The sequence below is a fragment of the Streptomyces sp. NPDC059649 genome (assembly GCF_042734445.1).
Taxonomy (GTDB): domain Bacteria; phylum Actinomycetota; class Actinomycetes; order Streptomycetales; family Streptomycetaceae; genus Streptomyces.
Map to the genome: position 1 here is coordinate 1 of NZ_JBHWDV010000039.1, position 55,922 is coordinate 55,922.

The window sequence follows — 55,922 nt, forward strand, 5'->3', positions numbered from 1 at the left end:
GTTACATTTCGAACCCGGAAGCTAAGCCTTTCAGCGCCGATGGTACTGCAGGGGGGACCCTGTGGGAGAGTAGGACGCCGCCGAACAAATTTTAAAGAAAAGCCCCGTGGGAACCATCGGTTCCGGCGGGGCTTTTCTGCGTTGTCGGTGATCTTGGGACCCGCGGCGCGGGCCGGTCGGCGGGACAGGTAAGGTCAAGGGGCATCGTTGGCACATTTCCCACAGGAGGCCCCCGCGGTGGAGGTCCAGGAGACGCGGGTCCAGACCGATCGCGTCCTCACCATCCCGAATATCCTGAGCATGGCTCGCCTGGTCGGCGTGCCCCTGTTCCTGTGGTTGATCCTGTGGCCGGAATTCGGGGGTCCGAAGGTTGCCGACGCCTGGGCGCTGCTGGTCCTCGCGCTGAGCGGCGTCAGCGACTATCTGGACGGCAAGCTGGCGCGGCGCTGGAACCAGATCAGCAGGCTGGGCCGGATCCTCGACCCGGCGGCCGACCGTCTCTACATCCTGTCCACGCTCGTCGGCCTGACCTGGCGCGACATCCTTCCGATCTGGCTCACCGCGGCCCTGCTGGCGCGGGAACTGATGCTCCTCATCGCCGTGGGAATCCTCGGGCGTCACGGATACGGCCCTCCCCAGGTGAACTTCCTGGGCAAAGCAGCTACGTTCAACTTGATGTATGCCTTCCCGTTGCTCTTGCTGAGTGACGGAAGTGGCTGGCTTCACTCACTCGCTGCTATTTTCGGATGGGCGTTCGCAGGATGGGGTACGGCACTCTACTGGTGGGCAGGGATCCTCTACGTGGTCCAGGTTCGCCGGCTCATCAAGGCGGACGCCACCGCCGACTGAGCTCTTCGAACCGGCAGATGGTGCCAGGGCCCGGGGCCCGTTAGGTAAGAACAGGAACAGCGGGCGCTCTGGGCGAGTGAAGTCGGCAAGACCGTCGTCTCTCAGAGGAGGACGCTTCCGACATGAAGGCCGTTGTGATGGCCGGCGGCGAAGGAACACGCCTTCGCCCCATGACGTCCAGCATGCCCAAGCCGCTGCTTCCTGTGGTCAACAGGCCGATCATGGAGCACGTTCTGCGGCTGCTGAAACGGCACGGTCTCACCGAGACCGTGGTTACCGTGCAATTCCTCGCCTCGCTCGTCAAGAACTATTTCGGTGACGGCGAAGAGCTGGGAATGGAGCTCACCTACGCCCATGAGGAAAAGCCGCTCGGCACCGCCGGCAGTGTGAAGAATGCCGAGGAGGCCCTCAAGGACGACGCCTTCCTCGTCATCTCCGGTGACGCGCTCACCGACTTCGATCTCACCGATCTGATCCGGTTCCACAAGGAAAAGGGCGCGCTCGTCACCGTCTGCCTCACCCGGGTCCCCAACCCCCTTGAGTTCGGTATCACCATCGTCGACGAGGGCGGCCGCGTCGAACGGTTCCTGGAAAAGCCGACCTGGGGTCAGGTTTTCTCGGACACCGTCAACACCGGTATTTACGTGATGGAACCCGAGGTCTTCGACTACTTCGAACCCGATGTGTCCGTCGACTGGTCCGGTGACGTCTTCCCGAAGCTGATGAAGGAAGGCAAGCCGATCTACGGCTATATCGCCGAGGGTTACTGGGAGGACGTAGGCACCCACGAGAGTTACGTCAAGGCCCAGGCCGATGTGCTCGAAGGCAAGGTCGATGTGGAAATCGACGGCTTCGAGATCTCGCCGGGCGTATGGATGGCCGAGGGCGCCGAGGTGCATCCCGACGCCGAGTTGCGCGGACCGCTGTACATCGGCGACTACGCCAAGGTCGAGGCCGGTGTGGAGATTCGCGAGCACACCGTCGTCGGCTCGAACGTCGTCGTCAAGAGCGGGGCGTTCCTGCACCGGGCCGTGGTGCACGACAACGTCTATCTCGGGCAGCAGAGCAATCTGCGTGGCTGTGTCATCGGCAAGAACACCGATGTCATGCGGGCCGCCCGCATCGAAGACGGCGCGGTCATCGGCGATGAGTGCCTCATCGGCGAGGAGTCGATCGTCCAGGGGAACGTGCGGGTCTACCCGTTCAAGACCATCGAGGCCGGTGCCTTCGTGAACACCTCGGTGATCTGGGAATCCCGTGGCCAGGCGCATCTGTTCGGCGCGCGTGGCGTGACCGGGATCCTCAATGTGGAGATCACCCCGGAACTCGTCGTGCGGCTCGCCGGCGCGTACGCCACCACCCTGAAGAAGGGCTCCACGGTCACCACCGCCCGCGACCACTCCCGCGGCGCCCGTGCCCTGAAGCGGGCGGTGATCTCGGCACTGCAGACCAGCGCCATCGACGTACGCGACCTGGAGAACGTCCCGCTGCCGGTCGCCCGCCAGCAGACCGCCCGTGGCAGCGCCGGCGGCATCATGATCCGTACGACCCCCGGTGTGCCCGACTCCGTCGACATCATGTTCTTCGACGAGCGGGGCGCCGACCTCTCGCAGGCCGGGCAGCGCAAGCTGGACCGGGTCTTCGCCCGGCAGGAATACCGCCGCGCCTTCCCGGGCGAGATTGGCGACCTGGCGTTCCCGGCCAGCGTCTTCGACTCGTACACCGGCTCGCTGCTGCGGAGCCTGGACACGACGGGCATCGCCGAGTCGGGGCTGAAGGTCGTCGTGGACGCCTCCAACGGCAGTGCGGGACTCGTCCTGCCCAGCCTGCTGGGCCGGCTCGGCGTCGACTCCCTCACCATCAATCCCGGCCTCAACGAGTCCCGGCCCACCGAGACCGCCGACGCCCGACGTTCCGGGCTCGTCCGGCTCGGCGAGATCGTGGCCTCGGCGCGGGCCGCCTTCGGCGTGCGCTTCGACCCCGTGGGCGAGCGGCTGTCCCTCGTGGACGAACGCGGCCGGATCATCGAGGACGACCGCGCGCTGCTGGTCATGCTGGATCTGATCGCCGCCGAGCGGCGCAGCGGCCGGGTCGCGCTGCCGGTGACCACCACCCGGATCGCCGAGCAGGTGGCCGCCTACCACGGCACCCAGGTCGAGTGGACGACGACCTCGCCCGACGACCTGACCCGGGTGGGCCGGGAGGACGGTACGGTCTTCGGCGGCGACGGCATGGGCGGCTTCCTCATCCCGGAATTCAGCAGCGTCTTCGACGGTGCCGCCGCCTTCGTCCGGCTGATCGGCCTGGTGGCCCGTACCCAGCTCACGCTCAGCCAGATCGACGCACGGATCCCGCGGGCCCACGTCCTGCGCCGCGATCTGGCCACCCCGTGGGCGGTCAAGGGCCTGGTCATGCGACGCGTCGTCGAGGAGGCCGGGGACCGCGACGTGGACACCACCGATGGCGTCCGGGTCGTGGAGTCCGACGGCCGCTGGGTCCTGGTCCTGCCCGACCCGGCCGAGGCGGTCACCCGCCTGTGGGCGGAAGGGCCGGATGACGCCTCCGCCCAGCAGTTGCTGGACGAGTGGTCGGCCGTGGTGGACAGCGCCGGACGCTGATCCGGACCCCACCGGCGGGCCGGGCATCGGCACGCCGGTGGGGCCATTGGGAGACTGCGGAGCCGACGTGCGACGATGTGCGGCATGTCGCAGCAGCGCCCCGATCGGAGCACACCGAACAGACCGGCCGCGCGCCCCGACGCGTCCATGTCGCTGCTGACCAACGTGATGGATCACAGCCTCGACGACGGGTACGCCGAGGCGGCCGCGCGCAAGTCCGAGGCCGGGGTGCGCGGTCTGCCGCGCACCCTGCGGGCGAAGTTGGGTCTCGCGGCCGGTCTGGTGCTGGCCGCGCTCGTGGTGACCGTCGGGGCGGCCCAGGCCCGGATATCCGCACCGACGCTCGCCAAGGAGCGTACGGAGCTGATCAACCGGATCCAGAAGGGCACCGGCGAGGCGGACCGGCAGCAGCAGCGGGTCGACACGCTGCGGGACGATGTCAGCAGGATGCAGCGCGAGGCGCTGAAGCAGCAGGGTGGGGGCAAGGCCGAACTGCTCGCCCTGCTGGCCGGTTCGACGCAGGTCGCCGGGCCCGGCGTGAAGCTCGTCGTGGACGACGCCAAGGGCGCCGAGTCCAGCGGCGGCGGACCGCGGGAGAGCAGTGGCTTCTCGGACACCGGGCGGGTGCGGGACCGGGACATGCAACGCGTCGTCAACGGCCTGTGGGCGTCGGGCGCGGAGGCCATCTCCGTCAATGGGCAGCGGCTTACGTCACTCTCGGCGATCAGAGCCGCGGGAGACGCCATACTGGTCGACAACAAGCCACTGGTGCCGCCTTACACGGTGCTGGCGGTGGGGGACGGGCAGCGGCTGAGCACCGCGTTCCAGGACAGCGCCGACGGTCAGTACCTGCACATCCTGCAGGAGAACTACGGCGTGCGCGCCAGGATTTCCGCCGAGAGCGAGCTGACGCTGCCGCCCGCGCCCAGCTTGATCGTACGTACCGCAAAGCCGCAGGCCGGTGCCGCCAAGCCGGACGGCGCCGACACAGGGAAGGGCACATCGTGATCGCCGTACTGGGCCTCATCGTGGGAGTCGTGGTCGGGCTGGTGGTTCGGCCCGTGGTACCGACGGTGGTCGAGCCTTACTTGCCGATCGCTGTCGTCGCCGCGCTGGACGCCGTGTTCGGTGGTCTGCGCGCGATGCTGGACGGCATCTTCGACGACAAGGTCTTCGTGGTCTCGTTCCTGTCGAACGTGGTCGTCGCGGCGCTGATCGTCTTCCTCGGTGACAAACTGGGCGTCGGTGCCCAACTCTCCACCGGTGTCGTCGTGGTGCTCGGCATCCGCATCTTCTCCAACGCCGCGGCGATCCGCCGGCACGTCTTCCGGGCGTGAGGCGGATGGCAACGGACGAGACCCCCGAGCCGGAGCAGCGGCCGGAGCAGCCCGAACGGCCGGAGAAGTCCGAACGGTCGGAGCAGGCGGAGCAGCCCGAACGGTCGGAGCGGGCGGAGGAGCGCGGCCCGGTCGGCCGGAAGCCGATGCCGCCCGAGAGTCGGAGCAGCTCCGAACCGGCGGAGCCCGCGGACGACGCGGAAAGCCAGGAACCGGACACGACTGGACAGAAGCCGGACAACGGGGCAGACTCCTCGACCCCGGCGGCGGACACCGGCGACGGGGACGCGGAACGCCCGAAGACGGGTCGGGAGCGGCTGGCGGCGAGCCTGTGGCCGCCGCGACTGACCCGGGCTCAACTGATCGTCGCGCTGCTGCTGTTCATTCTCGGCCTTGGCCTGGCGATTCAGGTACGTTCCACAAGTGACAGCAGTGCGCTGCGGGGTGCGCGCCAGGAGGATTTGGTGCGCATTCTGGACGAGCTGGACAATCGCTCCCAGCGGTTGACGGACGAACAGCGGCGCCTGGAAGGGCAGAAGACCGAGCTGGCGAACAGCTCGGACCAGGCCGAGGAGGCCCGTAAGCAGACTGTGGAGAAGGAACAGCAGCTGGGTGTGCTGGCCGGGACCGTCGCGGCGCAGGGGCCCGGCATCAACCTGACCATCGACGACCCGACGCACTCCGTGGAGGCGGACAAGCTGCTGGACACCATCCAGGAGCTGCGGGCGGCCGGCGCCGAGGCCATCCAGGTCAACGACGTCCGGGTCGTCGCGAACACCTCCCTCTCGGATGTCCGGGGCGGGGTGGAGATCGACGGCAGGCGTGTCACGCAGCCGTACCGCTTCAAGGTCGTCGGCAAGCCGGAGGATCTGGAACCGGCGCTGAACATCCCCGGCGGAGTGGTCCAGACACTGGAGAAGGAGCAGGCCAAGGTGTCTGTGACCCGTGAGGAGAAGATCATTGTGGACGCCTTGCGGGCGGCGAAGCGGCCTGACTACGCTCGGTCGTCCTCGCGGTGAGGCGTACAGGTATGTCGAGTGCCCCGGGAGGGCATGAGGTAGCGGGGGGTCGACGCACCGTGCGTGTGGTGTGTGGTGGAAACTGTCTGGAGGCCACGGACGTTCACTGGATGTCCGGATGGGCCGGTGTGTGCATCGAGGGTTCGTCCTGCCCCACGGGCGGGTCTGTTTCGTTCAAGGGGAATCGCCCGTGAAGTTGTTTGGAAAGCTGTTCGGCAAGAGCGCGCGCCAGGAGGGCGGCAGCGGCTCCGCGCGGCATCGCGCCGCGGGCCGGGCCGACGAGAGCGGCGCGGCCGAGAACCGTCCGCTCTTCCGTGATGAGGTCGGCGGTCCGTCCGGGGGGCACGACGCGGGTTCTGTTGACCCCTCCGGTGCCGCCCGCATAGGTTCCCAGGAACCATCAGCCGCACCCACGGGCGGAGGTTCGGCCTTGCCGGTTTGTACGAGGTGTGGGCACCGGAACGCCGAGGCGAGCCGGTTCTGCTCCAACTGTGGCGCGCCCCTGCGCGCGGGCGCGCAGCCCGAGCGGGCGTCCGAGACGACGTCGACGATCTCCATTTCGGGGCTCGAGGCCTACGACTCGGAGACGACGGGCCAGAACCTCTCGCCCGCGCTGTCCCCGGAGGCCCAGGCGGCCGTCGACGCCCTTCCGTTGGGTTCGGCGCTGCTCATCGTCCGCCGCGGTCCGAACTCCGGCAGCCGCTTCCTTCTGGACAGCGAGCTGACGACGGCGGGCCGGCATCCGCAGAGCGACATCTTCCTCGACGATGTGACGGTCTCGCGCAGCCATGTGGAATTCCGTCGCGGTCCGGACGGTCTCTTCACGGTCGCCGACGTCGGCAGCCTGAACGGCACCTACGTCAACCGTGAGCGCATCGACTCCGTCGCCCTCAACAACGGCGACGAGGTCCAGATCGGCAAGTACCGCCTGGTCTTCTACGCGAGCCAGCGAGGCGCCGGTATCTGACCGGGCAGGGAAGGCACATGCGCCATACACCGAAAGGCGGTGCCGGGGAATCCGGCACCGCCTCCTCGGACGGCAAGCCGGTGAGCATCGGCACGGTGCTCAACGTGCTGCGCGAGGAATTCCCCGAGGTCACCATCTCCAAGATCCGCTTCCTGGAGGCCGAGGGGCTGGTCGAGCCGAAGCGCACGCCTTCCGGGTACCGGAAATTCACCCCGGCCGACGTGCAGCGGCTGGCGAGCGTCCTGCGGATGCAGCGCGACCACTATCTGCCGCTGAAGGTCATCCGCGAGCACCTGGACGCCGTCGAGCGCGGTGAGCAGGTCACGCTGCCGGCGCCCGCCGCACCTGCCCGCGATCTGATCGAGGGCGTTCCGGAGGCGGGCGAGGAACTCCCCACGGCTGCCCGGATCGGCCGGGCCGAGCTGCTGGCCGCCGCCGAGGTGGACGAGGCGGCGCTCGCCGACTGGGAGTCGTACGGACTCATCGTCCCCCATGCGGACGGCGGATACGACATCGAGGCCGTCACGGTCGCCAAACTTGTCGCCGACCTGGGGCGTTTCGGTCTCGAACCACGGCATCTGCGGGTCGTCAAGGCGGCCGCCGAGCGCGAGGCGGGTCTGGTCGAGCAGGTCGTTGCACCCCTTCGGCGGCACCGCAATCCGCAGACCAGGGCCCATGCCGAGGCCACCGCCAGGGAGCTCGCCACGCTCTCCGTACGGCTGCACGCGGCGCTGATCCAGAGCGCGCTGCGGGGCCGGTCGTAGTGAGCAAAAGAGTGCCCGACTACCCAAACCTGCCGGGCACGTCCTAGGGTTGCTGTGTGAACGAGCTCGACGTCGTGGGTGTCCGGGTGGAAATGCCTTCCAGCCAACCGATCGTGCTCCTGCGGGAGGTGGGGGGCGACCGTTACCTGCCCATTTGGATCGGGCCGGGTGAGGCCACCGCCATCGCCTTCGCCCAGCAGGGCATGGTCCCCGCCAGGCCGCTGACGCACGACCTTTTCAAGGACGTGCTGGAGGCCGTGGGGCAGGAGCTGACGCAGGTCCGCATCACCGACCTGCGCGAGGGGGTCTTCTATGCGGAGCTGGTCTTCGCCAGCGGGGTGGAGGTCAGTGCCCGTCCGTCCGACGCGATAGCGCTGGCCCTGCGCACCGGAACGCCGATCTTCGGCACCGACGGTGTGCTGGACGACGCGGGGATCGCGATCCCGGACGAGCAGGAGGACGAGGTGGAGAAGTTCCGCGAGTTCCTCGACCAGATCTCACCCGAGGACTTCGGGACCAACAGCCAGTAGCCGGTGCGGCCGGACGGGCGAAGGGTCTGATTCCGGCCAAACTATTTAGCCATTCCCCGCGCGAGGTCACGAGAAACCACTCGTAGGGTGATTATCACTCGGCGTGGCGAGCGCGGCGATCGTTGACGCACCCCGAGTGACTGCATACCGTCGATATGGCAGGTCCCGTCCGGGACGTGGAGGACGGAGGGCGGCGTGGCAATCACCGGCGACGGTATGGCGGCGGAAGGGGCGTTGCCGCTCCACGTGGGCGCAACGGCGAACCGCGCCCCGGCACCGGCCGCGGCGGTGTCGGAGGACTGCGAGGCGCAGAACATCGGCTATCGCGGCCCCACCGCATGTGCGGCAGCGGGCATCACCTACCGGCAGCTCGACTACTGGGCGCGCACCGGCCTGGTGGAGCCGAGCATCCGGCCGGCGTACGGCTCCGGCACCCAGCGGCTCTACAGCTTCCGGGACGTCGTCGTCCTGAAGATCGTCAAGCGGCTGCTGGACACCGGGGTCTCGCTGCAGAACATCCGCACCGCCGTCCAGCACCTGCGTGCGCGGGGGCTGGCGGATCTGACGCGGATGACGCTGATGAGCGACGGCGCCACGGTCTACGAGTGCACCTCGCCCGACCAGGTCGTGGACCTGCTCCAGGGCGGCCAGGGGGTCTTCGGGATCGCCGTCGGGGTGGTCTGGCGGGACGTGGAGGGTGCGCTCTCGCAGCTGCACGGCGAGCGCGTGGACACCGGCGAGACGCTGATCAGGAAGAACCCGCACGACGAGCTGGCACGGCGGCGCCACCGGGCCGGCTGAGCCTCGGCCGCGGGCCGCGGCCCGGCGAACGGGTCGATTGTCAGTGCCATGCGGCAGCATCGGTCTTGTGAGACCCGCGCCGACGATCCTGCATCTGGACATGGATGCCTTCTACGCCTCTGCCGAGCAGGCGGCGAAGCCGAGCCTGCGCGGGAAACCGGTGGTGGTCGGCGGGATCGGACCGCGCGGCGTCGTCGCCACTGCGTCGTACGAGGCCCGGGTCTTCGGGGTGCGCTCGGCGATGCCGACGGCCCAGGCGCGCCGGCTGTGCCCCAACGCCGCGTATCTCAGTCCGCGTTTCACCTTGTACCGCCAAGTGAGTGAAACGGTCATGGGGCTGCTGCACGCGCTGTCGCCCCTCGTGGAGCCGCTGAGCCTGGACGAGGCGTTCGTGGACCTGGAGGCGGGCGGGGTGGCCCCGGAGACGGCCGCCGCACGGGCCGTGGGGGAGCAGCTGCGCCTCGACATCCGGGCGGCGACCGGCCTGACCGGCTCGGTGGGGCTGGCCGGCGCCAAGATGCTGGCGAAGATCGGGTCCGAGCAGGCCAAACCGGACGGCCTGGTGGTCATTCCGCCCGGCACCGAGCGGGAGCTGCTGGGGCCGATGTCGGTGCGGGTGCTGCCCGGGGTGGGGCCCGCGACGGCCGAGACGCTGCGCCGGGCCGGGATCCACACCGTCGCGGAGACCGCGGAGGCCGGCGAGGCGGAGCTGGTGCGGCTCCTGGGGAAGGCACACGGCGCCGGGCTGTACGCGATGGCGCTGGGGCAGGACGACCGTCCCGTGGTGGCCGAGCGGGACGCCAAGTCCATCTCCGTCGAGGACACCTTCGAGGTCGACCTGACCGACCGGACGCGGGTGCGGACGGAGGTGCTGCGGCTGGCCGACCGCTGCGTCCAGCGGCTGCGGGCGGCCGGGCGTTCCGGGCGCACGGTGGTGATCAAGGTGCGCAACTACGACTTCTCGACGCTGACCCGCTCCGAGACGCTCCGCGGGCCCACGGACGACCCCGCGGTCATCCGGGAGGCTGCGGTGCGGCTGCTGGAGCTGGTGGACACCACCGGCGGCGTCCGGCTGCTGGGCGTGGGGGTCAGCGGGCTGGCCGACTTCACCCAGGAGGATCTGTTCGCCCAGCTGACGACGGAGCGGGAGGCCGAGGAGCTGGCGCGGGCCGCGGAGGAGCGGGGCGGGAGCGAGCCGGCCGAGGAGGCGCCCGAGGAGGAGCGGCCGCGCCGCTGGCATCCCGGCGTGGACGTGGTCCACGACGAGTACGGGGCGGGATGGGTACAGGGCAGCGGGCTGGGGAGAGTGACCGTCCGCTTCGAGACGCCGTGGTCCGCACCGGGGAGGGTGCGGACCTTTGCCGTCGAGGACCCGGCGCTGCGGCCGGGGGAGCCCCTGCCGCTGGTGGGCGGGGAGCCTGCGGATCAGTCCTCCGATCCGGCGATCTTGCCGAAGTCCGTGTCGGAGGTGCCGGCATTGCCCGGGGACACCGCGTCGGAGTCGGGGGAGGAGATATCCAGGCGGTAGTGGTGGTAGAGCTGGAGTTCCTGCTCAGGGGAGAGGTGGCGGCCCACACCGAAGTCCGGGGCGTCCTTGATCAGCTTGCGGTCGTACGGGATGTGCAGGCTGTCGCCGACCATTTTGCTGGGCTCCAGGGGGACGAACGCGTCACGGCTGAAGAGCCCGGTGCGTACGGCTGCCCACTCCGGTTCCCCCGTCGCGTCGTCCAGATAGACCTCGTCGATGGTGCCTATCTTCGCGCCGTTACGGTCGAACGCTTTGCGGCCGATCAGGCTCCGGGGATCGATGTCGGTTTGCACGGCCCCTCCAATTGGTCGCAACTGCCCTGTGACAACTACCAAACGGCACATTTCATGCCCCGGCCACTCGAAGGATCCTTCGAGTGGTGCGCTGGTAGGCTGGCGAATGGCCGCAGAACCCGTGCGGGAGAGTCCTTTGTCGTTCGCGACCAGGGCGCCGAAGGAGCAAATCCTCCCCGGAATCTCTCAGGCACACGTACCGCACGGACGAGGTCACTCTGGAAAGCAGGGCGGGCCGCGGAAGGCACAGCTCCGGGACCCCTCCTCACCGACGGTGAAAGCCGGTCCGCCGTGCGCAGGCCGGTGAAGCTCTCAGGTTGAGATGACAGAGGGGGAGGCCGTCCGGGCACCCGCGCCGTGGTGCCCCTCGTAGGTCGTACCGACCAGGAGGCCCCCGCAGATGACCACCCACCGCATCTCCTTGACCGAGCTGGAACGCGGCATCCCCTTCGAGCACCGGCACATCGGCCCCGACCACGAGGCGCAGGCCAAGATGCTCGCGCACATCGGTTTCGGGTCGCTGGACGAACTCACCGCCGCCGCCGTCCCCGACGTGATCAAGAGCGCGCAGGCACTCGGCCTGCCGCAGGGCCGTACGGAGGCCGAGGTCCTCCAGGAGCTGCGCGGCCTCGCGGACCGCAACCAGGTGCTGTCGCCCATGATCGGGCTGGGTTACTACGGCACCTTCACCCCGCCGGTGATCCTCCGCAACGTCATGGAGAACCCCGCCTGGTACACGGCGTACACGCCCTACCAGCCGGAGATCTCGCAGGGCCGCCTGGAGGCGCTGCTGAACTTCCAGACGGTGGTCGCCGACCTGACCGGGCTGCCCACCTCCGGCGCCTCCCTCCTGGACGAGGGCACCGCGGCGGCCGAGGCGATGGCGCTCTCCCGCCGTGTCGGCAAGGTCAAGCAGGGCGTCTTCCTGGTCGACGCCGACTGCCTGCCGCAGACCATCGCCGTGATCGAGACCCGGGCCGAGCCGACCGGTGTCGAGGTCGTCGTCGCGGACCTGTCCGAGGGCATCCCCACCGAGATCGCCGAGCGCGGCGTCTTCGGCGTCCTGCTGCAGTACCCGGGCGCCTCCGGTGCGGTCCGGGACCCGCGCGCCGTGATCGAGCGCGCCCACGAGCTCGGCGCGATCGTCACGGTCGCCGCCGACCTGCTCGCGCTGACCCTGCTGACCTCGCCCGGCGAGCTCGGCGCGGACATCGCGGTCGGCACCACCCAGCGCTTCGGCGTCCCGATGGGCTTCGGCGGGCCGCACGCCGGCTTCATGGCGGTGCGCGAGCAGTTCGCGCGCAGCCTCCCCGGCCGCCTCGTGGGCGTCTCCGTGGACGCCGACGGAAACAAGGCGTACCGCCTCGCGCTGCAGACCCGTGAGCAGCACATCCGCCGGGAGAAGGCCACCAGCAACATCTGCACCGCTCAGGTGCTGCTCGCCGTCATGGCCGGCATGTACGCCGTCTACCACGGCCCCGAGGGCCTGCGGACCATCGCCCGGCGCACCCACCGCTACGCGGCGATCCTCGCCGAGGGCCTGCGGTCCGGCGGCGTGGAGCTGGTCCACGGCGCGTACTTCGACACGCTGACCGCGCGGGTGCCCGGCCGGGCCGCCGAGGTCGTCGCCGCCGCCCGCGAGGCCGGTATCAACCTCCGCCAGGTCGACGCCGACCTGGTCGGCATCGCCTGCGACGAGACCACCGGCCGCGCCCAGCTGGCCGGCGTCTGGGCCGCCTTCGGCGTGCAGGGCGACATCGAGAAGCTCGACGCGACCACCGACGAGACGCTTCCGCAGGCGCTGCTGCGCAGCGACGACTACCTCACCCACCCGGTCTTCCACCAGTACCGCTCCGAGACCGCGATGCTGCGCTACCTGCGCACCCTCGCGGACAAGGACTACGCGCTGGACCGCGGCATGATCCCGCTCGGCTCCTGCACGATGAAGCTGAACGCCACCACCGAGATGGAGCCGGTCACCTGGCCCGCGTTCGGCCAGCTGCACCCCTTCGCGCCGGCCGACCAGGCCCAGGGCTACCTCACGCTCATCCAGGAGCTCGAGGAGCGCCTCGCCACCGTCACCGGCTACGACAAGGTCTCCCTCCAGCCGAACGCCGGCTCCCAGGGCGAGCTGGCCGGCCTGCTGGCCGTACGCGCCTACCACCGCGCCAACGGGGACGAGCAGCGCACGGTCTGCCTGATCCCGTCCTCGGCGCACGGCACCAACGCCGCCAGCGCCGTGATGGCCGGCATGAAGGTCGTCGTCGTCAAGACCGGCGAGGACGGCGAGGTCGACGCCGACGACCTGCACGCCAAGATCGACAAGCACCGCGACGAGCTCGCGGTCCTGATGGTGACCTACCCCTCCACCCACGGCGTGTTCGAGGAGCACATCACCCAGATCTGCGCCGCGGTGCACGACGCCGGCGGCCAGGTCTACGTCGACGGCGCCAACCTGAACGCGCTGGTCGGCCTCGCCGAGCCGGGCAAGTTCGGCGGCGACGTCTCGCACCTCAACCTGCACAAGACCTTCTGCATCCCGCACGGCGGCGGTGGCCCCGGTGTCGGCCCGGTCGCGGTCCGCGCCCACCTGGCGCCGTACCTCCCCAACCACCCGCTGCAGCCCACCGCGGGCCCGGAGACCGGCGTCGGACCGATCTCGGCGGCTCCCTGGGGCTCCGCGGGCATCCTGCCGATCTCCTGGGCGTACGTCCGCCTGATGGGCGGCGAGGGCCTCAAGCGCGCCACCCAGGTCGCGGTCCTCGGCGCCAACTACATCGCCAAGCGCCTGGAGCCGCACTACCCCGTGCTCTACACCGGCCCCGGCGGCCTGGTGGCGCACGAGTGCATCATCGACGTCCGGCCGCTGACCAAGGCGACCGGTGTGAGCATCGACGACGTCGCCAAGCGGCTGATCGACTACGGCTTCCACGCGCCGACGATGTCCTTCCCGGTGGCCGGCACGCTCATGATCGAGCCGACCGAGAGCGAGGACCTCGCCGAGCTGGACCGGTTCTGCGACGCGATGATCGCCATCCGCGCGGAGATCGAGAAGGTCGGTTCGGGGGAGTGGGACAAGGACGACAACCCGCTGCGCAACGCCCCGCACACCGCGGCCGCGCTCAGCGACGACTGGACCCACCCGTACTCCCGCGAGGAGGCCGTCTTCCCGGCCGGTGTCGTGGCGGCCGAGAAGTACTGGCCGCCGGTGCGCCGCATCGACGGCGCCTTCGGTGACCGCAACCTCGTCTGCTCCTGCCCGCCGCTGGACGCGTACGAAGGCTGAGCCGTTCCACCGCAACAGCAAGGGCCCTCGGCAGGTGTTCTGCCGGGGGCCCTGGTGGTTCCTACCGGGTGCGCGGGGTCAGGCCGCCGCGGTGACCCGGGCCCGGTGCGGGGCGATGACCTGCCCGTCCGGCAGCAGCTCACCGGTGTCCTCGAAGAGCAGGACGCCGTTGCAGAGCAGGCTCCAGCCCTGCTCCGGGTGGTGCGCCACAAGATGTGCGGCCTCCCGGTCGGTGGAATCCGCTGACGGGCAGGGTGGTTGGTGCTGACACATGGAAGTTGTCTTTCGCTGCGGTGTGGTGAACGTCGTCGTGCGGCTCGATGAGCTCGATGAGATGGCCATGGCCGCTCCCCCGTTTCTTCGGTCGGTCCCAGTGTTGCCCTACGGAGGGGATTCCGCAGGGATTTCGCAGCAGCGGTACTCACTCGATATCGACGCATCACCCGTGCGGGCGGTTGCTCCCAATTGCTCTCGTCTCCAAGGGGGTTGGGAGTGGTGTCCGCGGGCTAGGCCGCGCGGGTGAGCACGACAGCGCGCCCCGTGGCCGGAAAGGGCCACGGGGCACGCTCGTGAGGGGCGTGGTGCGCCGGTGCGCGGGTACCCGGAAGGACGCCGCCGGCTTGCGGCTCAGGCCGGTTCGCGCAACTGCAGGGGCGCGGAGGCCAGGCGCAGGGTGAGCCGGGGAAGCAGGTCGGCGACGTGGTGCGGGCGGTGGGCGGCGATACCGGGCGGCGCGGGCGCCAGCGGCACCAGCAGGTCACCGGCCGCCGGCAGTCCCCCGGACCCGTCGGACGAGAGGTCGTGATGCAGCCACAGGGTGAGCATGTACAGCTCCGGTACGGACAGCAGCCGGGGCTGGTAGGGCGTGGTGAGCGCCTCGGACTGCGCCAGCGCCCGTTCGGTCGAGGCGACGTAGGGGCCGCCGCAGAACCGGCCGAACGTCCAGCCGTCCGCGGTGAGCACCGCCTCGGCGGTCGCCACGGCACGCTCGCCTCCGCGGACCAGGAACTGCCAGCCGGCCAGCCGGGTGTGCGATGTGCCGTCGGCCCGGCTGACGTCGTCCCAGACGTGCACGGGCAGGGGGTGGTCGGGGCTGAGCGGGCCCTGGTGGGCGCGCAGGGCGGGAACGGGGGCCTCGCGGACGGCGGTGGGCGAGCCGAGGGCGGTCAGGATGCTGCGCAGGGCGGGCGCGGGGGCAGGGGCAACGTGCAGCGGCATGGTGGGTCGCCTCTCACTTCGGAGACACGGTGGAGCGTGGCAGGTGCAAACGGCGCTGTTTGCGTGCGGGGTCAGAGCGTGGCCGGCCGGGGCTGCGGCCCGGCGTGGGGTGTCAGGGCCTGTCGTCGAACCACGGCACGGGCGGGAACGCCGCGACACGGGGCGCCAAGTCTCTGCCTCGTAACCGGAGTTTATACGACGTATGTTCTGAAAATGTTTCGGCTACTGGCCTTGCGGATTTCCGGCAAGACGGAATCCGGACCGGTCCGCGAGGCGATTTCCTCCAATTTGTACGGAGGCTTTGCCGCGCCACCACGTATTACCACGCCGATGCGGTAGGCCGGATCTCGTCGGTGAATCTCACGAGCGAAATGCGGAGGGCGATCGCCGCTGAGATATGCCCGTGGAAGATGCCGGACGCCGCACCACTTCGAGCCTATCGGCACCCGGCCGCCCCCGAGGCGTTATCGATCAGATTGCCGGGGCATCATCGACCGTAGCGCGAGCCCCGGCGTGCCCGGGTTCGCCCCCAAGCGGCCCGTGGCCGCGGGCCGTTCACTGGAGGAGGGACCCTTTCGATGGGGGAGAAGGTCGCCGCGGACGGGATCGACCTGGCGGACCGGGAGCGTTATCGAAGAAAGCTACACGACTGTCTCGAAGGATTGCACAGGCTCCTCGTGGAGAAGCGGTTCGACCGGCCACGGAATCTCATGGGTCTGGAGATCGAGCTCAATCTCGCCGGTGCCGACGGGCGGCCCCGCATGCTGAACTCCCAGGTTCTCGAACGGATCGCCAGCCAGGATTTCCAGACCGAACTCGCCCAGTGCAATCTGGAGGTCAATATCCTCCCGCACCGGCTCTCCGGCCGGGTCCTGGACCAGCTCGCCGAGGAACTCCGCACCGGCCTGAGTTACGCCGAGAGAAAGGCCCGCGAAGTCGCCGCCGGTATCGTGATGATCGGCATTCTGCCGACCCTCGGCGCCACCGACCTGACCGTCGCCAGCCTCTCCGAGAACGACCGCTACGTCATGCTCAACGACCAGATGCGGGCGGCCCGCGGCGAGGACTTCGTCCTGGACATCCAGGGCGTCGAGCACCTGGTGGCCCGGTCGCCCTCGATCGCGCCGGAGGCCGCCTGCACCTCCGTCCAACTGCACCTCCAGGTGACACCGGGCCGCTTCGCCGCCGTATGGAACGCCGCCCAGGCCATTGCCGCCGCACAGATCGCGGTGGGCGCCAACTCGCCGTTCCTCTTCGGCCGTGAACTGTGGCGGGAGTCCCGCCCGCCGGTCTTCCAACAGGCCACCGACACCCGCGCACCGGAACTACAGACACAGGGCGTACGCCCGCGCACCTGGTTCGGCGAACGCTGGGTCGACTCCGCATACGACCTCTTCGAGGAGAACCTGCGCTATTTCCCGCCCCTGCTCCCGGTCTGCGGACCGCAGGAGCCGCTGCGGGTCCTGGCCGAGGGCGGCGTGCCCGACCTGGCCGAACTGGTGCTGCACAACGGCACGATCTACCGCTGGAACCGCCCCGTCTACGCGGTCGCCGACGGCGTCGCCCACCTCAGGGTCGAGAACCGGGTGCTGCCGGCCGGCCCCACCGTCGCCGACACCATCGCCAACACCGCGTTCTACTACGGCCTGGTGCGCGCCCTGGCCGAGGAGCCGCGCCCCATCTGGTCCCGCCTCCCGTTCGCCGCCGCGGCCAAGAACTTCGACACCGCCTGCCGACACGGGATCGACGCCACCCTGCAATGGCCCCGCCCGGGCCGGACCACCGCCCTCGCCGACATCCCGGCGGTACGGCTGGTACGCCAGGAGCTGCTGCCGCTGGCGGCCCGCGGACTGGATGCCTGGGGGGTGGAGCCGGCCGACCGCGACCACTATCTGGCCATCATCGAGGAGCGCTGCCGGCGACGGGTCAACGGCGCCTCCTGGCAGGCCGCCGCCTACCACCACGCCCGCCGCCAGGGCCTGGACCGGGACGCCGCACTCGCCGCCATGACCCGGCGCTACAGCGAACTGATGCACACCGGACAGCCGGTGCACACCTGGCCGGTCGCCTGGCCGCTCGGCGTCCGACCCGCGGTGCCGGGCCCCCGCCAGGCGGCGACCGAGGGGGCATAGCCGCCACCGGGGGGCGAGGCAGGGAGGCCGCCGGCGCGCGGGTTCAGCGGGGCGCCTTGCTGCCCGCCGCCATGATGGCCTTGAGGATCACCTGGTGGATCTGCGACGGATCGTCCACCCGGTGCGCCGAACCGCCGGTGGGCGCCGCGATCCGCTCCAGCGCCGACTCGTCGGCCTCCGGACCGATCGCGACGGCGATCAGCGGCACCGGGCGCCTGGGATCCGCCAGCTTTTCCAGCTTGGTGACCAGGGCATCGAGCCCGATACCGCCGGCGTCGTCATTGGCCCCGTCGGTGACGATCACCACCGCGTTGAACTTCCCGCTCGCATACGTCCGGCGGGCCTCCTCGTAGGCGGCGAGGGTGGTGTCGTACAGGCCGGTGGCGCCGTGGGGCACCGGGGTCAGCGAGCCGAACGCGGCGGCGAGCGCGTCACGGTGGACACCGCCGTCGCCCTCCCGGTCACCGAGACGGCGGGTGGGGGACAGCTCCAGGTAGTCCTTCTCGCCGTCCAGGTGGGTGGCGAACTTCCACAGCCCGATCTCGTCCTCGGGCGTGAACGTGGCCAGCGCCTGGAGGAGCGAATTCCGGGCGAGGTCCATCCGGGTCTGGCCGCCCCGCCCCGGCACCAGGTTGCCCATCGACGCCGAGGTGGCCACCACGGTGGAGATCCGGGCACTCTGCTCCGTGATCGTCCACATGCCCAGCAGCGCCTGAAGTTGTTTGACCGTCGGGGGTTCGGCCGGTGCGGCCGTGTACGGCTGCGGGTCGCGCCCGCCGGCCGCCGCCACCACCTCGGCGTCCGCCGTGCCGTCGCCGGCCCGGAAACCGTGGTCGTGCAGCGCGCGCCGGCCTCCGGGCTCGCCCAGCAGCGTCATGAAGCGGCTGGCGGCCCGCGACCGCTCGGGGCTCATCTCGTCCTCGTCGACCAGGGCGTACGGGTAGTCGAGCCGGGCCGTGCCGTCCTCCGGGTAGAAGAGATCGAGGCGCGGACCGCCGTCCGTTCCCTCGTTGTGGGCGAACGCGGCCTGTTCGGACAGCAGCAGCGCCTGGTTACGGCGCGGATTGCCCTGCTCGGCACCGGAGTCGTCGCGCGGCAACGTGGCCATGACCTGATCGTCGCCGTCCGCGACCCGCTGGTACAGAAGCTTGGCGGTGGCCGCCGTACGGGTGTCCGCCTCGTCCCGGTCCTCGGCGTCCTTCACGTGGGCGGCACTGATACGGGCCAGGGCGAGCAGCCCGGTGGCGCTGCGGGTGGGATCGGCGACACCCAGGCGCAGATCACCGCCGGAGGTCGCGCTCTCGGTGAGACCGGCCCAGGTGTAGCGTTTTGTCGGCCAGCCCAGGGACTTGGCGGCCTCGGGGACGGCGCCCAGCGCCAGGGGTGACGAGGCGATGGTGCCGGCGTCCGTCAGCGGAGTGCCGCCCTCCGACCCGACCCGGCCCACCCACAGGCTCGAATCCGGTATCCACACCTGGAACTCGGGGTCGGCCGGCCGCTGTCCGAAGGAGTCGGCGAGCTCGTGGGAGGGCCGCGCGACGACCCGTACGTCGAGACACCTGCCGTCGGTACGCGTCGCCTTCTCGCGTGCCGTATCGGCCACCGCCTCGACGGCCGGCGCAATATCGGGCGAGGCGGCGACATCGAGCCGCACCGACGGGCCGTCGCACCGCGCGCCGAAGGGCAGCAGACCGCTGCGCAGCGCCAGTACGGAGCCGGCGGCGACCGCCAGCACGAGGCCGGTGACGAGGACGAGGGGGCGGCGCCGGGTTCCGGGGCGGGCCCCCGTGGACCGCGCTGTGGGGCCGTCGGGCAAGCTGTGTCGTCCCATTGCGGTAGCGCCTCTCCTTCTCGGAGCTCGATCGGGAATCGATGGGGGAGGCGGAAATGCGCCATGTGGATGGCGCCCGCCCCCGGCCTGTCGCGCGCGATCTTCGTACCTGCTGTCGAGACCCTAGCGGGGCGGTGATGGCGAAGAGGCGGTAATGCAGAAGTGGAGGAAGCGTGGAGTCGGATACAAGTCCCGGGGCTGGTGCGGACGTTCCGGGGGAGGGCTCCGGCGCCGGCGCGGGACCGGGCACGTCCCAGCAACCGGCCAGGAGCGTCCTGCGCAGCGAGACGCTGATCGTGCTGGCCCTGTCCGTAGGCGCCAGCGCGGCATCGTCACTGATCAGCTTCATCGGATCGGTCACCAAACCCGGCGGCCTCAAACACCAGGCGGCCACGCTCAACGCCTCCCATGCGCCCGGCCGGCCCTGGCTGGATCTCGCCTGGCAGCTGTTCGGGATCGCCACCGCCTTGGTGCCCGTGCTGCTGGTCGGACACCTCCTGCTGCGCGAACGGGCCGGAGGCCTCCGCGCGATCGGCTTCGACCGGACACGCCCCGGCTTCGACCTGAGCCGGGGAACGGGGCTGGCGGCCGCCATCGGCGGCAGCGGCCTGCTGCTCTATCTGGGCGCGCGGGCGGCCGGCGTCAACCTGACGGTGGTGCCCGAGGCGCTGCCCGACGTGTGGTGGAAGATCCCGGTACTGATCGCCTCCGCGGTGCAGAACGCCGTACTGGAGGAGGTCATCGTCGTCGGCTATCTGCTGCGCAGACTGGGCCAGTTGGGCTGGACCCCGATGGCCGCCCTGGTGGCCAGCTCGCTGCTGCGCGGCTCCTACCACCTGTACCAGGGCATCGGCGGCTTCCTCGGCAACATGGTGATGGGCGCCATCTTCGTCCTCCTCTACCGCCGCTGGCACCGCGTCGGCCCCCTGGTAGCCGCCCACGCCCTCATCGACACCGTCGCATTCGTGGGCTACGCGGTATTGGCGGGGCGGGTGGGGTGGCTGCCTACGGGGTGAGGGGCGCTCCCCGAATGCCTCCTACCGGATCCCTCCAACCGGGTGCCTCCTACCAGCTGCCTGATGCCAGATGCCCCCTACCAGCTGCTGCTTGCCGTCCGTAGCTCGTCGGCCGCTTGCTGAGTACCCGCCGATGCTTCCCCCGCCCCCTCCCCCTCTCCCCCTTCGGGGGAGGGGGCGGGGGGTGGGTTCGGGGGTGGGGGGAGTTAATGGGGTATCGCGCGTTCGCGGGCTGAAGCCCGAGCGTGGGCGTCGCCCGGCGCAGTGAGCCCGACTGGTCCGAGGTCCGGGGTCCGGGGTCCGGGGTCCGGGGCCGAGGAGGCGGGGGTCTCCGGGCCCCGGGACCGGGTCCGTGGCGCCTGGCGGTGGGCGGAGGTTGGCGGGGCGCGGCGTCTGGGCGTGGTGCAGGAGATGACCGAGCCGGCGAACGTGGCCGGTCGGCCCTGCGTGGTCCTCAGCGACTGGGAAGGCGCAGGAGGCGGAGTGGGCGGCCTCGAGGGCGCCTGTGGGGTGTGCGGGGCCGACGATCGGCTCGGCGGGGTGTGGTCGGCCGGGCGCCGGCCCCTGTCGGACGCGAGGCCCCTGTCGGACGCGGGGCCCTACGGGAGCGTGCCCGGGCGGGTGTCCGACGGGCGGGTCGGACGGCGTCGGAAACGGCGGCCGTGCCGCCCGGCCGAGGCATCTGCGCAAGGGTGGCCGGTCAGGCCTTGGTCAGCAGTTCGCCGTCGATCACCGTGACCGCGGAACCGGTCAACAGCGTACGGTCGCCGCGCAGTTCGGTACGCACGTAGCCGGTACGGGCCGCGCCCTGCAGGCCGACCAGTGAGGCGCGGCCCAGCCGTGCCGACCAGAACGGAGCGAGCGCGGTGTGCGCGCTGCCCGTTACCGGGTCCTCGTCGATGCCGACCGCAGGGAAGAAGCATCGCGAGAGGAAGTCGTGGCCACCGAGGGGGTCTTCGGCGCGCGCGGTGGCGATCACCCCGCGGCCGCCGTGCCCGGCCAGTGCCTTGAGGTCCGGGGTCAGGGCCCGTACGGACTTCTCGTCGGCCAGCTCGACCAGCAGATCACCGACGTTCGGGCCCGTGTCGTGGGCCGAGAGGACGTCGACACCCAGCGCGGCCGCAACCACGGCCGGCACCTCGACCGGGGTGAGCGGCGCGGTAGGGAAGTCCATGGTGATCGCACCGTCGTCGCCGGCCGTCGTGGTCAGCACCCCGCTGCGGGTGCGGAAGCGGACCGTCCCGGTGGCGATCCCGGTGCTGTGCAGAACGTGCGCGGTGGCCAAAGTGGCGTGCCCGCACATGTTCACCTCGGCGGCCGGGGTGAGCCAGCGCAGCGCCCAGTCGGCGTCGCCGCCCTCGGGCAGGGGGTGCGCGAAGGCCGTTTCGGAGAGGTTGACCTCCTTGGCGACCTGCTGCAGCCAGGCCGTTTCGGGAAAGGCGTCGGAGTCGAAGAGCACGACTCCCGCGGGGTTGCCGGCGAACGGACGCTCAGTGAAGGCGTCGACGATGCGAATCCTCATGGACGTGAGAGTAGAGGGGCCACAGAGCCGCGGGCCAAGGCCAATCGCGGGAAATTGGACCTGCTGGACGACGTTCGAGCGGACTGGTGGGCACAGGCCGGCCGCCCCCCGGCGAATCGTGCCGGTCACGTCGGCGTGGAGTCATGGAGCCGTGGAGTCGTGGGGACGCGGAGTCGGCCTGCGGGCGGTGGGGTGCTGGTGCGCGCCGCCGCTGACTGCCAGGGCCTCGCGCTCATCGAATCAGCTGTAGCTCGGGTCTTGATTCGACGAACAGTCCCGATATATCGTTGAAGCATCGCGACCGATCAACGATAGGAATGGAGGACGCCACCATGCGTTCCCAAGGACACGAGCACGGACACGAGAACCGGCACGAGCGCTACGGGCCCGGGCGTCAGGGCGGCCGGGGCGGCGACTTCGGGGGTGGCTGGGAGCGGCGGCGCGCCGCCTTCGGTCCCTTCGGCCCGCCGTTCGGAGGTCCGCCCTTCGGTGGCGGCCGGGGCCGTGGCGGCCCGCGCGGCCGGGCGCGGCGCGGAGATGTGCGCTCGTCGATACTGGCGCTGCTCAAGGACCGCCCGATGCACGGCTACGAAATGATCCAGGAGATCGCCGAGCGCAGCGGTGGGGCGTGGAAGCCCAGCCCCGGCTCGGTCTACCCGACCCTGCAACTCCTCGAGGACGAGGGGCTGATCGCCAGTGCCAGTGAGGGCGGCAAGAAGCTGTTCTCGCTGACCGACGCCGGACGTGCCGAGGCCGACAGCGGCTCGGACGCCCCCTGGGAGGACGCCGGCCGCGGTGTCGACTGGGAGGCGATGAATGAAATACGCAAGGCGGGCGGAGGCCTGGTCGAGGCGTTCCGGCAGGTGTGGGCCACCGGCAGTCCCGAGCAGCGGGAAAAGGCCATGGCGGTGGTCAACAAGGCCCGCAAGGAGCTGTATCTGATCCTCGCCGAAGAGGACTGATGTCACGGCTCCCTGTCGACGGGGGGTGGGCGTCGGGCTCTCGTTGAGTGGATTGACGTCGAGCCCGGCGCCGGGTTCTCAGGTCAGCAGGCCGGCGAGCTTGCGCAGTGACTCGTTCATCGCGGCGCTCGCCGAGTCCTTGAGCTTTCCTGCCATCAGGGAAACCGCGGCGCCCGTGAACGACCCGTCGACCTGAACGGTGGTCGCGTCGCCGTCCGGTGTGAGGGCGTAACGCATTCCGAGGCTGACGCCCATGGGCCCCTTGCCCGAGATGTCGAGCAGGCGACCCGGTTCCAGTTCCCGTACGGTCCAGGTGACCTCGGCGGGGAAGCTCATCAGCCTCATGTTCTCTTCGTAGGCCGCGCCCACTTCCAGCTTTTCCGGGCCGCCCTTCGGGAAGGAGGTGTGGGTGGCGTTCCACTGCCCGTACGCATCGAAGTCGGTGAGCTGTTCCCAGACCTTCTCGGCCGGCGCCTCGATGCGAGCCTGCGCGGTGACTTCGGCCATGCGATCACCCCTCCGGTGACGGTCCTGGCTGGTGCCGCGGAACGTAGCCGGGCGGTGCGGAAGGTTCAATACCGGCGACCTTAATTCCTGATGGATCGTCAGTTCTGGCCGTCGGGCAGGTCGGTCGCACTGATCCCGGGAGTCGCTCGCGGGAGGGAGGAGATGCCGGTCAAGGATGTCCGACCTCCACGGAATCTACGTATTCCCTCCGTCGCATCTCCTCCTTGAGGATGAGATTCCGGGGTGGCATCCGCAACCAGCGTGGGATGCGCAAATGCTTCCCGGCGGGGATGCCCGGGCCTTCAGCGGCTGGTGCAGTGGGGTTGTGCAAAACCGTACTGCGTATAGCGGAACCGACGACTCCGCTCAGGAGGACCTCGGCAGCCGGCTCACCGCCGACCTCGCGTCGGTGGTCTCCGCGGCCCGCAGGCGGGCCACCCGGGACGGTGACCGGCAGGTCGACACCGCACATCTGCTGCACGGTCTGCTGGAATCTGACCCCGCCGTCCGCGCGACCTTCGATGGAGGGCCGCAGGTGGCCCGGTTGCTCGGCTATCTCGTCCAGCGCAGCATCGGCTACGGACTCCAGTGGCACGGCACGGTCGAGGACTCGGGTGCCGTTCCAGTGGTCACCGAAGGTGGCGTTCCCGGATGGTCACCAGCCGCGGCCGCCGCCATGGACGGTGCCCTCGACCGCGCGCACGCCCGCTACGACACCCGTGCCGGCTGCCTCGATCTGCTCGCCGCTCTCGTCGACGACCCCGAGTCGCGGGCCGTCGAGGTGCTGCGCCGGGCCTCCGTCGACACCGCCCGGCTCGCCGCCCGTCTGGACGGGGACCGCCCCGGCCAGGACTGACAGGGGTCTCGGGGGTTGCGCTGCTGACGGCGGCTGTCATGATGACCCGATGCACGCGTCATCAGGGAGCCCGGCAGGTCGAGCGGTCGGTCCGGGCCAGGCAACTCCAGGGTCCTGGTCGGATCGGCGAGCGTCTGCGCGCGAGGGGCGCGGGGCCGGCGCGCCGCGGGGCCGTGGTGCCGGTATCGGGATCGCCCTGCTGTCGGCGCTCGCCTTCGGCGGCTCGGGCGTGGCGGCCAAACCCCTGATCACGGCCGGTCTTGAACCGCTGCACGTCACCTGGCTCCGGGTGGCCGGCGCGGCGCTGGTCATGCTGCCGCTGGCCTGGCGCCACCGGGATCTGCCGCGCCGCCGGCCCGCCCTGCTCGCGGGCTTCGGGCTGCTCGCCGTCGCCGGTGTGCAGGCGTGTTACTTCGCCGCGCTCTCCCGCATCCCCGTGGGCGTGGCCCTGCTGATCGAATATCTCGCGCCGGCGCTTGTCCTCGGCTGGGTCCGTTTCGTACAGAAGCGGCCGGTCACCCGTGCCGCGGCGGTCGGTGTGGTGCTCGCCGTCGGTGGTCTCGCCTGTGTCGTGGAGATCTGGTCCGGGCTGCGCTTCGACGTGCTCGGCCTGGCGCTCGCGCTCGGGGCGGCCTGCTGCCAGGTGGGCTACTTCGTGCTCTCCGACCACGGCAGCGACGGTGAGGACACCGCGGATCCGCTCGGGGTGATCGCATACGGCCTGCTGATCGGCGCCGTCATCCTCACCGCGATCGCGCGCCCCTGGGAGCTCGACTGGACGGTCCTCGGCGGCGGTGCGGACATGAACGGCACCCAGGTGCCTGCTGCCCTGCTGCTCGCCTGGATCGTGCTGGTCGCGACGGTGGCGGCCTATCTGACCGGAGTGGTGTCGATCCGCCGGCTCTCGCCCCAGGTGGCCGGGGTCGTCGCCTGTCTGGAGGCGGTCATCGCGACCGTACTGGCCTGGGTACTGCTCGGTGAGCACCTCTCCGCTCCGCAGATCCTGGGCGGGGTGGTCGTCCTGATCGGCGCCTTCATCGCGCAGTTGGCCAAACCACAGCCGACCGAGTCGTTGGTCGTGGCGGGCGCGGGTACGAGCACGGGCGCGCGAACCGGGGAGCCCATGGGCCTGACGGAGTCCATCGGTACAGGGGAGACCCGGGGTACGGCAGGGGCCACGGGTACGGGGGAGAGTACGGGCGCTCGCGGCGGTGCCGTCTGATCCGGCGTGGATACGGCAGAGGCAGAGGCAGAGGCAGAGGCAGAGGCAGAGGCCGCGGCAGGAGTGGCGGCGGGTGCCGGGGACGGCGTACCGCCCGGATCGCTCGGATCGCCGGGATCGCCCGCCGCAGAGCGTATCGAACATGCCTGCGGCCGTGCTGTCGCCTCCTGCCGCATAAGACGGGCGGCGGCCTCCGAGGAGACTCCGGTTCGGGGCCAGTTCCGAGCTGACCGTCGCTGCGGGCATACGGGACTGGCGGTACCACCGCCGCCGGCGTGGCCGTTGCCTTGCTCCACCGGGGCCCGCTCTCATCGCCGTCGGGGCGCGGGTGACGATGGGCGGTGGCACGGCGCGAGCTGCGTGCCCGCAATCGTCGGGGCGCTGGTGGGGCTGACCGTACTGGTAAACACACGGCCACGGTTGCCCAACTGAGGCAGCCACGCTTGGCCGAGGCATCGACCCCCGCTGAGCCCCGGCACCCCGCTGAGCACCGGCCCCCAACTGGGGCACCCGCACCCAACTGAGCACCGTCGCCCGACTGAGGCGCCGGCCCCCGACCGAGGCACCGGCCCCCAACGGAGCACCGTCGCCCGACTGAGGCACCGACGCTCGGCTGAGATGCCGGCGTCGGGCTGAAGCCAAGGCGCCTTCAATACGTCGGGGAGAAGCCCGGCCGGAGGTAGCGGCCGGGCGCTCGCCGTCGGTAGGAGAGCCCGCTCAGGGGGTGGGCGTTCCGGGGACCGTACCGGTGGCAGCTGCCAGGCGGCGCTGCTGGTGGGCGCGGGCGGCTGCGTCGCCGGGGCCGTTTCGCTCGGCGAGACGGTCCGAGATGCGGTGCTGGACGGTCTCGCTGCGCTTGCCTCCGTATTTGAACTTGGCGCGGATGTCGTGCACTTCCAGGCGCAGGCCGCGGATCCCGGAGAGCAGCCGCCCGTACGGTGCCTCACCGGCGGTGACCGGGGCCGAGCCGCCCTCGGGCTGGAAGTGGCCCATCTGCCGATGCAGCAGCGCCGCCTTCGCCTCCGGATCGTCCACGACATGGGCCGTGCAGCTCAGCTGGACCGCGGCGTAGAAGCTCGTGGGGACGCCGTGCTCGGGAGGCCGGCCCTCGTCGGCCTGCCAGGGGCCGGGGATGAAGGTGTAGTCGTCCACCACGCTCAACAGCACCTGCGGACGGTCCGCCAGCGCCTCCCAGAGGGGATTCGGGCGGGCCAGATGCGTCACTGCCTCGCCACGGTCGGGGTCGTAGGCGAAATGCAGGGGCTGTACCAGCGGTGGTTCGCCGGGCCTTCCGTTGGCGGCCAGCTGACCGAAGTCGTGTACGGAGAGCCAGCGTTGCCACTCGGCGTCATCGGTGGGGGCGTCCCAGGGGTGGATCAGCACGGGTGCTCCTCAACGGGCGGTGAGGTAGGCCGGCTCCGGGATACCGGGCGCGAGGTCGTCGGACGGTATGGGGGCGCCGTACACCGGGGCCACGGGAAGGACGCCGCTCCAATACGGCAGCGCGAGGTCCTCCGGCTCGTCGTTCGGGCCGCCGGTACGGATCTTCGCGGAGACGTCGCGCAGGTCCAGGCGGATCACGGCGGTGGCGGCCAGCTCCTTGGCGTTGCCGGGGCGGGAGTCCGCGGCACGCCCGGGCAGGACGTGGTCGACCAGCGCGTCCAGGGCGGACGTCTTCTCCTCCGCGTCGGTCACTTGGTACGCGGTGCCGTGCACCACGACCGAGCGGTAGTTGATGGAGTGGTGGAAAGCGGACCGGGCCAGCACCAGGCCGTCGACGTGGGTGACGGTGACGCAGACCTCCAGACCAGGGTCCGGGGCCCCGCCGGCCATCCGCAGCGGCCGGGAGCCGGTCGAACCGTGCAGGTAGAGGCGGTCGCCGACCCGGCCGTAGAGCGTCGGCAGGACGACCGGGGAACCATCGCGGACGAAGCCCAGGTGGCAGACGTAGCCCTCGTCGAGGATGGCGTGCACCGTCTCGTGGTCGTAGGCGGCGCGCTCGCGGGCGCGGGTCGGGGTCGTGAGGTCGCTCGGCGCGTACGACTCGGCAGAGGCCATTGCCAGCTCCATTGCACTAGTGCATAATCAAGTTTGTGCTAGGAGAGTATCGGATCGAAGGGCGGCGCGCATCGGAGATTGCCGCCAGCGTCGAGCGAGCCGTCGGTGCGGGCGAGCTCCAACCAGGCGAAGTCCTGCCCCCGCTCAGGGAGTTGGCCGTCTATCTGGAGGTCAATCCGAATACGGTCGCGGCCGCGTACCGCACGCTGCGCGACCGGGGAGTGATCGAAACCGCGGGCCGCCGCGGCAGCCGGGTGCGCCCGCGCCCCGCGAGTACCCCTCGTGAGGCGCTGCGGGTGGAGGTGCCCCCGGGGGTCCGCGACACCTCCGACGGCAACCCGGACCCGTCCCTGCTGCCCCCGCTGGAACGGGCGCTGGCCGCGGCCGCGGCACGCAGCTCCCGACGGCCGGTGCTCTACGGCACTCCAGCCGTCGACGAGGAACTGGCCGCGCTGGCCCGCTCGGCCTTCGCCGATGACGGCGTGACGGAGGGCCCGATCGCCGTCACCAGCGGCTCACTCGACGCCATCGAGCGGGTGCTCGCCGCCCATCTACGGCCCGGCGACAGCGTGGCCGTGGAAGACCCCGGGTGGGGCAGCCTGCTGGACCTCGTCCCGGCGCTCGGCCTGCGACCCGCACCGGTCGGCGTGGACGACGAAGGGCCACTGCCCGCCCGGCTGGCGCAGGCACTGGAGGACGGCGCCCGCGCGGTCGTCGTCACGGCCCGGGCGCAGAACCCCACCGGCGCCGCGGTGACGGCCGCCCGCGCCGCCGAGCTCCGCGCGCTCCTCGCCGACCATCCCGGCGTCCTCCTCATCGAGGACGACCACGGCCACGGCATCGTCGACCTCCCGCTCCATCCACTCTCCGGCACCACCGACCACTGGGTGCTGGTCCGCTCGACGGCCAAGGCCTACGGCCCCGATCTGCGCCTGGCGGTGCTCACCGGCGACGCGGTGACCGTCGACCGGGTACGCGGCCGGCAGCGGCTGGGTCCCGGTTGGGTCAGCCATCTCCTCCAGGACGCGGTCGTCCAGTTGTGGCAGACGTCCGCGGTCGATCCGACGGCCGTGGCCGGCGCGTACGGCCGGCGCCGGGACCCGCTGATACGGGCGCTGGCCGAGCGCGGGGTGCCGGCGCGCGGGCGCAGCGGGATGAACGTGTGGGTGCCGGTCCCGGACGAGACCGGCGCGGTGGCCCGACTGCTGCATGCCGGCTGGGCAGTCGCCCCCGGCGCGCGCTTCCGGCTGCATTCCCCACCGGGAATCCGCATCACGGTCTCCCGGCTGTCCCCTCACGACATCGAGCCGGTCGCCGACGCCGTCGCCGGGGCCACGGGGGCGGGTGAGCTACGACGATACGAATAGGGAAGTCGAATAGGGCAGTGACCAATAGGGAGTGTCGAGTAGGGGAGTGTCGAGGGGCTACTAGGGGGCATCTTCAGCCTCGGCCGCACCGACCTTGTGCGCCCAGGCGGCCGACTGCAGTGCGGGGCGGGCCCGCCGTCGGGAGAGGGGGACTTGCGTCCATCGGGGCGCTGCCCAGGTCCCAGGCGGGTGCCGCCGATGGTGAACCGGCTGTCCTGGTGGGCGCGTCGGGCCGCGGCGGCCAGGTGGTCGAGGGCCGTCCAGCCGTATCTGTCGCGGTGGGGCTCCAGACCCGTTCAGTGGGTGCGGCTGCCGCAGAAGCGCACGGCGGCGATGCGGAGGGGCGGCATGGTGCCGTGCTGCTCTGCACGGTGATCTCTTCGCGGTGATCCCGGGCTGTCCGTGGCACGGCATGCGGGCTGGGGCACGGGCCCCAGGTCCAGCGGTCACCCGAGCCGTCGGCGGAGGCCACCACTGCTCCCGCCACCCCGCCGCCCCTGCCGGCCCCGCCGCCCGCGGCAGTCGCGCCGGCCGCGGGCGGCCGGTGCGATCCCACCCAGCGCGCCCGCCTCCCCCTCACCTCCCTCACCTCTCACCCCTCCACCCTCACCCGTCAGCCTTCGCTTGTCAGCTGTGCTCGGCACGGGAACTGCCATAGAGCGGCGGCCCGTTGGCTCTCGATCGTGAGAGGCGAAGAGGGAGGGGAAGGGGGAGCGGGAAGGGGGCAGGGGGAAAGAGGAAGGGGAAGGAGTAACGGGCCAGAAGGTCAGTCGTTGGCGGGGGAGCGCCGGGGCTTCGACGGGCGGGGCTTGCTCTGGGTGAGGGCGGCGCCGGCCAGCACGATCAGGGCGCCGACCGGGGTGTTCCAGCTGAGGTGCTCGTTCAGGAGGGCGACGCCGGCGGCCGTGGCGATCACGGGGACGAAGTAGGTGACCATCTGCGCCGTGGTGGGGCCGATCTCGGCGACCAGGCCGTACTGGAGGAGGAAGGCGAAGCCGGTGCCCAGCGCGCCGAGTGCGAAGACCGCGAGCACCGGGAGGATCGGATAGCCGGCCGGGGCGGTGGTGAACAGTGGTGTGACGACGGCCAGTTGGGCGGTGGCGAGCAGCAGTTGGGTGCTGGACATCGACAGGTGGGAGTGCGTGGCGCCGGCCAGGGCGCGGCGGACGTAGATCCAGCCGATGGGGTAGCTGAGCGAGGCGCCCAGTGCCATCGCGGTGCCGGTCAGGTCCGTACCGGCGAAGCCCTGCCAGGCGCCGAGCACGGTCAGCACGCCCAGGAAGCCGATGCCGAGACCGGCGACCCGTCGCCGGGTCGGGCGGTCCTCGGAGAGCGCCACGACCGACAGCGCCATGCCCCACAGCGGCGAGGTGGCGTTGCAGATGCCGGCCAGGGTGGAGGGGATGGTCAGCTCGGAGTAGGCGAAGAGGGAGAACGGCAGCGCGTTGAGGAAGAACGCGGCGACGGCGAGATGTCCCCACGTGCGGGCGGAGCGCGGCAGTCGTTCGCGCTTGATCACGAGGATGGCCAGCAGTACCAGCGCGCCGAACATCACCCGGCCGAGCGTGACCTGCAGCGGCGCGAAGCCGTGGGTGCCCACCTTGATGAAGAGGAAGCTGAAGCCCCAGATGAGGACGAGGATCGCGAAGCGGACCTGCCAGCCGCGGGCGCGCGGCCGGGCGGCAGCTGCTGGCCGTGAGGCGGCGGGGGCGGTGGTGTCCGTCGTCGCGACGCGGCCGGCGGAGGCGACGGGAGTGCTGGTGGCGCTGGTCATGACACCTAAGATGGTGGATGCAACTTCGTAGCACAAGCGAGTTTTTGTGGCAGGTATCGCGTAGCATTGCTTATATGTTGAACCTTGATCGCCTACGGACGCTGAGCGCGGTCGCCCGCCACGGCTCGGTCAGCGCGGCCGCCGACGGGCTGCATGTGACCACCTCGGCCGTCTCGCAGCAGATCGCCAAGCTGGAACGGGAAACCGGACAGCAGCTGCTGGCGAAGAACGGGCGCGGGGTGCGGCTGACCGACGCCGGACGGCTGCTCGCCGACCACGCGGTACGGATCCTCTCCCAGGTCGAACTCGCCCAGGCCGAGCTGGAGGCGCACCGCGGCCAGGCGGTCGGTGAGCTGCGGATGGGCGCCTTTCCCACCGCGGCGCGCGGGCTCTTCCCGGCCGCGCTCGCCGGGCTGCGCACCGCGCATCCCCAACTGCGCGCCCGACTGACCGAGATGGAGCCGGACGAGTCGGTACGCGGGGTGGTGCGCGGCGACATCGATCTGGCCGTGGTCCTGGACTGGTACAACCGCCCGCTGTCCCTCCCCGACGGACTGGCGAAATCGCCGCTGCTGGACGACCCGGCCGATGTGGCGATGCCGGTCACGCATCCGCTGGCCCAGCGGCAGTCCGTGGAGCTGGAGGAGTTCGCGGAGGACGAGTGGATCTCCTGGCCCCAGGGGGAGTTCTGCAACGAGTGGCTGATGTTCACGTTGCGCAGCAAGGGCATCGAACCTCGCATCGCCCACATGGCCGAGGAGCACGGCACCCAGCTCGCCCTGATCGCGGCCGGGCTCGGCGTCGCGGTGGCGCCCCGCCTCGGCCGCGGACCGGTGCCCGAGGGGGTGAGCGTGGTGCCCGTACGCCACACGATGCGCCGTCATGTGTATGCCATCTGGCGCGCGGACGCGGACCGCAGGCCCTCGATCCGCGCCGCGGTGGACGCGCTGCGGGCGGCCGCCGAGAAGGTCGAGGCCGACTGAACGGGACGGTGGGCGGCCTCAGTCGACCGGGTCCGCCGTCCCGTCACCGGCCGCGGACACGATCCCGCGGATGACGCCCAGGTCGAGCAAGTCCTGGGGGCGGATGCGAAGTTGCTCGGCGGTGTGGTGCACCTGGCCTTCGTCGCGTTTGAGGATGGCGGCGGCGAGTTCCGGGGCGATCACCGAGAAGTAGCTGTCCGGTGTGGCCCAGAGCCGGCCCGGCGCGGCGAGGGCCAGCGCGCCGCCCGAACCGCCCTCGCCGATCAGCAGGGACGTCGCCGGTACCTCGGCGGTGGCCAGCGCCGCGAAGGCGTCGGCGATCGCCGCTCCGGCACCGGCCTGCTCGGCCGCCGCGTCGTTCGCGGCGCCGGGGGTGTCCACCAGCGTGAGCACGGGTATGCCGAGCCGGTCGGCGAGCCGGACCAGCCGGGCCGCGGTACGGAATCCGGCCGGGCGGGTGGCCGTACCGCACTGGGCCACGAAGGCGATCGTCCGGCCGTCATGGCGGCCGAATCCGCACCGTATACCGGGGTCGGTGCCGCCGCAGCGGTCGCCGCTGATCTCCTCCCGGTCGTCGAAATACGCCCGCAGATAGGCCTCGGCGCGCGGCCGCCCGGCCGCACGGGCGCGCTCCACCGCGTCCCAGCCGGTCTCCGGCAGACCGGGCGCGCCGAGCGTGGCCGGCGGGGGCGCAGGGGTGGCGTCGATGCCGCCCGGACGGTCCGCGGGAGCGAGCAGCCGGAGCCATCGCTGGAGGGTGCCCCGCAACCGGTCGGGCGGGACCACCGCGTCGACCTGGCCGGCGGCGCACTGCCCCTCGGCGGAGTACGCGTACGGGTCGGCGTCCCGGGGGCGCACCCGCGAGCCAGCGAAGCCGATCTGCGCCCCGGGCAGCGCGAGGATCACATCGGCGGACGCCCCGAGCGTGGCCCAGCCGCCGCCGGTGGTCGGATCGCGGACCACGGCGAGCTGCGCCAGCCCGGCGGCGCGGTTCAGCGCCGACTGCCGGGCCACCCGCTGCAGTTGGGTCAGCGCGCGCATGCCCTCCTGCATCCGGCTGCCGCCGGTGGCGATCAGCGAGACGACCGGCAGCCGCCGCTCCCGGGCCTCGGCGTAGGCGGCCTCCAGGCGGTCGCCGGTGCGCTCGCCCAGGGAGCCGCCGAGGTAGCGGAACTCGAAGGAGAGCACGACCGCTTGGGTCCCGCCGATGTCGGCGACGGCCGTGACCACCGACTCGTCCTCGCCGGTGGCGGCGTGTGCGCGGGCCCGGGCGGCGTCATAGCCGGGCCAGCCGAGCGGCCCGTCCGGGCCCGGGGACGCCGTGGCCGGCGGGGCCGGGAGCTCGGCGTAGGTGTCCGCGATGGCCGCCAGTGCCTGACGAGCCGTCAGGCGTGCACAGGGCTTCGCCGCGCCGCCCGCACCCGCACCCACGGTGCCACCCCCGTCGCCCCCGCCCTCACGCATGGAGCTCTCGCTTCAGGATCTTGCCCATGTCGTTGCGCGGCAGGGCGTCCAGGAAGTGCACGGTGCGCGGCCGCTTGTGCGGGGCGAGCTGGCGGGCGACATGGTCGGCGAGCTCCTCGGCGGACGGCGGCGGGCCGGCCTCCGGGCCGCGCTCGGCCACGACCCAGGCGACGATCCGCTCACCGAGGTCCTCGTCCGGGACGCCGGTGACGGCCGCCTCGGCGACCCCGGGGTGCGCCAGCAGGGCGTTCTCGATCTCGCCCGCACCGATTTTGTAGCCACCGCTCTTGATCAGATCGGTGGCCCGGCGGCCGACGATGCGGTAGTTGCCGGCGGCGTCCCGGACCGCCATGTCGCCGGTACGGAACCAGCCGCCGTCGAAGGCGGCCGCGGTGGCGTCCGGGCGGTTGAGGTACTCGACGAAGAGGTTCGGGCCGCGGACCTGGATCTCCCCGACCGTCTCGCCGTCCCCGCCCTCGATGGCCCGGCCGGCGTCGTCGACCAGCCGGACGTACACCCCGGGCAGCGGCACCCCGACCGTGCCCGTGGCCTCCGGACCGTCCGCGCGCACGCTGGTGTTCATCAGCGTCTCGGTCATGCCGTACCGCTCGATCACCCGCCGTCCGGAGGCCGCCGCGATCCGCTCGTGATCGGTCAGCGGCAGCGCCGCCGAACCGGAGACCAGCAGCCGGGCGCGCGACAGCGCCTTCGCCAGGGCCGGATCGCGGCCCGCCTCCACGGCCAGCCGGTGGTACATCGTCGGGACGCCGAAGAGCATCGTGCCCTCCCCGGACAGCTCCCGGGTGACCGCGTCCGTGCTGAAGCGCCCCAGGTGGTGGACGCTGCCGCCGCGACGCAGCGGTCCGAGGACGCCGAGGATCAGGCCGTGGACGTGGAACAGCGGCAGGGCGTGCACCAGGACGTCGTCGGCGGTCCACTGCCAGGCGTCCTGGAGGGCGTCGAGGGTGTGGGCGAGGGCGCGGCGGGGGAGGACCACGCCCTTGGGCGGGCCGGTCGTCCCGGAGGTGTAGACGATCAGCGCCGGCGTCTCGTCGGCCGGTTCGTAGGGCAGGGCGGGCCCGGGCCCCTCGGGCGGCTCGGTGGCGTCGACGTCGATACGGGGCAGCGCGGCGAGCGGGCCCGGCAGCTCGTCGTCCGCCCCGGCCAGCACCATCGAGGGGGTGCTGTCGCCGACGATGTGCGCCAGCTCGCTCTCACCGATCTTCGGATTCACCGGTACGGCGGCCACCCCGGCGAGCAGCGCCGCGACCACCCCCACGGAGGTTTCGAGCGTCGGCGTCGCCCAGACCGCTATCCGGGTCTCCCCGGCGATCCGCTCGGCCAGCGCGCCCGCCACCGACGCGAGCTGCCGATGGCTCAGCGCGCGGTCGCCGAAGCGCAGCGCGGGGGCGGGCGAACCCTCGCGCAGTGCGGGGAAGAGCACGTTCACCGGATCTCCTTCGTCTCGTCGGCACCCGGCCGCGCACGGCCGGGCCGCCCCGCCCCGCACCCTGCGCGGGCGCGGAACCGGCTGACGCAGACCACTCTCGCAGACGCCACTGACAACGCGCCGAGATCCGGTGATCACTGCAGGTGACGAAGGCCCGGCCGCCTCGTCGTGGCCGGCGCTCAGCCCGGGAGCTTGCGGAAGTCCCACGACACCACGGAGTCCGGCGTCAGCCTCAGCCAGGCGTGCCGGCCGTCGTGCGGCATCGCGGTCGTCCCGAAGTACTTCTGCGCGAACAGCCGCTCCGGAACGTCCAGTTCGGCGCAGGTTTCACCGGTCCGCGGCGCCTCTCCGACGCACTCCGCGCGGCCCGACAGTTCCACGCCGCGCAGCTCGCCGTACTCGTGCCCGTCGTCGACCACCACCGCGATCCGCGGGTCCCTGCGGACCTGGGTCCAGCGCTTGCTGCGGGTGATCGAATAGAGCCACAGCGCGGCACCGTCCCAGGCGAACCACAGCGCCCCGACGTGCGGCGCCCCGTCCCCGCCGACCGTCGCGACCCGGCAGGTGCGCTGTTCCGCGAGGAACGCGTCGAGTTCGCCCGGCGTCATCATGATCCGGCGCCCGCGCCGCTGTGTGTCGGTCATCCGTCATCGCCTCCGCTGCGACCGCCCGACGGGCCCCGCCCGGCCGGGCCTACCTGGCTAGGCGTCAGGAATCATCGACGCTCTTCCTGGCGGATGCAATGCCCGGTAGCCTCGCCCGACTCGAAGGACCCGACAGGAGAGGCCGCCCGCCAGGGAGGACGCTGTCAGGAACGAGCCACCGGAACCGGAAGGACCCTTCATGCCCTCGGACGCCGCACGGCTCGGCGAACAACTCGACCCGGCCTCGACGGTACTGCTCACCGTCGAGTGCCAGCGGGGCGTGGTCGGCCCGGAGAGCGCGCTGCCCGAACTCGCCGACGTCGCCCGCACCTCAGGAGCCCTGGCGAACATCGCCCGCCTGGTGGCGGCCGCCCACGAGGCCGGCGTCCAGGTGATGCACGCGGTGGCCGAGCGCCGCCCCGACGGGCGCGGCGCCAGCCGCAACGCGCGCCTGTTCAGAGCCGCCGAGAAGCTGCCCGTCCAGCAGCTCGCCGGGTCCACCGCGGTACGCATCGCCGACCCCGTACCGGTCGGCGCGGGGGACCTGGTGGTGCGCAGGCTGCACGGCCTGTCGCCGGTCGCCGGCACCGAGGTGGACGCGCTGCTGCGCAACCTCGGGTGCCGGACGCTCGTCGTCACCGGGGTGTCGGCGAACGTGGCGATCCCCAATACGGTGTTCGACGCGGTCAACCTCGGCTATACGGCGGTGGTGCCCGCGGACGCCATCGCCGGGGTGCCTGCCGACTACACCCCGGCGATGATCCGCAACACCCTCGCGCTGGTCGCCACCGTCACCACCACGGAGGGTGTGCTGACCAGTTGGCGGAGACCGCGCCGCGCCCGCTGACGGGCCGGCGGCGCGGGTCGGGCGAGCGGCGGCGCGCTCTTCGGCGGGCCGTTGACATGCCTCAGGCGAGCGTGACCGCGCCGCCCTTGACCTCCACCTTGGCCGGGGCCAGGCCCTTGGTGGCGGGACCGTGCTTCACACTGCCATCGGTGATGTCGAACTTGCTGCCGTGACAAGGGCAGTTGATGGTGCCGCCGGAGACCTCGTTGACGACGCAGCCGGCATGCGGGCAGACCGCGGAGAACGCCTTGATCTCGCCGTTCTGCGGCTGGGTGACCACGACCTTCTCCGCCTTGAAGATCTTTCCGCCGCCCTGCGGGATCTCCGCCGTCTTGGCGAGCTTCTTGCCGGCCGGACCGGCGCCACCGGCTTCGGCGCCGCCCGCCCCCGTGGCGCCGTCGCCGCCCGCCGTCTTGGCGCCGTCGCCGCCCGCGCCCGCCATATCGTTGCCGCAGGCCGCGAGCGCCGCCGTCAGGCCGGCCGCGCCGACCGCCGCAACCACGGTGCGCCGGGTCGTTCCGCAGCACGGCCGTGCCGGAACCGTCTCCTCCGTCCCCGTCGTCGCCGCGTTCTCCGTCCGCCCCGTTGCTGCCTGTCGTGCCATGGTCTGCCTCCGGTTCCTGGTGCTGCCTTCGGTGCGCGATCTGGTCCATGGACGTTGCACAGGCTCCATACGCAGGCGCCGGCGGCCGCGTTCAAACCGGGGCACGTTCTTGTCCGCGCGTCACACTTCGACGGCCGACAGCGCGTCCCGCAGGAAGTCCCGCTGGAAGCGCAGCAACTGCTCGTTGACCGCGTCGTCGGCCGGCATATGGGTCGCTCCGGGCAGCGGCAGCACGCTGTGCGGCCGGCCCGCCGCGAGCAGTTCCGCCGAGAAGCGCAGGGTGTGCGCGGCCGCCACGTTGTCGTCCGCGAGCCCGTGGACGAGCAGCAGCGGGCGGGTCAGCAGATGGCCGTGGCCGGCCAGGGAGGAGCGCGCATAGGCGTCCGGGCGCTCCTCGGGGTGGCCCAGGAACCGCTCCTTCCAGTGGGTGTCGTACAGCCGCTGGTCGGTGGGCGGGGCGCCGGCCACCGCCGCGTGGAAGACATCGGGGCGGTGCAGCACCGCGGCGGCCGCCAGGAACCCGCCGAACGACCAGCCGCGGATCGCCACCCGCGACAGGTCCAGGTCCCGGTACCGCGCCGCCGCTGCCCGTAGCGCGTCCACCTGGTCCTCCAGCACGGGCCCGAGCTGATCGCCGTGCACCGCCTTCTCCCAGGCGGGCCCCCTCCCCGGCGTGCCCCGCCCGTCGGCCACCAATACGGCGAAGCCCTGCTCGGCGAACCACTGCGACACACAGGTGAACCACCCGCGGGCCCGCCCGACCAACTGGAGCCCCGGACCGCCGTACGGATCGAGCAGCACCGGCAGCCGGCCCGCGCCCTCCCTGTGCCACGACGGCAGGTAGAGGGCGGCGCGCAACTCCCGCTCTCCCAGGGTGAGAAGGACCGGCCGGGGGGTGACCGCCGGGGTCTCGGCGAGCGAGGTGATGCCCGTAGTGGGCCGGCCGTCGCGCACCACGTGCACCTCGTTGCCGTGCGGGGTCTGTCCCTCGACAACCACGGTGCCGCCCCGCCCGGTGCCCGTGAACCGGCCCGGTCCCCGGCTCAGTTGCCGGGTGCCGCGGCCGGGCTCATGGCACCACAGATGGGTCTCCAGCGGGTCCTCGCTCGCCGTGAAGAGCACCCGTTCCCCCTCGACCCCCACTACGGCGCGCAGTTGCAGTCCCTCCGGGGTGACCCGCTGCCCGCCGACGGTCAGATGACGGGTGGAGCCGTCGTCCTCGGGGAGCACCAGCGCGCCCGAGGCGGTGCGGGCCGGAGTGCCCGGTATGAGCTCCACCCAGGCCGGATCGGTCCGCTCGTGCCGCACCTCGGTGGCCCCGGTCGCCGGATCGACCGCGAGCAGCCGGACCGTGCGCTGATCCCGGCTCTGCACGGCCAGGAACGGGCCGTGCGCGTCCCAGCCGGCCTCGGTGAGGTACTCGTACGCGGTGCGGTCCCAGGTGACCTCCACGCGCGTGCCGTCCAGCGCGACGAGGTGCACGGTGACGTCCGCGTTGGCGGTCCCGGCGGACGCGTACCGGATGGTCCGCGGTGGCTTGGCCGGATCCGCGGGGTCGGCGAGGTAACGCCGGGCCACCCGGCTCGTGTCGACCCGCGCCACCAGGAGGCGGCGGCTGTCCGGGGCCCACCAGTAGCCGCGCAGTCGGCCCATGGACTCGGCCGCCACATATTCGGCGAGCCCGTAGGAGACCTCGGGGCCCTCCGCGCGGGCCAGCAGCCGGTCCTCCCCGGCCGGGGTGACGACGTGCAGGGAGCGGCCGCTCACATAGGCGATGGACCGCCCGTCGGGCGAGGGGCGGGGGTCGACCACCGGGCCGGCCGCCGGCACGGCGAACGGCGCGCCCCCGTCCGTCCGCACCGCCCACAGCGCACCGGACAGCGCGAACGCCACCAGCCGCGCGGCGCCGTCGGCCGCGTAGGAGACGACCCCGGCCGAGCGCTCACGGGCGCGCTCCCGGCGCAGCCGCTCCTCCTCGGGGAGCGATGCGGAGGTGTCCCCCACCAGGAGCGCCGGGTCGGCCAGCATCCGTTCCTCACCGTCCTCGTACTGCCACAGCCGGCCCACGGGGTCGGTGCCCGAACCCGTACGGACGAAGAGCACCCGGCGGCCGTCCGGGGAGACGGTGAAATGCCGGGGCACCCCGAGGGAGAAGCGGCGGGTGCGGGCGAACTGACGGGGAAACGCCGCCGAGTTGGCGTGATCCGTGGGGTTGGCGGGGTGGGCGGAGCCGTGGGGATGCGCGGGGCCGGCGGTGCCGATGTCCATGGTGCTGTCGTCCAGGGGACGGTCGTTCACGATGCTGTCCTCCAGTGTGGGTGCTGCACTCTCGTCCCGGGGATACCGCTGGGCGTTCCACAGGGTGTTCCGCGCGGTATTCCGCCGGAGCCTTCCGAGGCGGTCCCGCTCCGGGACTTTCTGCCGGAATCCACGCAGCACGCAGCGCCGGTACCGGACCGGGCAGAAAAGGAATAACGAGTGGCAGAACGCTGCCGTAGCCTGTGGGGATGTTGACCGAAGTCATGGCGACCCGCTATGTCACGCCGTTGCGTGAGGGCGGATCGCTCCCGGGAATCGTCGAGGCCGACGATCTCGGAACTTATATCATGAAGTTCACCGGTGCCGGGCAAGGACGTAAAAGCCTTGTCGCCGAGGTGATCTGCGGGCAGTTGGGCCGTCGGCTCGGGCTGCGGGTGCCGGATCTGGTCCGGATGCAGCTCGACCCCGTCATCGGCCTCAGCGAGCCCGATCAGGAGGTCCAGGAGCTGCTGAAGGCCAGCGGCGGGCTCAATCTCGGCATGGATTACCTCCCCGGATCGCTGGGATTCGATCCGCTCGCATTCGAGGTGAGTGCGCGGGAGGCGGGCCGGGTGGTCTGGTTCGACGCGCTGATCAACAATGTCGACCGGTCCTGGCGCAATCCCAATCTGCTGGTCTGGCACGGCGAACTCTGGCTGATCGACCACGGCGCCGCGATGATCTGGCACCACAACTGGCCGACCGCCGAAAAGGCCGCGGCCCGGCCGTACAACGCCTCCGACCATGTTCTCGCCACGTTCGGCCCGGACCTCGCGGCGGCGGCCGAGGAATTCGCGCCGCAGATCACCGAGCAACTGCTCACCGAGATCACGGCGGACGTCCCGGACGAATGGCTCGTCGACGAGCCCGGGTTCGACTCGCCGGACGTCCTGCGCCAGACCTATGTGAAGACGCTGCTGGCGCGCGCCCGTACGATCAGCGATCGGATCACCGTCGGGGAGCCCACCAAGGACAAGCCCTCGCAGGCGCCGGCATGGCTGGCTGGAAAGTTGCCTCGGAGGGCAGTGAAGTGACCGGTCTGCACAATGGACGCGATGTTTTCGAGTACGCCCTGCTGAAGGTCGTGCCCCGGGTGGAGCGCGGCGAGATGATCAATGCCGGTGTGGTGGTGTACTGCCGCGCCCGGCGCTTCGTCGAGGCCCGCACCCACCTGGACGAGGCGCGGCTGCTGGCCCTGGATCCGACGGTCGACGTCGAGGGGGTACGCGCCGCGCTCGGCGCCGTGGAGGGGATCTGCGCGGGCGGTGAACGGGCCGGACAGGCCGCGGCCGACGACGCGGGGCGCCGGTTCCGCTGGCTGATCGCCCCGCGCAGCACCATCGTCCAGCCCGGTCCGGTGCACACCGGGCTGACCGCCGATCCCACCATCGAGGCGGAGCGGCTGCTGGACCTGCTGGTCCGCTGATATCGGAATTCCGCACAAAGCCGCCCCCTGTAGGGGGAATCTCCGTTCACCTGGATTCCGCCGATACCCGGATGCGTCCACCAGGGCGCCCGGCCCGCTTCCCGGGCCGGGCGCCCTTTCCGTCATCCGTCCGGTTTTCCGCTCCTCCACCGGGGCGGTGCAGGTGAGCTCCGCAACGGCGCGGTGGTGGGGCGTTGACAGCGGGTGGCCGGGCTTCTAGCGTCAGCCCTGCTCAGGCTACTAAGCGGTTGCTCACCCACGGGATCGGTGCGGCGGACCGCTTGTCGAGGTTTCGAGGTGAGGAGAACCCGCATGTCCACCACCGAGCAGCGCGTTGCCATCGTGACCGGCGCGGCCCGCGGTATCGGCGCGGCCACCGCCGTCCGTCTGGCCGCCGAGGGTCGCGCCGTCGCCGTACTCGACCTCGACGAGGCGGCCTGTAAGGACACCGTCGAGAAGATCACCGCGGCCGGCGGCAAGGCCGTCGCGATCGGCTGTGACGTCTCGGACTCCGAGCAGGTCGAGGCGGCCGTGACCCGGGTCGCCTCCGAGCTCGGCGCGCCGACCATCCTCGTCAACAACGCCGGTGTCCTGCGCGACAACCTGCTGTTCAAGATGAGCGAGAGCGACTGGGACACGGTCATGAACGTGCACCTCCGGGGTGCGTTCCTGATGGCCCGCGCCTGCCAGAAGCACATGGTGGACGCCAAGTTCGGCCGGATCGTCAACCTCTCCTCCAGTTCGGCGCTGGGCAACCGCGGCCAGGCCAACTACTCGGCCGCCAAGGCCGGTCTGCAGGGCTTCACCAAGACCCTCGCCATCGAGCTCGGCAAGTTCGGGGTGACCGCCAACGCCGTCGCCCCCGGATTCATCGTCACCGAGATGACCGCCGCCACCGCCGAGCGCGTCGGCATGGGATTCGAGGACTTCCAGGCCGCGGCCGCCACCCAGATCCCGGTCCAGCGCGTCGGCCGGCCCGAGGACATCGCCAACGCCATCGCCTTCTTCACCGGCGAGGCGGCGGGGTTTGTTTCCGGCCAGGTCCTGTACGTCGCCGGCGGCCCGCTCAACTGACCGCCCACCGACCACAGGAGCACAGGACATGACCGAACAGGCAAGCGGGCTCCCGGAGCCCTCCGGCAAGGTGGCGCTGGTGACCGGCGCCAGCCGCGGGATCGGCTACGGCATCGCCGAGGCGCTGGTCGCCCGCGGTGACCGGGTCGTCATCACCGGGCGCAACGAGGACGCTCTCAAGGAGGCCGTCGAGAAGCTGGGCGCGGAGCGGGTGCTCGGCGTCGCGGGCAAGGCGCACGACGAGGCCCACCAGGCCGTCGCCGTCGAGCGTACGATGGAGGCCTTCGGCCGGGTCGACTACCTGGTCAACAACGCCGGTACCAACCCGGTGTTCGGCCCCATCGCCGACCTCGACCTCGACGTCGCCCGCAAGGTGTTCGAGACCAACGTCATCTCGGCGCTCGGCCTCGCACAGCGCACTTGGCACGCATGGCAGAAGGAGAACGGCGGCGCGATCGTCAACATCGCGTCGATCGCCGGCCTCAGCGCCTCGCCGTTCATCGGCGCGTACGGCATCAGCAAGGCCGCGATGATCAACCTGACGCAGCAACTGGCCCATGAGTACGCGCCGTTGGTGCGGGTCAACTCCATCGCACCCGCCGTGATCAAGACCAAGTTCGCGGCCGCGCTCTACGAGGACCGCGAGGAGGAGGCGGCGGCCGCCTACCCGATGGCGCGGCTGGGCGTCCCGGAGGACATCGGTGGGGCGGCCGCCTTCCTGCTGTCCGACGCGGCGGGCTGGATCACCGGCCAGACGCTGGTCGTGGACGGCGGGTTGTTCCTCAACGCGGGGGCGTGAACAAGCGCCGGTCCGATCGCTGCCGTACGGGCCGACCGGGACCGCCCGTAGGGCAGGCGGCATCCCTGGGGTGAACCGGGGCGGTAGGCCGCCAGGGCTTGCGTTGGCGTGCGCTCCAAGAGGCAGAATCCGTGGTGCCGGTCCCCAAGGGGCCGGCACCACTTGCGTGAGCGGACCGTCGGGAGATCTGCCATGCACCACTGCACGCTAGGGGCGGCCGGCCACGGGCCCCCGGTCAGTGCCGTCTGTCCGGGCATGCGGCGGTTCGGCGCCACCGGCGACGAGCCGACCGCGTGCGCGGTCCTCTTGAGGGCGGGTGGGAGGACGGCGGCTGGGGTGGTCGTTGCGGACGTGGCCCCATCCCCCCACCCCCGAACCCACCCCCCGCCCCCTCCCCCGAAGGGGGAGGAGGGGGAGGGGGCGGGGGAAGCCTGCGGAGGGGCCGTGGGAAGCCCGCGAGGTCACGGGGAGCTGGCGTCACGGGGGAAGCTGGCGGGGGGGAAAGCCCGCGGGGTTATGCGAAGCCTGCGGGGCAGTGGGAAGCCTGCGGGGGGGGGAGCCTGCATCCCCGTGGGAAGCCTGTGGGATCACGGGGAGCCCCGCGGAGCCATGGGACGCCTGCGGAGCCGGGGAAAGCCTGCAGGGCCATGACGACACCGCGAGGCCACGGGGAGCCCGCGGAGGGGGCGGGGGGAAGCCCGCGGAGCCATGGGGAGCCGGCGGAGGGGGCAGGGGAAGCGGGCGGGAGGGGGAGCCCGCGGAGTTATGGGAAGCCCGCGGGGTCATGGGGAGCAGGCGGAACCATGGGAAGCCGGCGGAGGGGGCGGGGAAAGCCCACGGAGCCATGGGGAGCAGGCGGAGCCATGCGAAGCCGGCGGAGGGGACGAGGGAAGCAGGCGGGAGGCGGGGGAAGCCTGCGGGGCCGTGGGAAGCTGGCGGAGCCACGGGAAGCCGGCGGAGGGGACGAGGGAAGCAGGCGGGAGGCGAGGGGAGCCTGCGGAGCCGTGGAAAGCCCGCGGGGCCACGGCAAGCGCGCGGAGTCATGAGCCCGTGTTCCGATCCCGGTCCGCACCCACCCCCCCGGGAAGGAATTGGCCCCGGGCGGTGTTGTCAGTGGTCGCCGGTAGGTTCTGTGGGTGAGAACGCAACACACACCGGAGGTTGTTGACGTGGTGACCGACATGCTGCCCGAGTCCTGGCGCGGGGTACTCGGCGAGGAGTTGGCGAAGCCCTATTTCACGGAGCTCACCGACTTCGTCGAGCAGGAGCGGGCCCGGGGCCCGGTCTATCCGCCCCACGAGCAGGTCTTCGCGGCGCTGGAGGCGACGCCCTACGACCAGGTGAAGGTGCTCATTCTCGGCCAGGACCCGTATCACGGCGCGGGCCAGGGCCACGGCCTGTGCTTCTCCGTGCAGCCCGGGATCAAGACGCCGCCGTCGCTGCGGAACATCTACAAGGAGATGAACGAGGAGCTGGGTCACCCCATTCCGGACAACGGCTATCTGATGCCCTGGGCCCAGCAGGGCGTCCTGCTGCTGAACGCCGTCCTGACGGTCCGCGAGGCGGAGGCCAATTCGCACAAGGGCAAGGGATGGGAGAAGGTCACCGACGCGGTGATCCGCGCGGTCGCGGCCCGGCCCGATCCGGCGGTCTTCGTGCTGTGGGGGAATTACGCCAAGAAGAAGTTGCCGCTGATCGACCAGGACCGGCATGTCGTGGTGCAGGGTGCGCACCCGTCCCCGCTGTCGGCGAAGAAGTTCTTCGGCTCCCGCCCGTTCACCCAGATCAACGCCGCGATCGCCGCGCAGGGCCACGCCCCGATCGACTGGCGCATCCCGAACCTGGGCTGAGCAGCCGGCCGGTACCTGGCCGCCCCTCGTAGGGCTGCCACCCGGCCGGGACCGTGGCCGCCCTCGTACGGCTGCATCCGGCCGGGACCGTGGCCCGCGCCCGTCCGGCCGCCACCCGGCGCGTCGCGCACACCGAGCGAAGCTCTCCGGTGGCGGTTAGCGTCGAGGAAACGTCAGTGGTGGTGAGCGGATACGGGGAGTGCGCGGTGGTGGAGGAGCGGCGGGCGGCGAGGCCCGAGGACGGGGTACTGACCCGGATCGGCCAGGCGATCATGCTGCATCGGGCCGGCGACCGCGAGGAGGCACGTAACCGCCTCTCCGCGCTGTGGCACGAGATCGGGCCGCAGGGCGACGCCTTCCACCGCTGCGCCCTCGCGCACTACATGGCCGACACCCAGGACGACCCGCAGGACGAACTGGACTGGGACCTCCGGGCCCTGGAAGAGGCCGAGGGCTTTGTGACCGAGCGGCGCGCGGGCACGGGGACCGCCGCGGCGGAGCCCGGGGTGGCCGCCGCCCCGGAAGGAGGCCAGGGCACCCGCCACCACCCCCTGATCGCGCTGCGGGCGTTCTTCCCCTCGCTCCATCTCAACATCGCGGCCGACTACGCGGCGCTCGACCGGCCGGCCGACGCCCGGGCCCAGCTGCTGCGGGCCCGGGCGTCGGTCAACGCGCTCGCCGACGGCGAATACCGCCAGGGGCTGCGGGACGCGATCGATCGTCTGGAGCTCCAGCTCGGCGGGGCCGCCGGCCGTACCCCCTAGCGCTCTGGCTCCCGGGGTTGCAGCATTCCGGTCAGGAGTTCCGCGCAGGAGGTGCGCAGCTCGGCGCGGGTCGGGGTGCTCGTGTGGAACTGGCCGGCGGTGCAGGAGAACAGCACACCGTCGCACCAGGCCACCATCGTGAGCGCATGCCGTTCGGGCGCGGTGGATCCGGCCGCCGCCAGCATCGCCACCATCGGTTCGCGGAAGGCCCGCCCGGCCCGGTCGTAGATCTCCCGCAGCGCGGGCCTGCGGGTGGCTTCCAACGCGAGTTCGTAGCGGGCGAGGAGCAGCTGCCGGTGCCGGGAGAGGTAACGGTGCAGCGCGAGGGAGAGGGCGGCCGCGAGCGCCTCCGGGCCGTCGCCCGTCGCCTCCGGGCCGTCGCCCGTCGCCTCAGCGCCGGCGGCCGCCCCCTCGGGGCCAGTGGGGTGCGCCGGTCGGCCGGTCGGCATGTCCGTCGGGGTGAGTACCGCGGCCTCCCGTTCGGCCAGCCGCCGTACCGCCGTCTCCAACAGGGCCTCCCGGGTCCGCGCGAGGTTGGAGGTGGAGCCCGGCGGCAGACCGGCCGCCTCGTCGACGGCTCGATGGGTCAGGCCCCGCATCCCGCGTTCGGCGAGCAGGCGAATGGCCGCGTCCGCGATCAGCTGAGGGCGGCCCGAACCAGGGGAGGGGGAGGGAGAGGGGGTGGTGGCGGCGGGGTCCGGGGGACGTGGATCACGGGCGGTCATGGGAGTGAGCCTAGCGGGATCACTACGGGTGTAGTTCCGGCGCCACTACAGGTGTAGTCTCGCGGCGAAGGCAGCCACTACACCTGTAGTCACGCCGACCCGACCCGACCCGACCTGCCCTGACCCGGCTCGCCCCGACGCCCCGACTCCGACGAAACTGGGAGACGACATGAAGCAGCAGCGCACCGCGGTGGTGATCGGTGGGGGGATCGGTGGGCTCACCGCCGCGGTCGCCCTCGAGCGCCGGGGGTGGTCGGTCACCGTCCTGGAGCGGGCCGCCTCGTTGGAGCCGGTCGGGGCGGGCATCGCGCTGGCGCCCAACGCCCAGCGCGCGCTGGACACGATCGGGGTGGGCGACGAGGTGCGCGCGATGGCCGGTTGGCAGGGTGCCGGCGAATTGCGGCTGCCCGGCGGCCGCCGGCTGGCCCGTACGGACAACGCCGCGGCCGTTCGGCGCTTCGGCGGGCCGGTGGCGATCGCGCACCGCGCCGAACTGGTCGCCCTGCTCGCCGCCCGGCTGCCCGAGGGGGCGGTCCGTACCGGGGCCATGGCCACCCTCGTCGACCCGGGCGATCCCCGCCCGGGCGGCCGCCCGGCGCGAGTCCGCATCCACACGGGCCAGTACCGCGACACCGATACCGACACCAACACCATTACTGACACCCGCACCGACCCCGCCACCAACCCCGCGACCGCCCCCGCCCCCGACCTGGAACTCCCCACCGACCTGGTCGTAGCCGCCGACGGCATCCACTCCCGCGTCCGCCGCGCGCTCTTCCCCGGTCACCCCGCGCCCCGGTACGCCGGGTTCACCGCCTGGCGGTTCGTCGTTCCGGCGCCCGACGGGGTGGGCGGGGTGGCGCACGAGACCTGGGGGCGCGGCAGTGTGTGGGGCACCGTGCCGCTGACCGGTGGGCGGATCTACGCGTACGCCACCGCGGCCGTGCCCGCCGGGGGCCGGGCCGTGGACGGCGAACGGGCCGAACTCCTGCGGCGTTTCGGGGCCTGGCACCACCCCGTACCGGCGCTGCTCGACGCCGTCGGACCGGCCGATGTGCTGCGCAACGACGTGTACACCGCGGCCGCCCCGCCGCCCGCCTTCCACCACGGCCGGGTCGCCCTGCTCGGTGACGCCGTTCATCCGATGACGCCCAACCTGGGGCAGGGCGGGTGCCAGGCCGTCGAGGACGCCGTCGTGCTGGCGTACGAGGCCGCGCCGGACGCCGATCCGGGTGCCGCGCTCGCCGCGTACACCCGGCAGCGGCTGCCGCGCACCATGGAGGTGGTGCGCCGCGCCGAGCGGATCGGCCGGCTCACCACCTGGCGGTCCGGTCCCGCCTGCGCACTGCGCGCCGGGCTGATGGCCGCCACCGCCCGCCTGGCCCCCGATCTGGCGCTCCGCGCCCTCGACGGCATCGCCGACTGGCGGCCGCCGGCCGGCACGTATGCTGCCGGGGCGCGGGGCACCAGGACCGCGGCACTACGCGAGGAGCAAGAGTGAAGGTCGGCTGCATCGGACTCGGCGACATAGCGCAGAAGGCGTACCTGCCCGTACTGGGCAGCCTGCCGGGGACCGAACTCCATCTGCACACCCGCACCGCGGCCACCCTCCAACGGGTTGGCGCGGCCCACCGGCTGACCGCCGACCAGCTGCACACGGACCTGGACTCGCTGCTCGCCGTCGGTCTGGACGCGGCCTTCGTGCATGCGGCGACCGCCGCCCACCCGGAGCTGGTCACCCGGCTCGTCGAGGCCGGTGTGCCGACCTACGTCGACAAGCCGCTCTCCTACGAACTCGCCGAGTCCCGGCGGATCGTGGCGCTGGCCGAGGACCGGGGCGTGGGCCTGACCGTCGGCTTCAACCGCCGGTTCGCGCCCGCCTACGCGCAGTGCCGCGAGCACGCCCGCGACCTGATCCTGATGCACAAGAACCGGATCGGGCTGCCCGAGGACCCGCGCACGCTGGTGCTGGACGATTTCATCCACGTCGTCGACACCCTGCGGTTCCTGGTGCCGGGCGAGCCGGACCACATCGACGTCCGGGCCAGGATCCGGGACGGTCTGATGCACCACGTGGTGCTCCAGCTGTCCGGCGACGGGTTCACCGCCATCGGCACCATGAACCGCCTCAGCGGCTCCGCGGAGGAGGTCCTCGACGTCTCCGGGCAGGACAGTCGGCGGCAGGTCGTGAACCTCGCCGAGGTCATCGACCACAAGGGGCAGCCGACGATCCGGCGGCGCGGCGACTGGGTGCCGGTCGCCCGTCAGCGCGGCATCGAGCAGATCGTCCTGGCGTTCCTGGACGACGTCCGGGCCGGCCGGCAGCCGTCCGCCAGGGACGCGCTGCGCACCCACGAACTGTGCGAGCGCGTCATCACCGACGCGGTCGAGCAGGCCGCTCGCTGAGCCGCCCCGGCCGCGCCGCCCGGCCGTCGAGGTCGGGTGATCGGGGGGTGCGTCCGCCGGGCCGCCCCGAGCTCAGCCGCCGGCCCCCGGTGTACGCGCCGGCGAGCACCAACGCGCCCACCGCCCCGTACAGCACCCAGTCGCCGAACCGGGTGTACGGACTGGTGCCGGCGGCGAGCGGCAGGTCGTAGACGGCCGCCGCGCTGCGGTCGGTGCCGAGCGTGCCGCCGATCCGCTCGCCCCGGGGGCCGTACACGGCGCTGACGCCGGTGAGCGTGGCGTGCACCATGGGCCGCCAGGTCTCCGCGGCCCGCAGGGCGCCCAGGGAGGCGTGCTGCCCGGGCGCCCAGCTGTCCTGGAACGTGGACGTCGAGGACTGCGCGACGATCACCTGCGCACCGCCGCGCGCCAGCCGGCGGCTCAGGTCGGGGAAGGCGGTCTCGAAGCACACCAGCGGCCCGATCCGCAGCCGGCCGGCCGTGGCGACCGGCATCACCACCTGGCGGGTGCCGCGTATCCGGTCGGTGGTGGCCGCCTTGCCCACCTTCGTCGCCCAGCCCAGTACGGACCGGAACGGTATGTACTCGCCGAACGGCACCAGCCGTCGCTTGGCGTAGCGGTCGCCGGTCGGGCCGTGCGGGCCGATCAGTACCGCGCTCTTGTAGATGCCCGGCCGCCCGGCGCGCACCGCGTCGGTGTTGACCAGCAGGTCGGCGCCGGTCTCCCGGGACAGGGCGGCGAGCCGGGCGGCGAGCGCCGGGCGGTCCGCCGGGTCCTGGTACATGCTGCTCTCGCCCCAGACGACGAGGCGCACCCCGCGGCCGGCCAGCGACCGGGTGAGCGCCTCGCTGCGGGCCAGCCGCTGGGTCGGGGTGCCGTCCGGGCCCGGCTGGACCACCGCGATCCGCACCGTGCCGGCCCGGTGGGGGACCGGCGCCCCGAGCCACGCGGCGCCGCCCGCCAGCGCGCACACCAGCAGACCGGCGACCGCGGGCCGCCAGGAGGAGCGGCGGGCGATCAGCTCGGCCAGGGCGGTGTTCACCGCCACGATCAGGAAGGTCAGCAGCCAGACCCCGCCGATCGACGCCAGTCGCAGCGCGGGCGCGACCTGCCACTGGCTGGCACCCAGCAGGCCCCAGGGGCCGCCCAAGTACTCCCAGGAGCGGACGAGTTCCACCATCAGCCAGCCCGACGGCACCAGCACCAGCGCGGCCGCGGCCCGACCGGCGCCCGGCGGGCCGCCCAGCAGGGCCCGTACCAGCAGCCCCCAGGGTGCCCAGAGCGCACCGAGCAGCAGGGCGAGGACGAGGATGAAGACGTGCAGGCTCGGCAGCAGCCAGTGGTGCACCGCCAGGATGAAACCGGCCCCGCCCAGCCAGCCGTCCAGCGCCGCCCGCCGGGGTGTGGGTGCGGTCCGCACCAGCAGCAGCCACGGCACCAGCGCGACGTACGCCAGCCACCACCACGACGGGGCGGGGAAGGCGAGGGCCGGCAGTGCCCCGGCGAGCGCCGCGGTCGCTCCCCGGCCCCAGGCGGAGCCGAGCCACCGCGTCCGGGGGCCGAGCGGTCTGTCCATACGGTCTCCACGGTCTGCCTGGTGCCGGTTCGTCCGTCCGGCCGGACGTGCGGGACCGGCCGGACGCTCAGTGTGCGCGGACGGTGCGATCAAGGAAAGGGGGCCTCGCCCGAGGGCGCCGGACCCTCGCCGGGACGGCCGAGGTGCGCGTGGCCGCGTACCGCCGTGGGTCAGTCGCTCTCCTGTCGCACCTCCCGCCATTTCTCCCGTACGACGACGCCGGTCAGCCGCCAGCCGTCCGGGGTGCGGCGGGCGGTGAAGTCGTAGCGGCCGGCGCAGGTGTAGTTGGGGGCGGTGGGCCCGCCGTCGGCGTCGGTCGCCGGGCCGGCCAGCCGCATCGGATTGAGGTAGTCGGCCCGGATGGCGGCCGTGTCGCCCGGTGCGCCGTCCTGGGAGGCCAGGGTGATCCGGCGGTTGACGATCAGGTGCTGGCGGATCACGAAGTGCCGCAGCATCTCGGCCAGCCAGCCGGCGACGTCCTCGGCGCTGCCCTCGATACCGCCCGCCGAGCGGTAGTCGACCCGGGCGCCCGGGGCGAAAAGGGCCAGGTAGCCGGGCCAGTCGCCGTCGTCAACGGCGAGCGCGTAGCAGGTGACCAGATCGTCCAGGGCGAGCCGGTCCATGACGGTGGAGTGTTCCGCGCGCTGCGTCATCTCCTCAGTTTTCGGCATGCGGAAGGCCCCCGCCAAGAGGTGGGGGCCTTCCGCATGCCGTGTTCAGTTCACCAGTGCCGGATCCACCAGGAGGTCGTCGCCGGCGCCGGCGGGTGCGGTCCCGGCGTCCGGGACCGCGGGCGACCCGGTGGGCGAGGCCGTCGCCTCGGTGAACTGGGTCCGGTACAGCTCGGCGTACCGCCCGCCGGCCGCCAGCAGCGTCTCGTGGGTTCCGCGTTCGACGATCCGGCCGCCCTCGACGACCAGGATCAGGTCGGCGGCGCGTACGGTCGACAGCCGGTGGGCGATGACCAGCGCGGTACGTCCCTCCAGGGCCTCACCGAGCGCCTCCTGGACCGCCGCCTCCGAGGTGTTGTCCAGGTGGGCGGTGGCCTCGTCCAGGATCACCACCCGGGGGTGGGCCAGCAGCAGCCGGGCGATGGTCAGCCGCTGGCGTTCGCCGCCGGAGAGGCGGTAGCCGCGCTCGCCGACGACCGTGTCCAGGCGGTCGGGGAGGCCGGCGATCAGCTCCTCCAGGCGGGCCCGGCGCAGCGCGTCCCACAGCTCGTCCTCGGTCGCCTCCGGCTTGGCGAGCAGCAGGTTCTCGCGGATGGAGTCGTGGAAGAGGTGGCCGTCCTGGGTGACCATGCCGAGGGTGGCGCGCAGCGAGGCGGCGGTCAGGTCGCGGACGTCCACGCCGGACAGCCGGACCGCGCCGGAGTCCGCGTCGTACAGCCGTGGCAGCAGTTGGGCGACGGTCGACTTGCCGGCGCCCGAGGAGCCGACCAGGGCGACCATCTGGCCGGGTTCGGCGCGGAAGGAGATGCCGTGCAGCACCTCTTCGCCGCCGCGGGTGTCGAGGGTGGCGACCTCCTCCAGGGAGGCCAGCGAGACCTTGTCGGCGGACGGGTAGCCGAAGCGTACGGAGTCGAACTCCACCGACACCGGGCCGTCGGGGACCTCGCGGGCGTCCGGCTTCTCGGCGATCAGCGGTTCGAGGTCGAGCACCTCGAAGACCCGCTCGAAGCTGACCAGGGCGCTCATCACCTCGATGTGGGCGCCGGACAGCGCGGTCAGCGGCGCGTAGAGGCGGGTGAGCAGAAGGGCGAGCGAGACGATCGCACCGGCCTCCAACTGCCCGCGCAGCGCCAGGAAGCCGCCGAGGCCGTAGACGACGGCCAGCGCCAGGGCGGAGACCAGGGTCAGCGCGGTGACGAAGTACGTCTGGACCATGGCCGAGCGGACGCCGATGTCGCGGACCCGGCGGGCCCGGACGGCGAACTCGGCGGACTCGCGGGCCGGCCGGCCCATCAGCTTGACGAGGGTGGCGCCCGGTGCGGAGAACCGCTCGGTCATCTGCGTCCCCATCGCCGCGTTGTGGTCGGCGCCCTCCCGGCGCAGTGCCGCCAGCCGGCGGCCGACCCGGCGGGCGGGCAGCACGAACACCGGCAGCAGCACCAGGGCGATCAGGGTGATCTGCCAGGACAGGCTGAGCATCACGCCGAGCGTGAGCAGCAGCGTGACGATGTTGCTGACGACTCCGGAGAGGGTGTCGCTGAACGCCCGCTGGGCGCCGATCACGTCGTTGTTGAGCCGGCTGACCAGGGCTCCGGTGCGGGTACGGGTGAAGAAGGCGATCGGCATCCGCTGGACGTGGTCGTAGACGGTGGTCCGCAGGTCCAGGATCAGTCCCTCTCCGATGCTCGCCGACAGCCAGCGGGTCAGCAGCCCCAGGGCCGCCTCGGCGAGGGCGATCACGGCGATCAGCCCGGACAGTCCGACCACGAGGGCGGACGAGTCACCGCCGACGATCGCGTCCACCACCCGGCCGGCGAGCAGCGGGGTGGCCACCGCGAGCATCGCGGTCACCGTGCTCAGCACCAGGAACCAGATCAGATGCCGCCGGTGCGGCCGGGCGAACGCCGCGATGCGGCGCAGTGTGCCGCGGGAGAAGCGGTGCCGGCCCTGCTGCGCGGTCATCGTGCTGTGCAGCGAGTGCCAGGCGGTGACTTCCATGTCCATGGTGGCCTCCTGTGTGCCGGGTCGTCACGGGATCGCCGTGAGTGACCGGCGACATGAAAGGAACCTAGGACCTCAACCAATATTGAGGTCAAGCGATTCCCGTGGGCCCCCTCCGGGTCTTGGGGGAGCTGGTGTACGGCACGCCGACCTCCTGCGCGAACCAGCCGACGGGGCCGTCGGCAGATGAGGGCGTGCGGGGTGTGGATACCGTTCGCCGCGCGCCGAGGGGCGACTTTGAGACAACCTCGTGAGGCGGCGTACGCCGGGGAGTTGAGGTGGCGGAACGGCGGGTAAGCCGTAGACAACTCAAGCGCAACGACGCCCTGGAAACGGGCCGACCCGCCCGGATCGTGCCGGGCGCCCCCCGCCTCTCTTGTACGTATCCGCCGTGGCGCATGCCGTTTCCGGTGCCGCGGCACGAAAGTGGGCCGGGCCGATGGACGAACGTCAGTACTACCCGAGAATTGTGGGACCCGGCCGCGCCGCCGACGGCGCGACCGTCTTCGAGCTCCGCGGGGAGCTGGACATCTTCGCCGTGTCGGTGCTCTCCGGCCGGATGGACGACCTCACCTGTGCGCAGGGCGCCGACCTCGTGCTCGACGTGCGCGCGGTGACCTTCATCGACTGCGCCGGACTCTCGCTGCTCAGCCGCGCCCGCTACCGGACCGGGCAGCGGGGCGGCCGGCTGCGGCTGGCCGGTGTCACGGACGACGGCAGCGTCGCCCGGCTGCTCCGGATGACCGGGCTGACCGGTCATTTCGCGCTCGTGCCGGACGACGCCCCCGGCACCGGCGGCGACGGCGCCGGAGCGGCCGAGGGCGCGGACATCGCCGTGGCGTGAGGCCCGCCCGGGCTCAGGCCGGCAGGGCCGCCTCGATCGCGGCGACCAGTTCGGGAGCCTCCGGCTCGGTGCGCGGCCGGAAGCGGCCCGCGACCCGGCCCTCGGTGTCGATCAGGAACTTCTCGAAGTTCCACTGGACGTCGCCGGCGGTCCCTTCGGCATCCGCGGCGGCCGTCAGCTCCACGTACAGCGGCTGCCGGCCGGCGCCGTTGACGTCGCCCTTCTCGAAGAGCGGGAAACTGACGCCGTACGTCGTCGAGCAGAACGTGGCGATCTCCTCGGCGGTGCCGGGCTCCTGGCCCGCGAACTGGTTGCTGGGGAAGCCCAGTACGGAAAAGCCCCGGTCCGCATAGCGCTGCTGCAGCCGCTCCAGACCTTCGTACTGCGGGGTCAGCCCGCACTTGGACGCCACGTTGACCACCAGCAGCGCCTTGCCGCGGTGGTCGGCGAGCGAGGCGGGCTCACCGGTCAGGGTGCGCAGCGGGATGTCGTACAGGCTCACGGTCATGCTCCTCTTCACGGGTACGCGGACGGGGACGGCCCTCGTCGTTCCCAACGGCGCCGCCCGCCCTGATCTTCCCCGGTTCGTCGGTGGGCCAGGAAACCGTAGGACGCAGGGTGCCGGCCCGCCACTCCTTGAGCAGCTGGTCGAAGATCGGCGTGTCCTCCTCGGGCGGCCGGCGCGCCTGAGGGGCGGGCGGCGGCGGCAGCGACGGGGGCCGGTGCGGCAGCGAGATCCGCTGAAAAGGGTGCGAGGCGGGCTTCTTGACATCCATGCCCGGACTCAACCGGAAATCGGCGCCCGGGTTGCGGGACGCGGCCGGGGCGGTCCGCAGATGCCCCTGCGGTGGTGACGGGCAGAAGATACGTTCCCGGAGCGAAGGGGCCGGCGGACGCACCGCCGGCCCCTTCGCTCACCTCAGCACCACCGGACGCAACGCCAGGGGCGCGCGGGGTGGATCGGCCCCGGATCAGGCCCGGATCAGGTCCGGCACAGCAGGGCTTCGAAGACCTCCGCGAGCGCCGCCTCGGGATCGGCCACCCGGCCCTCCGCCCGCCACGCCACATAGCCGTCCGGACGCACCAGTACCGCGCCCTCGGGCGTCGTGCCGTGCTTCTCCGCCCAGTCGGCGCCGTCCTCCGGAGCCAGGTCGTCGTCCGGTTCGGTACCGACCAGGTAGCAGTTCAGCCGCACCCCGAAGCGCTGGACGGCGCCCTTGGCCGCGGTGCGCCACATGTCACCGTCGGAGCCGGACAGCAGGGTGAACGAGGTCTCGTACAGGTCGAGGGTGGAACGGCGGCCCTCCGGGCCGGTCAGCCACATGTGCGGGGCGCGGGTGCCCGGCTCGCCGGTCATCCGCAACTGGTCCGGAACGACCGGCAGTTCGGGGTCGGCGCCGACGACCGCGCCGCGCGGGTAGCAGTAGCCCAGCGCGACGGTGAGCACCCCGCGCTGCCGGCCGCCGCCGGCCCCGGGCGCCGGTGCGTACCCGGGGTGGCTGTGCTCGGCGGAGCGGGCCGAGGCGCGGGCGCTGGTCTCCCGGGCCACCGGCAGCCGCTCCGCCTCGTACGTCGCCAAAAGCCCCGGCCCCGCCGCACCGTCCAGGGCGGCGGCGATCTTCCAGGCCAGGTTGTGGGCGTCCTGGATGCCGGTGTTCGAGCCGAACGCGCCGGTGGGCGACATCTCGTGGGCCGCGTCGCCGGCGAGGAAGACCCGGCCCTCGCCGTACCGTTCGGCGACCCGCTCGGCGGCGTGCCACGGGGCCTTGCCGGTGATCTCCACCGCCATGTCCAGTGCGCCGGTGGCTCGCCGGATGTGGTCGATGCACCGCTCGTCGGTGAAGTCCTCCAGGGTTTCGCCCTGGTCGGGGTGCCAGGGCGCGTGGAAGACCCAGTCCCGCTCGTTGTCCACCGGCAGCAGGGCGCCGTCGGCCTCCGGGTTGGTCAGGTAGCAGGCGATGAAGCGGCGGTCGCCCACCACCTCCGCCAGCTCGGGGGCGCGGAAGGTGATGCTCACGTTGTGGAACAGGTCGCCCGGACCGGTCTGTCCGATACCCAGCCGCTCGCGCACCGGGCTGCGGGGACCGTCGGCCGCGATGAGGTAGTCCGCGCGCACGGTGCTCCGCTCGCCGGTCTCCCGGCTCTTCAGCTCCGCGGTCACCCCGTCCGCGTCCTGTTCGAAGGAGACCAGCTCGGTGGAGAAGCGCAGGTCGCCGCCGTGCTCGCGGGCGCACCGCACCAGCACCGGTTCGAGGTCGTTCTGGCTGCACAGACACCAGCCGGCCGGACTGATCCGGGCCAGCCCGCCGCCCGGGTCGATCTCCTTGAACAGCCACTCCTGTTCGTCGCCGGTCAGTGAAGGGGCCTGCAGGATCCCGTGGTTGCCGGCCAGGGTCGAGGCCGCGGCGCGGATCCGCTCCTCGGCGCCGGCGACCCGGAACAGCTCCATCGTGCGGACGTTGTTGCCGCGCCCGCGCGGGTGGTGGGAGGTGTCCGGGTGCTTCTCGACCAACAGGTGCCGTACGCCCAGCCGTCCCAGGAACAGCGAGGCGGACAGGCCCACCAGGGACCCGCCCACGACCAGTACCGGGACCCGTTCTCGGGGGGTGGGATTCATGGCGTGCTCCAGCTCCAAGGCGCATTGAGGGCAGATGGAGCACGCATGCCCGGCCGCGGACCTGTTCGATCACGGTTCACCTGCATGGCTCACAGATCTCGCGCCGCCCGTACGTCCCGGCCACGATCGAATCCGGGACGCCCCCCGGAAACCGGGGCGGACAGCCCCACCATCCGGCTCAGTCACCCGGATCGCACCGGAACTGACGACGCACCACAGGGGCCATCGGGCACCGAAGGAGATGCGTAGACGATGACAACGCTGTCGGAACGAATATCCCAGTCAGCCTTCGACGGTTCCCGGCTCCGGGTCGTCCTGCTCCTGGACCTCCACGACGGGGCCCAGCAGCAGTTCCTGGAAGCCTATGAGCACCTTCGCAACCAGGTCGCGTCCGTCCCCGGGCACCTCACCGACCAGCTGTG

Annotated in this window: 50 protein-coding genes, 1 rRNA gene and 1 riboswitch (1 of these 52 running past the window's edge); of the genes, 30 read left to right on the forward strand and 21 right to left on the reverse strand. The window is 72.0% G+C overall.

Annotation, left to right across the window (positions count from 1 at the left end; translation table 11 throughout):
* From rrf to ACFV1J_RS30205, 11 genes are all read left to right on the forward strand, one after another.
* Nucleotides 1-86, forward strand: a 5S ribosomal RNA gene (gene rrf / locus ACFV1J_RS30155); the annotation flags it as partial.
* A gap of 151 nt (nucleotides 87-237) precedes the next feature.
* Nucleotides 238-849, forward strand: coding sequence for a CDP-alcohol phosphatidyltransferase family protein (locus ACFV1J_RS30160; protein ID WP_385863319.1), 612 nt, complete (start codon nucleotides 238-240; stop codon nucleotides 847-849).
* Nucleotides 850-971: 122 nt separating this feature from the next.
* Nucleotides 972-3,467: a sugar phosphate nucleotidyltransferase gene (locus ACFV1J_RS30165; protein WP_385863321.1), complete on the forward strand. Its 2,496-nt coding sequence runs from the start codon at nucleotides 972-974 to the stop codon at nucleotides 3,465-3,467.
* A 75-nt stretch (nucleotides 3,468-3,542) separates the two neighbouring features.
* Nucleotides 3,543-4,475: a DUF881 domain-containing protein gene (locus tag ACFV1J_RS30170; RefSeq protein ID WP_385863322.1), complete on the forward strand. Its 933-nt coding sequence runs from the start codon at nucleotides 3,543-3,545 to the stop codon at nucleotides 4,473-4,475.
* Nucleotides 4,472-4,804 (forward strand): small basic family protein, encoded by a 333-nt coding sequence (locus ACFV1J_RS30175; protein ID WP_003984969.1) that lies wholly within the window; start codon nucleotides 4,472-4,474, stop codon nucleotides 4,802-4,804. Before ACFV1J_RS30170 ends, ACFV1J_RS30175 begins: the two co-directional genes overlap by 4 nt.
* Nucleotides 4,805-4,809: 5 nt before the next feature.
* The gene (locus ACFV1J_RS30180; protein WP_385863324.1) at nucleotides 4,810-5,823 is read left to right on the forward strand and encodes a DUF881 domain-containing protein; all 1,014 of its coding nucleotides are present in this window, start codon (nucleotides 4,810-4,812) and stop codon (nucleotides 5,821-5,823) included.
* 118 nt (nucleotides 5,824-5,941) lie between these two features.
* Nucleotides 5,942-6,790 (forward strand): FHA domain-containing protein, encoded by an 849-nt coding sequence (locus tag ACFV1J_RS30185; protein ID WP_385863326.1) that lies wholly within the window; start codon nucleotides 5,942-5,944, stop codon nucleotides 6,788-6,790.
* A 17-nt stretch (nucleotides 6,791-6,807) separates the two neighbouring features.
* Nucleotides 6,808-7,554, forward strand: a complete 747-nt coding sequence (locus ACFV1J_RS30190) for a MerR family transcriptional regulator (protein ID WP_385863328.1) — start codon at nucleotides 6,808-6,810, stop codon at nucleotides 7,552-7,554.
* Nucleotides 7,555-7,610: 56 nt separating this feature from the next.
* Nucleotides 7,611-8,084, forward strand: a complete 474-nt coding sequence (locus tag ACFV1J_RS30195) for a bifunctional nuclease family protein (RefSeq protein WP_006606439.1) — start codon at nucleotides 7,611-7,613, stop codon at nucleotides 8,082-8,084.
* A gap of 195 nt (nucleotides 8,085-8,279) precedes the next feature.
* A complete protein-coding gene (locus ACFV1J_RS30200) occupies nucleotides 8,280-8,885 on the forward strand; it encodes a MerR family transcriptional regulator (RefSeq protein WP_385863331.1) in 606 nt (201 codons plus the stop codon).
* Between the two features lie 67 nt (nucleotides 8,886-8,952).
* On the forward strand, nucleotides 8,953-10,413 hold the full coding sequence (locus tag ACFV1J_RS30205; RefSeq protein WP_385863333.1) for a DNA polymerase IV: 1,461 nt from the start codon (nucleotides 8,953-8,955) through the stop codon (nucleotides 10,411-10,413).
* Here the strand turns inward: ACFV1J_RS30205 and ACFV1J_RS30210 are convergent.
* Nucleotides 10,311-10,706, reverse strand: coding sequence for a PRC-barrel domain-containing protein (locus ACFV1J_RS30210; protein WP_385863334.1), 396 nt, complete (start codon nucleotides 10,704-10,706; stop codon nucleotides 10,311-10,313). The genes ACFV1J_RS30205 and ACFV1J_RS30210 overlap by 103 nt on opposite strands.
* 114 nt (nucleotides 10,707-10,820) lie before the next feature.
* A riboswitch (glycine riboswitch) is annotated at nucleotides 10,821-10,918 on the forward strand.
* A 188-nt stretch (nucleotides 10,919-11,106) separates the two neighbouring features.
* Here ACFV1J_RS30210 and gcvP point away from each other — a divergent pair.
* Nucleotides 11,107-13,992, forward strand: a complete 2,886-nt coding sequence (gene gcvP, locus ACFV1J_RS30215; RefSeq protein WP_385863336.1) for an aminomethyl-transferring glycine dehydrogenase — start codon at nucleotides 11,107-11,109, stop codon at nucleotides 13,990-13,992.
* A 78-nt stretch (nucleotides 13,993-14,070) separates the two neighbouring features.
* Here the strand turns inward: gcvP and ACFV1J_RS30220 are convergent, their stop codons facing one another.
* Together ACFV1J_RS30220 and ACFV1J_RS30225 are read right to left on the reverse strand one after the other, a co-directional pair.
* The gene (locus ACFV1J_RS30220; protein ID WP_030416598.1) at nucleotides 14,071-14,265 is read right to left on the reverse strand and encodes a DUF5999 family protein; all 195 of its coding nucleotides are present in this window, start codon (nucleotides 14,263-14,265) and stop codon (nucleotides 14,071-14,073) included.
* 354 nt (nucleotides 14,266-14,619) lie between these two features.
* Entirely contained in the window at nucleotides 14,620-15,210 is a 591-nt protein-coding gene (locus ACFV1J_RS30225; protein WP_385863338.1) for a hypothetical protein, read from the reverse strand.
* Nucleotides 15,211-15,788: 578 nt separating this feature from the next.
* On the opposite strand from ACFV1J_RS30225, the gene ACFV1J_RS30230 reads away from it, so the two are divergent.
* Nucleotides 15,789-17,342 carry a glutamate-cysteine ligase family protein gene (locus ACFV1J_RS30230; protein ID WP_385863340.1) on the forward strand — a complete coding sequence of 518 codons (1,554 nt, stop codon included), beginning with the start codon at nucleotides 15,789-15,791 and terminating at the stop codon, nucleotides 17,340-17,342.
* A gap of 43 nt (nucleotides 17,343-17,385) precedes the next feature.
* Here the strand turns inward: ACFV1J_RS30230 and ACFV1J_RS30235 are convergent, their stop codons facing one another.
* The gene (locus ACFV1J_RS30235) at nucleotides 17,386-19,173 is read right to left on the reverse strand and encodes a substrate-binding and VWA domain-containing protein (protein WP_385863342.1); all 1,788 of its coding nucleotides are present in this window, start codon (nucleotides 19,171-19,173) and stop codon (nucleotides 17,386-17,388) included.
* A gap of 173 nt (nucleotides 19,174-19,346) precedes the next feature.
* Here ACFV1J_RS30235 and ACFV1J_RS30240 point away from each other — a divergent pair, with 173 nt between their 5' ends.
* Nucleotides 19,347-20,189 carry a CPBP family intramembrane glutamic endopeptidase gene (locus tag ACFV1J_RS30240; RefSeq protein WP_385863344.1) on the forward strand — a complete coding sequence of 281 codons (843 nt, stop codon included), beginning with the start codon at nucleotides 19,347-19,349 and terminating at the stop codon, nucleotides 20,187-20,189.
* Nucleotides 20,190-20,889: 700 nt separating this feature from the next.
* Here the strand turns inward: ACFV1J_RS30240 and ACFV1J_RS30245 are convergent.
* Nucleotides 20,890-21,711 carry a PhzF family phenazine biosynthesis protein gene (locus ACFV1J_RS30245; RefSeq protein ID WP_385863345.1) on the reverse strand — a complete coding sequence of 274 codons (822 nt, stop codon included), beginning with the start codon at nucleotides 21,709-21,711 and terminating at the stop codon, nucleotides 20,890-20,892.
* Nucleotides 21,712-22,043: 332 nt separating this feature from the next.
* Here ACFV1J_RS30245 and ACFV1J_RS30250 point away from each other — a divergent pair, with 332 nt between their 5' ends.
* The gene (locus tag ACFV1J_RS30250; protein ID WP_385863347.1) at nucleotides 22,044-22,673 is read left to right on the forward strand and encodes a PadR family transcriptional regulator; all 630 of its coding nucleotides are present in this window, start codon (nucleotides 22,044-22,046) and stop codon (nucleotides 22,671-22,673) included.
* 78 nt (nucleotides 22,674-22,751) lie between these two features.
* Here the strand turns inward: ACFV1J_RS30250 and ACFV1J_RS30255 are convergent, their stop codons facing one another.
* Nucleotides 22,752-23,180: an SRPBCC family protein gene (locus tag ACFV1J_RS30255; RefSeq protein ID WP_385863350.1), complete on the reverse strand. Its 429-nt coding sequence runs from the start codon at nucleotides 23,178-23,180 to the stop codon at nucleotides 22,752-22,754.
* 325 nt (nucleotides 23,181-23,505) lie between these two features.
* On the opposite strand from ACFV1J_RS30255, the gene ACFV1J_RS30260 reads away from it, so the two are divergent.
* Nucleotides 23,506-24,036 carry a Clp protease N-terminal domain-containing protein gene (locus ACFV1J_RS30260; protein WP_385863352.1) on the forward strand — a complete coding sequence of 177 codons (531 nt, stop codon included), beginning with the start codon at nucleotides 23,506-23,508 and terminating at the stop codon, nucleotides 24,034-24,036.
* Nucleotides 24,037-24,085: 49 nt separating this feature from the next.
* Entirely contained in the window at nucleotides 24,086-25,258 is a 1,173-nt protein-coding gene (locus ACFV1J_RS30265) for a DMT family transporter (RefSeq protein ID WP_385863354.1), read from the forward strand.
* 717 nt (nucleotides 25,259-25,975) lie between these two features.
* On the opposite strand, the gene ACFV1J_RS30270 is transcribed toward ACFV1J_RS30265, so the two are convergent.
* Entirely contained in the window at nucleotides 25,976-26,641 is a 666-nt protein-coding gene (locus ACFV1J_RS30270; RefSeq protein ID WP_385863357.1) for an FMN-binding negative transcriptional regulator, read from the reverse strand.
* Between the two features lie 9 nt (nucleotides 26,642-26,650).
* A complete protein-coding gene (locus tag ACFV1J_RS30275) occupies nucleotides 26,651-27,316 on the reverse strand; it encodes a pyridoxamine 5'-phosphate oxidase family protein (RefSeq protein WP_385863360.1) in 666 nt (221 codons plus the stop codon).
* A gap of 35 nt (nucleotides 27,317-27,351) precedes the next feature.
* On the opposite strand from ACFV1J_RS30275, the gene ACFV1J_RS30280 reads away from it, so the two are divergent.
* On the forward strand, nucleotides 27,352-28,683 hold the full coding sequence (locus tag ACFV1J_RS30280; RefSeq protein WP_385863363.1) for an aminotransferase class I/II-fold pyridoxal phosphate-dependent enzyme: 1,332 nt from the start codon (nucleotides 27,352-27,354) through the stop codon (nucleotides 28,681-28,683).
* A gap of 766 nt (nucleotides 28,684-29,449) precedes the next feature.
* Here ACFV1J_RS30280 and ACFV1J_RS30285 read toward each other — a convergent pair.
* Nucleotides 29,450-30,457, reverse strand: coding sequence for a DMT family transporter (locus tag ACFV1J_RS30285; protein WP_385863366.1), 1,008 nt, complete (start codon nucleotides 30,455-30,457; stop codon nucleotides 29,450-29,452).
* Nucleotides 30,458-30,531: 74 nt separating this feature from the next.
* Here ACFV1J_RS30285 and ACFV1J_RS30290 point away from each other — a divergent pair, with 74 nt between their 5' ends.
* Nucleotides 30,532-31,440, forward strand: coding sequence for a LysR family transcriptional regulator (locus ACFV1J_RS30290; RefSeq protein ID WP_385863368.1), 909 nt, complete (start codon nucleotides 30,532-30,534; stop codon nucleotides 31,438-31,440).
* A gap of 18 nt (nucleotides 31,441-31,458) precedes the next feature.
* Here ACFV1J_RS30290 and ACFV1J_RS30295 read toward each other — a convergent pair whose 3' ends face one another.
* The 3 genes from ACFV1J_RS30295 to ACFV1J_RS30305 all read right to left on the reverse strand — a co-directional run bounded on the left by ACFV1J_RS30295 (nucleotide 31,459) and on the right by ACFV1J_RS30305 (nucleotide 34,998).
* Nucleotides 31,459-32,904, reverse strand: coding sequence for a carboxyl transferase domain-containing protein (locus tag ACFV1J_RS30295; protein WP_385863369.1), 1,446 nt, complete (start codon nucleotides 32,902-32,904; stop codon nucleotides 31,459-31,461).
* Nucleotides 32,897-34,354, reverse strand: coding sequence for an acyl-CoA synthetase (locus ACFV1J_RS30300; RefSeq protein WP_385863371.1), 1,458 nt, complete (start codon nucleotides 34,352-34,354; stop codon nucleotides 32,897-32,899). Before ACFV1J_RS30300 ends, ACFV1J_RS30295 begins: the two co-directional genes overlap by 8 nt.
* A 179-nt stretch (nucleotides 34,355-34,533) precedes the next feature.
* The gene (locus ACFV1J_RS30305; RefSeq protein ID WP_385863374.1) at nucleotides 34,534-34,998 is read right to left on the reverse strand and encodes a pyridoxamine 5'-phosphate oxidase family protein; all 465 of its coding nucleotides are present in this window, start codon (nucleotides 34,996-34,998) and stop codon (nucleotides 34,534-34,536) included.
* A 199-nt stretch (nucleotides 34,999-35,197) separates the two neighbouring features.
* Here ACFV1J_RS30305 and ACFV1J_RS30310 point away from each other — a divergent pair, with 199 nt between their 5' ends.
* Nucleotides 35,198-35,845 (forward strand): cysteine hydrolase, encoded by a 648-nt coding sequence (locus ACFV1J_RS30310; RefSeq protein WP_385863375.1) that lies wholly within the window; start codon nucleotides 35,198-35,200, stop codon nucleotides 35,843-35,845.
* 61 nt (nucleotides 35,846-35,906) lie between these two features.
* Here the strand turns inward: ACFV1J_RS30310 and ACFV1J_RS30315 are convergent, their stop codons facing one another.
* The gene (locus ACFV1J_RS30315) at nucleotides 35,907-36,449 is read right to left on the reverse strand and encodes a Rieske (2Fe-2S) protein (RefSeq protein ID WP_385863377.1); all 543 of its coding nucleotides are present in this window, start codon (nucleotides 36,447-36,449) and stop codon (nucleotides 35,907-35,909) included.
* A 120-nt stretch (nucleotides 36,450-36,569) separates the two neighbouring features.
* On the reverse strand, nucleotides 36,570-38,717 hold the full coding sequence (locus ACFV1J_RS30320; protein WP_385863422.1) for a prolyl oligopeptidase family serine peptidase: 2,148 nt from the start codon (nucleotides 38,715-38,717) through the stop codon (nucleotides 36,570-36,572).
* A gap of 239 nt (nucleotides 38,718-38,956) precedes the next feature.
* Between ACFV1J_RS30320 and ACFV1J_RS30325 the strand changes: the two genes are divergently transcribed.
* The 6 genes from ACFV1J_RS30325 to ACFV1J_RS30350 all read left to right on the forward strand — a co-directional run bounded on the left by ACFV1J_RS30325 (nucleotide 38,957) and on the right by ACFV1J_RS30350 (nucleotide 44,660).
* Nucleotides 38,957-39,781, forward strand: coding sequence for a HipA family kinase (locus ACFV1J_RS30325; protein WP_385863379.1), 825 nt, complete (start codon nucleotides 38,957-38,959; stop codon nucleotides 39,779-39,781).
* The gene (locus ACFV1J_RS30330; protein ID WP_385863380.1) at nucleotides 39,742-40,173 is read left to right on the forward strand and encodes a DUF3037 domain-containing protein; all 432 of its coding nucleotides are present in this window, start codon (nucleotides 39,742-39,744) and stop codon (nucleotides 40,171-40,173) included. The genes ACFV1J_RS30325 and ACFV1J_RS30330 overlap by 40 nt, the downstream gene beginning before the upstream one ends.
* A 312-nt stretch (nucleotides 40,174-40,485) precedes the next feature.
* Entirely contained in the window at nucleotides 40,486-41,247 is a 762-nt protein-coding gene (gene fabG, locus ACFV1J_RS30335) for a 3-oxoacyl-ACP reductase FabG (RefSeq protein ID WP_385863383.1), read from the forward strand.
* Between the two features lie 28 nt (nucleotides 41,248-41,275).
* The gene (locus ACFV1J_RS30340; RefSeq protein WP_385863385.1) at nucleotides 41,276-42,046 is read left to right on the forward strand and encodes an SDR family oxidoreductase; all 771 of its coding nucleotides are present in this window, start codon (nucleotides 41,276-41,278) and stop codon (nucleotides 42,044-42,046) included.
* Between the two features lie 1,181 nt (nucleotides 42,047-43,227).
* Entirely contained in the window at nucleotides 43,228-43,896 is a 669-nt protein-coding gene (locus ACFV1J_RS30345; protein WP_385863423.1) for a uracil-DNA glycosylase, read from the forward strand.
* 209 nt (nucleotides 43,897-44,105) lie between these two features.
* Nucleotides 44,106-44,660 (forward strand): hypothetical protein, encoded by a 555-nt coding sequence (locus ACFV1J_RS30350; RefSeq protein WP_385863425.1) that lies wholly within the window; start codon nucleotides 44,106-44,108, stop codon nucleotides 44,658-44,660.
* Here the strand turns inward: ACFV1J_RS30350 and ACFV1J_RS30355 are convergent.
* Nucleotides 44,657-45,385, reverse strand: a complete 729-nt coding sequence (locus ACFV1J_RS30355; protein ID WP_385863386.1) for a TetR/AcrR family transcriptional regulator — start codon at nucleotides 45,383-45,385, stop codon at nucleotides 44,657-44,659. The genes ACFV1J_RS30350 and ACFV1J_RS30355 overlap by 4 nt on opposite strands.
* 169 nt (nucleotides 45,386-45,554) lie before the next feature.
* On the opposite strand from ACFV1J_RS30355, the gene ACFV1J_RS30360 reads away from it, so the two are divergent.
* Together ACFV1J_RS30360 and ACFV1J_RS30365 are read left to right on the forward strand one after the other, a co-directional pair.
* Nucleotides 45,555-46,886: an FAD-dependent monooxygenase gene (locus ACFV1J_RS30360; protein WP_385863388.1), complete on the forward strand. Its 1,332-nt coding sequence runs from the start codon at nucleotides 45,555-45,557 to the stop codon at nucleotides 46,884-46,886.
* Nucleotides 46,883-47,791, forward strand: a complete 909-nt coding sequence (locus tag ACFV1J_RS30365) for a Gfo/Idh/MocA family protein (protein ID WP_385863390.1) — start codon at nucleotides 46,883-46,885, stop codon at nucleotides 47,789-47,791. Before ACFV1J_RS30360 ends, ACFV1J_RS30365 begins: the two co-directional genes overlap by 4 nt.
* Here ACFV1J_RS30365 and lnt read toward each other — a convergent pair.
* The 3 genes from lnt to ACFV1J_RS30380 form a co-directional block, all read right to left on the reverse strand.
* Nucleotides 47,760-49,367, reverse strand: coding sequence for an apolipoprotein N-acyltransferase (lnt, locus tag ACFV1J_RS30370; RefSeq protein WP_385863392.1), 1,608 nt, complete (start codon nucleotides 49,365-49,367; stop codon nucleotides 47,760-47,762). The two genes, ACFV1J_RS30365 and lnt, sit on opposite strands and share 32 nt — an antisense overlap.
* A gap of 170 nt (nucleotides 49,368-49,537) precedes the next feature.
* Nucleotides 49,538-50,020: a nuclear transport factor 2 family protein gene (locus ACFV1J_RS30375; RefSeq protein WP_385863394.1), complete on the reverse strand. Its 483-nt coding sequence runs from the start codon at nucleotides 50,018-50,020 to the stop codon at nucleotides 49,538-49,540.
* A gap of 63 nt (nucleotides 50,021-50,083) precedes the next feature.
* Nucleotides 50,084-52,042: an ABC transporter ATP-binding protein gene (locus ACFV1J_RS30380; protein ID WP_385863396.1), complete on the reverse strand. Its 1,959-nt coding sequence runs from the start codon at nucleotides 52,040-52,042 to the stop codon at nucleotides 50,084-50,086.
* A 436-nt stretch (nucleotides 52,043-52,478) separates the two neighbouring features.
* On the opposite strand from ACFV1J_RS30380, the gene ACFV1J_RS30385 reads away from it, so the two are divergent.
* Nucleotides 52,479-52,883, forward strand: coding sequence for an STAS domain-containing protein (locus ACFV1J_RS30385; protein WP_385863398.1), 405 nt, complete (start codon nucleotides 52,479-52,481; stop codon nucleotides 52,881-52,883).
* Nucleotides 52,884-52,896: 13 nt separating this feature from the next.
* On the opposite strand, the gene ACFV1J_RS30390 is transcribed toward ACFV1J_RS30385, so the two are convergent.
* From ACFV1J_RS30390 to ACFV1J_RS30400, 3 genes are all read right to left on the reverse strand, one after another.
* Nucleotides 52,897-53,385 (reverse strand): glutathione peroxidase, encoded by a 489-nt coding sequence (locus ACFV1J_RS30390; RefSeq protein ID WP_385863426.1) that lies wholly within the window; start codon nucleotides 53,383-53,385, stop codon nucleotides 52,897-52,899.
* Entirely contained in the window at nucleotides 53,345-53,659 is a 315-nt protein-coding gene (locus ACFV1J_RS30395; protein ID WP_385863399.1) for a hypothetical protein, read from the reverse strand. The genes ACFV1J_RS30390 and ACFV1J_RS30395 overlap by 41 nt, the downstream gene beginning before the upstream one ends.
* Before the next feature lie 206 nt (nucleotides 53,660-53,865).
* Nucleotides 53,866-55,500 carry an FAD-dependent oxidoreductase gene (locus ACFV1J_RS30400; RefSeq protein WP_385863401.1) on the reverse strand — a complete coding sequence of 545 codons (1,635 nt, stop codon included), beginning with the start codon at nucleotides 55,498-55,500 and terminating at the stop codon, nucleotides 53,866-53,868.
* A 252-nt stretch (nucleotides 55,501-55,752) separates the two neighbouring features.
* Between ACFV1J_RS30400 and ACFV1J_RS30405 the strand changes: the two genes are divergently transcribed.
* Nucleotides 55,753-55,922, forward strand: partial view of a TcmI family type II polyketide cyclase gene (locus tag ACFV1J_RS30405; protein ID WP_385863402.1) — the beginning only. It continues 949 nt past the right edge of the window; the window shows 170 of its 1,119 coding nt (coding positions 1-170); its start codon is at nucleotides 55,753-55,755; its stop codon lies off the right edge, out of view.

Coding starts and splice junctions, on each gene's coding strand:
- ACFV1J_RS30165 (WP_385863321.1), top strand. CDS start 972: ATGAAGGCCGTTGTGATGGCCGGCGGCGAAGGAACACGCCTTCGCCCC.
- ACFV1J_RS30170 (WP_385863322.1), top strand. CDS start 3,543: ATGTGCGGCATGTCGCAGCAGCGCCCCGATCGGAGCACACCGAACAGA.
- ACFV1J_RS30180 (WP_385863324.1), top strand. CDS start 4,810: ATGGCAACGGACGAGACCCCCGAGCCGGAGCAGCGGCCGGAGCAGCCC.
- ACFV1J_RS30185 (WP_385863326.1), top strand. CDS start 5,942: ATGGGCCGGTGTGTGCATCGAGGGTTCGTCCTGCCCCACGGGCGGGTC.
- ACFV1J_RS30190 (WP_385863328.1), top strand. CDS start 6,808: ATGCGCCATACACCGAAAGGCGGTGCCGGGGAATCCGGCACCGCCTCC.
- gcvP (WP_385863336.1), top strand. CDS start 11,107: ATGACCACCCACCGCATCTCCTTGACCGAGCTGGAACGCGGCATCCCC.
- ACFV1J_RS30220 (WP_030416598.1), bottom strand. CDS start 14,265: ATGTGTCAGCACCAACCACCCTGCCCGTCAGCGGATTCCACCGACCGG.
- ACFV1J_RS30225 (WP_385863338.1), bottom strand. CDS start 15,210: ATGCCGCTGCACGTTGCCCCTGCCCCCGCGCCCGCCCTGCGCAGCATC.
- ACFV1J_RS30230 (WP_385863340.1), top strand. CDS start 15,789: ATGGGGGAGAAGGTCGCCGCGGACGGGATCGACCTGGCGGACCGGGAG.
- ACFV1J_RS30235 (WP_385863342.1), bottom strand. CDS start 19,173: ATGGGACGACACAGCTTGCCCGACGGCCCCACAGCGCGGTCCACGGGG.
- ACFV1J_RS30245 (WP_385863345.1), bottom strand. CDS start 21,711: ATGAGGATTCGCATCGTCGACGCCTTCACTGAGCGTCCGTTCGCCGGC.
- ACFV1J_RS30250 (WP_385863347.1), top strand. CDS start 22,044: ATGCGTTCCCAAGGACACGAGCACGGACACGAGAACCGGCACGAGCGC.
- ACFV1J_RS30255 (WP_385863350.1), bottom strand. CDS start 23,180: ATGGCCGAAGTCACCGCGCAGGCTCGCATCGAGGCGCCGGCCGAGAAG.
- ACFV1J_RS30265 (WP_385863354.1), top strand. CDS start 24,086: ATGCACGCGTCATCAGGGAGCCCGGCAGGTCGAGCGGTCGGTCCGGGC.
- ACFV1J_RS30275 (WP_385863360.1), bottom strand. CDS start 27,316: ATGGCCTCTGCCGAGTCGTACGCGCCGAGCGACCTCACGACCCCGACC.
- ACFV1J_RS30285 (WP_385863366.1), bottom strand. CDS start 30,457: ATGACCAGCGCCACCAGCACTCCCGTCGCCTCCGCCGGCCGCGTCGCG.
- ACFV1J_RS30290 (WP_385863368.1), top strand. CDS start 30,532: ATGTTGAACCTTGATCGCCTACGGACGCTGAGCGCGGTCGCCCGCCAC.
- ACFV1J_RS30295 (WP_385863369.1), bottom strand. CDS start 32,904: ATGCGTGAGGGCGGGGGCGACGGGGGTGGCACCGTGGGTGCGGGTGCG.
- ACFV1J_RS30305 (WP_385863374.1), bottom strand. CDS start 34,998: ATGACCGACACACAGCGGCGCGGGCGCCGGATCATGATGACGCCGGGC.
- ACFV1J_RS30310 (WP_385863375.1), top strand. CDS start 35,198: ATGCCCTCGGACGCCGCACGGCTCGGCGAACAACTCGACCCGGCCTCG.
- ACFV1J_RS30315 (WP_385863377.1), bottom strand. CDS start 36,449: ATGGCACGACAGGCAGCAACGGGGCGGACGGAGAACGCGGCGACGACG.
- ACFV1J_RS30320 (WP_385863422.1), bottom strand. CDS start 38,717: ATGGACATCGGCACCGCCGGCCCCGCGCATCCCCACGGCTCCGCCCAC.
- ACFV1J_RS30325 (WP_385863379.1), top strand. CDS start 38,957: ATGTTGACCGAAGTCATGGCGACCCGCTATGTCACGCCGTTGCGTGAG.
- ACFV1J_RS30330 (WP_385863380.1), top strand. CDS start 39,742: ATGGCTGGCTGGAAAGTTGCCTCGGAGGGCAGTGAAGTGACCGGTCTG.
- fabG (WP_385863383.1), top strand. CDS start 40,486: ATGTCCACCACCGAGCAGCGCGTTGCCATCGTGACCGGCGCGGCCCGC.
- ACFV1J_RS30340 (WP_385863385.1), top strand. CDS start 41,276: ATGACCGAACAGGCAAGCGGGCTCCCGGAGCCCTCCGGCAAGGTGGCG.
- ACFV1J_RS30345 (WP_385863423.1), top strand. CDS start 43,228: ATGCTGCCCGAGTCCTGGCGCGGGGTACTCGGCGAGGAGTTGGCGAAG.
- ACFV1J_RS30355 (WP_385863386.1), bottom strand. CDS start 45,385: ATGACCGCCCGTGATCCACGTCCCCCGGACCCCGCCGCCACCACCCCC.
- ACFV1J_RS30360 (WP_385863388.1), top strand. CDS start 45,555: ATGAAGCAGCAGCGCACCGCGGTGGTGATCGGTGGGGGGATCGGTGGG.
- lnt (WP_385863392.1), bottom strand. CDS start 49,367: ATGGACAGACCGCTCGGCCCCCGGACGCGGTGGCTCGGCTCCGCCTGG.
- ACFV1J_RS30375 (WP_385863394.1), bottom strand. CDS start 50,020: ATGACGCAGCGCGCGGAACACTCCACCGTCATGGACCGGCTCGCCCTG.
- ACFV1J_RS30380 (WP_385863396.1), bottom strand. CDS start 52,042: ATGGACATGGAAGTCACCGCCTGGCACTCGCTGCACAGCACGATGACC.
- ACFV1J_RS30385 (WP_385863398.1), top strand. CDS start 52,479: ATGGACGAACGTCAGTACTACCCGAGAATTGTGGGACCCGGCCGCGCC.
- ACFV1J_RS30395 (WP_385863399.1), bottom strand. CDS start 53,659: ATGGATGTCAAGAAGCCCGCCTCGCACCCTTTTCAGCGGATCTCGCTG.
- ACFV1J_RS30400 (WP_385863401.1), bottom strand. CDS start 55,500: ATGAATCCCACCCCCCGAGAACGGGTCCCGGTACTGGTCGTGGGCGGG.